The organism is Capnocytophaga sp. oral taxon 335 str. F0486, assembly GCF_000277665.1.
GTDB lineage: Bacteria > Bacteroidota > Bacteroidia > Flavobacteriales > Flavobacteriaceae > Capnocytophaga > Capnocytophaga ochracea.
The window spans coordinates 288,357-346,027 of the sequence record NZ_AKFR01000031.1 but is presented as its reverse complement, the minus strand read 5'-3'; the positions used below and the strand labels follow the sequence as shown (position 1 = coordinate 346,027).

At 39.2% G+C, this 57,671-nt stretch carries 54 protein-coding genes (2 of these 54 cut by a window edge); 21 read left to right on the top strand and 33 right to left on the bottom strand.

Annotated elements, in window-relative coordinates:
- The 10 genes from nqrE to HMPREF1320_RS07625 all read right to left on the bottom strand — a co-directional run.
- A protein-coding gene (gene nqrE, locus HMPREF1320_RS07670; RefSeq protein WP_009417923.1) for an NADH:ubiquinone reductase (Na(+)-transporting) subunit E crosses the window boundary here: on the bottom strand, positions 1 to 610 show its 5' portion. It extends 134 nt beyond the left edge of the window; only the first 610 of its 744 coding nucleotides appear in the window; its start codon is at positions 608 to 610; the stop codon falls past the left edge of the window.
- Positions 611 to 630: 20 nt separating this feature from the next.
- Complete coding sequence (locus tag HMPREF1320_RS07665; protein ID WP_009410220.1) at positions 631 to 1,278, bottom strand: NADH:ubiquinone reductase (Na(+)-transporting) subunit D; 648 nt, start codon at positions 1,276 to 1,278, stop codon at positions 631 to 633.
- Between the two features lie 6 nt (positions 1,279 to 1,284).
- Positions 1,285 to 2,022: a Na(+)-translocating NADH-quinone reductase subunit C gene (locus HMPREF1320_RS07660; protein ID WP_009410219.1), complete on the bottom strand. Its 738-nt coding sequence runs from the start codon at positions 2,020 to 2,022 to the stop codon at positions 1,285 to 1,287.
- 3 nt (positions 2,023 to 2,025) lie between these two features.
- Positions 2,026 to 3,255 (bottom strand): NADH:ubiquinone reductase (Na(+)-transporting) subunit B, encoded by a 1,230-nt coding sequence (locus HMPREF1320_RS07655; protein ID WP_034554362.1) that lies wholly within the window; start codon positions 3,253 to 3,255, stop codon positions 2,026 to 2,028.
- Positions 3,252 to 3,776 (bottom strand): ClbS/DfsB family four-helix bundle protein, encoded by a 525-nt coding sequence (locus HMPREF1320_RS07650; RefSeq protein ID WP_009418003.1) that lies wholly within the window; start codon positions 3,774 to 3,776, stop codon positions 3,252 to 3,254. The genes HMPREF1320_RS07655 and HMPREF1320_RS07650 overlap by 4 nt, the downstream gene beginning before the upstream one ends.
- Before the next feature lie 5 nt (positions 3,777 to 3,781).
- Positions 3,782 to 4,657 (bottom strand): hypothetical protein, encoded by an 876-nt coding sequence (locus HMPREF1320_RS07645; protein WP_009417944.1) that lies wholly within the window; start codon positions 4,655 to 4,657, stop codon positions 3,782 to 3,784.
- Between the two features lie 40 nt (positions 4,658 to 4,697).
- The gene (locus tag HMPREF1320_RS07640) at positions 4,698 to 6,053 is read right to left on the bottom strand and encodes a Na(+)-translocating NADH-quinone reductase subunit A (RefSeq protein ID WP_034554360.1); all 1,356 of its coding nucleotides are present in this window, start codon (positions 6,051 to 6,053) and stop codon (positions 4,698 to 4,700) included.
- A 375-nt stretch (positions 6,054 to 6,428) separates the two neighbouring features.
- Entirely contained in the window at positions 6,429 to 7,100 is a 672-nt protein-coding gene (gene folE, locus HMPREF1320_RS07635; protein WP_009417986.1) for a GTP cyclohydrolase I FolE, read from the bottom strand.
- A 37-nt stretch (positions 7,101 to 7,137) separates the two neighbouring features.
- Positions 7,138 to 9,591 carry an endopeptidase La gene (gene lon, locus HMPREF1320_RS07630; RefSeq protein WP_009418017.1) on the bottom strand — a complete coding sequence of 818 codons (2,454 nt, stop codon included), beginning with the start codon at positions 9,589 to 9,591 and terminating at the stop codon, positions 7,138 to 7,140.
- Positions 9,592 to 10,140: 549 nt separating this feature from the next.
- Positions 10,141 to 11,403 carry an acetyl-CoA hydrolase/transferase family protein gene (locus tag HMPREF1320_RS07625; RefSeq protein ID WP_009417911.1) on the bottom strand — a complete coding sequence of 421 codons (1,263 nt, stop codon included), beginning with the start codon at positions 11,401 to 11,403 and terminating at the stop codon, positions 10,141 to 10,143.
- Positions 11,404 to 11,517: 114 nt separating this feature from the next.
- Here HMPREF1320_RS07625 and HMPREF1320_RS07620 point away from each other — a divergent pair, with 114 nt between their 5' ends.
- Complete coding sequence (locus HMPREF1320_RS07620) at positions 11,518 to 11,928, top strand: BrxA/BrxB family bacilliredoxin (protein WP_009418093.1); 411 nt, start codon at positions 11,518 to 11,520, stop codon at positions 11,926 to 11,928.
- Positions 11,929 to 11,987: 59 nt separating this feature from the next.
- On the opposite strand, the gene HMPREF1320_RS07615 is transcribed toward HMPREF1320_RS07620, so the two are convergent.
- The 4 genes from HMPREF1320_RS07615 to pdhA form a co-directional block, all read right to left on the bottom strand.
- Positions 11,988 to 13,139, bottom strand: coding sequence for a serine hydrolase domain-containing protein (locus HMPREF1320_RS07615; RefSeq protein ID WP_009410209.1), 1,152 nt, complete (start codon positions 13,137 to 13,139; stop codon positions 11,988 to 11,990).
- A 16-nt stretch (positions 13,140 to 13,155) separates the two neighbouring features.
- On the bottom strand, positions 13,156 to 14,031 hold the full coding sequence (sucD, locus tag HMPREF1320_RS07610; protein ID WP_002672787.1) for a succinate--CoA ligase subunit alpha: 876 nt from the start codon (positions 14,029 to 14,031) through the stop codon (positions 13,156 to 13,158).
- A 214-nt stretch (positions 14,032 to 14,245) separates the two neighbouring features.
- Complete coding sequence (locus HMPREF1320_RS07605; protein WP_009417908.1) at positions 14,246 to 15,862, bottom strand: pyruvate dehydrogenase complex dihydrolipoamide acetyltransferase; 1,617 nt, start codon at positions 15,860 to 15,862, stop codon at positions 14,246 to 14,248.
- 35 nt (positions 15,863 to 15,897) lie between these two features.
- Positions 15,898 to 16,896 (bottom strand): pyruvate dehydrogenase (acetyl-transferring) E1 component subunit alpha, encoded by a 999-nt coding sequence (gene pdhA, locus HMPREF1320_RS07600; protein ID WP_002672792.1) that lies wholly within the window; start codon positions 16,894 to 16,896, stop codon positions 15,898 to 15,900.
- Between the two features lie 445 nt (positions 16,897 to 17,341).
- On the opposite strand from pdhA, the gene HMPREF1320_RS07595 reads away from it, so the two are divergent.
- A complete protein-coding gene (locus HMPREF1320_RS07595; RefSeq protein WP_009418044.1) occupies positions 17,342 to 19,681 on the top strand; it encodes a beta-N-acetylhexosaminidase in 2,340 nt (779 codons plus the stop codon).
- A gap of 57 nt (positions 19,682 to 19,738) precedes the next feature.
- Here HMPREF1320_RS07595 and HMPREF1320_RS07590 read toward each other — a convergent pair whose 3' ends face one another.
- Genes HMPREF1320_RS07590 through HMPREF1320_RS07565 form a run of 6 tightly spaced genes read right to left on the bottom strand, consistent with a single transcriptional unit; the run spans position 19,739 to position 26,191 of the window.
- Complete coding sequence (locus HMPREF1320_RS07590) at positions 19,739 to 20,683, bottom strand: GSCFA domain-containing protein (RefSeq protein WP_009417969.1); 945 nt, start codon at positions 20,681 to 20,683, stop codon at positions 19,739 to 19,741.
- Positions 20,684 to 20,696: 13 nt separating this feature from the next.
- Positions 20,697 to 21,221 carry a methylated-DNA--[protein]-cysteine S-methyltransferase gene (locus HMPREF1320_RS07585; RefSeq protein ID WP_002672798.1) on the bottom strand — a complete coding sequence of 175 codons (525 nt, stop codon included), beginning with the start codon at positions 21,219 to 21,221 and terminating at the stop codon, positions 20,697 to 20,699.
- Positions 21,178 to 23,973 (bottom strand): AsmA family protein, encoded by a 2,796-nt coding sequence (locus HMPREF1320_RS07580; RefSeq protein ID WP_009418095.1) that lies wholly within the window; start codon positions 23,971 to 23,973, stop codon positions 21,178 to 21,180. Before HMPREF1320_RS07580 ends, HMPREF1320_RS07585 begins: the two co-directional genes overlap by 44 nt.
- 24 nt (positions 23,974 to 23,997) lie before the next feature.
- Positions 23,998 to 24,417: a type II 3-dehydroquinate dehydratase gene (gene aroQ / locus HMPREF1320_RS07575; RefSeq protein ID WP_002672802.1), complete on the bottom strand. Its 420-nt coding sequence runs from the start codon at positions 24,415 to 24,417 to the stop codon at positions 23,998 to 24,000.
- A 7-nt stretch (positions 24,418 to 24,424) separates the two neighbouring features.
- Positions 24,425 to 25,144: a head GIN domain-containing protein gene (locus HMPREF1320_RS07570; RefSeq protein WP_009418150.1), complete on the bottom strand. Its 720-nt coding sequence runs from the start codon at positions 25,142 to 25,144 to the stop codon at positions 24,425 to 24,427.
- 9 nt (positions 25,145 to 25,153) lie between these two features.
- Positions 25,154 to 26,191, bottom strand: coding sequence for a glycosyltransferase family 9 protein (locus HMPREF1320_RS07565; protein WP_009417977.1), 1,038 nt, complete (start codon positions 26,189 to 26,191; stop codon positions 25,154 to 25,156).
- A gap of 310 nt (positions 26,192 to 26,501) precedes the next feature.
- Here HMPREF1320_RS07565 and HMPREF1320_RS07560 point away from each other — a divergent pair, with 310 nt between their 5' ends.
- A complete protein-coding gene (locus HMPREF1320_RS07560) occupies positions 26,502 to 27,761 on the top strand; it encodes a M64 family metallopeptidase (RefSeq protein WP_009418010.1) in 1,260 nt (419 codons plus the stop codon).
- Positions 27,762 to 28,029: 268 nt separating this feature from the next.
- Here HMPREF1320_RS07560 and HMPREF1320_RS07555 read toward each other — a convergent pair whose 3' ends face one another.
- Both HMPREF1320_RS07555 and HMPREF1320_RS07550 read right to left on the bottom strand, forming a co-directional pair.
- Positions 28,030 to 30,450: a glycosyl hydrolase family 95 catalytic domain-containing protein gene (locus HMPREF1320_RS07555; protein WP_410470256.1), complete on the bottom strand. Its 2,421-nt coding sequence runs from the start codon at positions 30,448 to 30,450 to the stop codon at positions 28,030 to 28,032.
- A 130-nt stretch (positions 30,451 to 30,580) separates the two neighbouring features.
- The gene (locus tag HMPREF1320_RS07550; RefSeq protein WP_002672807.1) at positions 30,581 to 31,546 is read right to left on the bottom strand and encodes a hypothetical protein; all 966 of its coding nucleotides are present in this window, start codon (positions 31,544 to 31,546) and stop codon (positions 30,581 to 30,583) included.
- A 127-nt stretch (positions 31,547 to 31,673) separates the two neighbouring features.
- On the opposite strand from HMPREF1320_RS07550, the gene HMPREF1320_RS07545 reads away from it, so the two are divergent.
- The 5 genes from HMPREF1320_RS07545 (at position 31,674) to HMPREF1320_RS07525 (ending at position 35,108) form a co-directional block, all read left to right on the top strand.
- The gene (locus HMPREF1320_RS07545) at positions 31,674 to 32,018 is read left to right on the top strand and encodes a CidA/LrgA family protein (protein WP_009410752.1); all 345 of its coding nucleotides are present in this window, start codon (positions 31,674 to 31,676) and stop codon (positions 32,016 to 32,018) included.
- Positions 32,018 to 32,710, top strand: a complete 693-nt coding sequence (locus HMPREF1320_RS07540) for an LrgB family protein (RefSeq protein ID WP_002672811.1) — start codon at positions 32,018 to 32,020, stop codon at positions 32,708 to 32,710. The genes HMPREF1320_RS07545 and HMPREF1320_RS07540 overlap by 1 nt, the downstream gene beginning before the upstream one ends.
- Before the next feature lie 156 nt (positions 32,711 to 32,866).
- Positions 32,867 to 33,214, top strand: a complete 348-nt coding sequence (gene rplS / locus HMPREF1320_RS07535; RefSeq protein ID WP_002672812.1) for a 50S ribosomal protein L19 — start codon at positions 32,867 to 32,869, stop codon at positions 33,212 to 33,214.
- 99 nt (positions 33,215 to 33,313) lie between these two features.
- The gene (locus HMPREF1320_RS07530; RefSeq protein ID WP_009417983.1) at positions 33,314 to 34,642 is read left to right on the top strand and encodes an exonuclease domain-containing protein; all 1,329 of its coding nucleotides are present in this window, start codon (positions 33,314 to 33,316) and stop codon (positions 34,640 to 34,642) included.
- Positions 34,635 to 35,108, top strand: a complete 474-nt coding sequence (locus tag HMPREF1320_RS07525) for a hypothetical protein (RefSeq protein ID WP_009417987.1) — start codon at positions 34,635 to 34,637, stop codon at positions 35,106 to 35,108. The genes HMPREF1320_RS07530 and HMPREF1320_RS07525 overlap by 8 nt, the downstream gene beginning before the upstream one ends.
- Here HMPREF1320_RS07525 and hemW read toward each other — a convergent pair.
- The 4 genes from hemW to pepE all read right to left on the bottom strand — a co-directional run bounded on the left by hemW (position 35,082) and on the right by pepE (position 38,200).
- Positions 35,082 to 36,233 carry a radical SAM family heme chaperone HemW gene (hemW, locus tag HMPREF1320_RS07520; protein WP_083835378.1) on the bottom strand — a complete coding sequence of 384 codons (1,152 nt, stop codon included), beginning with the start codon at positions 36,231 to 36,233 and terminating at the stop codon, positions 35,082 to 35,084. The genes HMPREF1320_RS07525 and hemW overlap by 27 nt on opposite strands.
- Before the next feature lie 13 nt (positions 36,234 to 36,246).
- A complete protein-coding gene (gene ruvC / locus HMPREF1320_RS07515) occupies positions 36,247 to 36,792 on the bottom strand; it encodes a crossover junction endodeoxyribonuclease RuvC (protein WP_009418043.1) in 546 nt (181 codons plus the stop codon).
- Positions 36,793 to 36,805: 13 nt separating this feature from the next.
- On the bottom strand, positions 36,806 to 37,339 hold the full coding sequence (locus tag HMPREF1320_RS07510; RefSeq protein ID WP_002672833.1) for a hypothetical protein: 534 nt from the start codon (positions 37,337 to 37,339) through the stop codon (positions 36,806 to 36,808).
- A gap of 168 nt (positions 37,340 to 37,507) precedes the next feature.
- Complete coding sequence (gene pepE / locus HMPREF1320_RS07505) at positions 37,508 to 38,200, bottom strand: dipeptidase PepE (RefSeq protein ID WP_009410746.1); 693 nt, start codon at positions 38,198 to 38,200, stop codon at positions 37,508 to 37,510.
- A gap of 761 nt (positions 38,201 to 38,961) precedes the next feature.
- On the opposite strand from pepE, the gene HMPREF1320_RS07500 reads away from it, so the two are divergent.
- Genes HMPREF1320_RS07500 through HMPREF1320_RS07480 form a run of 5 tightly spaced genes read left to right on the top strand, consistent with a single transcriptional unit; the run spans position 38,962 to position 43,349 of the window.
- Positions 38,962 to 39,861, top strand: coding sequence for a hypothetical protein (locus HMPREF1320_RS07500; protein WP_034554353.1), 900 nt, complete (start codon positions 38,962 to 38,964; stop codon positions 39,859 to 39,861).
- 11 nt (positions 39,862 to 39,872) lie between these two features.
- A complete protein-coding gene (locus tag HMPREF1320_RS07495; protein WP_009418063.1) occupies positions 39,873 to 40,163 on the top strand; it encodes a DUF493 family protein in 291 nt (96 codons plus the stop codon).
- Complete coding sequence (locus HMPREF1320_RS07490; RefSeq protein WP_002672843.1) at positions 40,160 to 40,822, top strand: DUF4290 domain-containing protein; 663 nt, start codon at positions 40,160 to 40,162, stop codon at positions 40,820 to 40,822. Before HMPREF1320_RS07495 ends, HMPREF1320_RS07490 begins: the two co-directional genes overlap by 4 nt.
- Complete coding sequence (gene murA, locus HMPREF1320_RS07485; RefSeq protein ID WP_009418046.1) at positions 40,809 to 42,119, top strand: UDP-N-acetylglucosamine 1-carboxyvinyltransferase; 1,311 nt, start codon at positions 40,809 to 40,811, stop codon at positions 42,117 to 42,119. The genes HMPREF1320_RS07490 and murA overlap by 14 nt, the downstream gene beginning before the upstream one ends.
- 60 nt (positions 42,120 to 42,179) lie before the next feature.
- On the top strand, positions 42,180 to 43,349 hold the full coding sequence (locus HMPREF1320_RS07480) for a MalY/PatB family protein (RefSeq protein WP_009417994.1): 1,170 nt from the start codon (positions 42,180 to 42,182) through the stop codon (positions 43,347 to 43,349).
- Between the two features lie 83 nt (positions 43,350 to 43,432).
- Here HMPREF1320_RS07480 and mraY read toward each other — a convergent pair whose 3' ends face one another.
- From mraY to HMPREF1320_RS07450, 6 genes are all read right to left on the bottom strand, one after another.
- Complete coding sequence (gene mraY / locus HMPREF1320_RS07475) at positions 43,433 to 44,668, bottom strand: phospho-N-acetylmuramoyl-pentapeptide-transferase (RefSeq protein WP_009417957.1); 1,236 nt, start codon at positions 44,666 to 44,668, stop codon at positions 43,433 to 43,435.
- A gap of 33 nt (positions 44,669 to 44,701) precedes the next feature.
- Positions 44,702 to 45,400 (bottom strand): hypothetical protein, encoded by a 699-nt coding sequence (locus tag HMPREF1320_RS07470; protein ID WP_009418091.1) that lies wholly within the window; start codon positions 45,398 to 45,400, stop codon positions 44,702 to 44,704.
- A gap of 290 nt (positions 45,401 to 45,690) precedes the next feature.
- Positions 45,691 to 46,605 carry a tRNA (adenosine(37)-N6)-dimethylallyltransferase MiaA gene (miaA, locus tag HMPREF1320_RS07465; RefSeq protein WP_034554351.1) on the bottom strand — a complete coding sequence of 305 codons (915 nt, stop codon included), beginning with the start codon at positions 46,603 to 46,605 and terminating at the stop codon, positions 45,691 to 45,693.
- Complete coding sequence (locus HMPREF1320_RS07460) at positions 46,595 to 47,494, bottom strand: ion transporter (RefSeq protein ID WP_009417985.1); 900 nt, start codon at positions 47,492 to 47,494, stop codon at positions 46,595 to 46,597. The genes miaA and HMPREF1320_RS07460 overlap by 11 nt, the downstream gene beginning before the upstream one ends.
- A gap of 3 nt (positions 47,495 to 47,497) precedes the next feature.
- Complete coding sequence (locus HMPREF1320_RS07455; RefSeq protein ID WP_009417951.1) at positions 47,498 to 48,244, bottom strand: alpha/beta hydrolase; 747 nt, start codon at positions 48,242 to 48,244, stop codon at positions 47,498 to 47,500.
- A complete protein-coding gene (locus HMPREF1320_RS07450) occupies positions 48,234 to 49,490 on the bottom strand; it encodes a dihydroorotase (RefSeq protein ID WP_009418114.1) in 1,257 nt (418 codons plus the stop codon). Before HMPREF1320_RS07450 ends, HMPREF1320_RS07455 begins: the two co-directional genes overlap by 11 nt.
- 342 nt (positions 49,491 to 49,832) lie before the next feature.
- On the opposite strand from HMPREF1320_RS07450, the gene HMPREF1320_RS07445 reads away from it, so the two are divergent.
- The 8 genes from HMPREF1320_RS07445 (at position 49,833) to hemE (ending at position 57,053) form a co-directional block, all read left to right on the top strand.
- Positions 49,833 to 50,345, top strand: coding sequence for an NUDIX hydrolase (locus HMPREF1320_RS07445; protein WP_009410731.1), 513 nt, complete (start codon positions 49,833 to 49,835; stop codon positions 50,343 to 50,345).
- A 131-nt stretch (positions 50,346 to 50,476) separates the two neighbouring features.
- Positions 50,477 to 51,961: a cellulose synthase family protein gene (locus HMPREF1320_RS07440; RefSeq protein ID WP_009410730.1), complete on the top strand. Its 1,485-nt coding sequence runs from the start codon at positions 50,477 to 50,479 to the stop codon at positions 51,959 to 51,961.
- Between the two features lie 97 nt (positions 51,962 to 52,058).
- Positions 52,059 to 52,415, top strand: coding sequence for an MmcQ/YjbR family DNA-binding protein (locus HMPREF1320_RS07435; RefSeq protein ID WP_009418035.1), 357 nt, complete (start codon positions 52,059 to 52,061; stop codon positions 52,413 to 52,415).
- 1 nt (position 52,416) lies between these two features.
- Positions 52,417 to 52,836, top strand: coding sequence for a VOC family protein (locus tag HMPREF1320_RS07430; protein ID WP_002672858.1), 420 nt, complete (start codon positions 52,417 to 52,419; stop codon positions 52,834 to 52,836).
- Positions 52,837 to 52,839: 3 nt separating this feature from the next.
- Positions 52,840 to 53,781, top strand: coding sequence for an NAD(P)H-dependent flavin oxidoreductase (locus tag HMPREF1320_RS07425; protein ID WP_009417935.1), 942 nt, complete (start codon positions 52,840 to 52,842; stop codon positions 53,779 to 53,781).
- Positions 53,782 to 53,860: 79 nt separating this feature from the next.
- Positions 53,861 to 54,952 (top strand): redox-regulated ATPase YchF, encoded by a 1,092-nt coding sequence (gene ychF, locus HMPREF1320_RS07420; protein WP_009418103.1) that lies wholly within the window; start codon positions 53,861 to 53,863, stop codon positions 54,950 to 54,952.
- A 251-nt stretch (positions 54,953 to 55,203) separates the two neighbouring features.
- On the top strand, positions 55,204 to 55,953 hold the full coding sequence (gene tpiA / locus HMPREF1320_RS07415) for a triose-phosphate isomerase (RefSeq protein ID WP_009417917.1): 750 nt from the start codon (positions 55,204 to 55,206) through the stop codon (positions 55,951 to 55,953).
- Between the two features lie 74 nt (positions 55,954 to 56,027).
- Positions 56,028 to 57,053 carry a uroporphyrinogen decarboxylase gene (gene hemE / locus HMPREF1320_RS07410; protein WP_009417974.1) on the top strand — a complete coding sequence of 342 codons (1,026 nt, stop codon included), beginning with the start codon at positions 56,028 to 56,030 and terminating at the stop codon, positions 57,051 to 57,053.
- Positions 57,054 to 57,057: 4 nt separating this feature from the next.
- Here the strand turns inward: hemE and HMPREF1320_RS07405 are convergent, their stop codons facing one another.
- On the bottom strand, positions 57,058 to 57,671 hold the 3' portion of the coding sequence (locus tag HMPREF1320_RS07405; protein WP_009418012.1) for a threonine aldolase family protein. Its footprint extends 415 nt past the window's final position; 614 of the gene's 1,029 nt are visible here — the last part of the coding sequence; the start codon falls outside the window, past its right edge; the stop codon is at positions 57,058 to 57,060.

The following is a 57,671-nucleotide window of genomic DNA, read 5'->3' as shown; positions in this document are numbered from 1 at the left end:
CACCAAAACTCATAAAGCCGATAGCCATAAGCCCTGTAGTGATAAAGGTGATACCCAAGCCACGCAAAGGTGCAGGTACGTGCGAATAACGTATTTTCTCACGGATAGCTGCCAACGCTAAGATAGCGATAGCCCATCCCAATCCTGAACTGAACCCGTAGGCTACTGAAAGACCAAAAGAGTGAATAGTTTCCTCACGTGATTGCATAAAGAGTGACCCTCCCAAGATAGCACAGTTTACGGCTATCAAAGGCAAGAAAATACCCAACGAGTTATATAACGATGGAGAAAACTTCTCTACAATAATCTCTACCAACTGCACCATCGTAGCTACAGTGGCAATGAATAAGATATAGGTAAGGAAGCTCAAATCATAATTAGCATACTCTGGACCTAACCAAGCTAAAGCACCTTCTTTGAGGATATACTGGTTCAACAAGTAGTTCATAGGTACGGTAAGAGTCTGTACAAAAATAACAGCAACTCCTAAGCCTATGGCAGTAGATACTTTTTTAGATACAGCCAAGTACGAACACATACCTAAGAAGGTAGCGAAAATCATATTCTCTACGAATACCGATTTAAAAATCAGTGTTAAATATTCTAACATTTTCTTTTCTTTTTAAATGATTAATGACTGTCTTCTATCAAGGCTTTATTACGTGAACGTTGTACCCACACTACTATACCGTAAGTTACTAATGCCATAGGCGCTAACAACATAAAACCGTTGTTTTCATAGCCCCAAGCATATACACCTGTTTTCTTAATAGGGTCTCCTAATACTTGGAAACCGAGCAAAGTGCCTGAACCTAATAGTTCACGGAAGAAGGCGACGATAAGCAAAGCGATAGAATAACCACCTGCATTACCAATAGCATCTAAGAACGATTTTCCTGGAGGATTTCCTAAGGCAAACGCCTCAAAGCGTCCCATCAAAATACAGTTAGTGATGATAAGCCCTACATATACCGATAGCTGTTTGCTAAGGTCGTACACATAGGCTTTCAGCACAAAGTCCACCACGATTACCAAAGCAGCTGCTACAATTAGCTGGGCGATGATACGGATTTTAGGTGGTATTACATTTCTAAGTAAAGAAATGGTTACGTTACCCATTACAAGTACAAAGGTAAAGGAAAGACTCATTACAATAGCGGCTCTCAATTGCGCTGTAATCGCTAAAGCTGAACAAATTCCTAATACTTGTACCGTTACGGGGTTGTTATCCCATAAAGGGTCGGTTACTAATTTTGTATCTTTTTTTGATAGTCCCATAGTCTCTTATTTGTTTAAACTTTTAATATAGGATATATAAGGCTCTATGCCATCGCGTATCATTGCTTGCACTCCATTACCAGTAAGGGTAGCTCCTGCAATAGCATCTATTTTTCCATCTTCTTTACGTTTGTTTTCAGGGTCACCATTGCTTTTTGAAATTTGAATGCTTTGGAAATTACCTGCAGCATCCAATAAATGTTCCCCGATAAAGTCGTCCATAAAGAAACGTTCTTTGATATTGGCTCCTAAACCAGCAGTTTCTCCTTTATGGTCAAAGAAAACGCCACGTACGATAAGGTCTTTATCTACGGCTATATATCCCCAAATAGCATCCCACAAACCACGTCCGTTTACGGGAATGATGTAGAGGGTAGTTCCATCTTTTTCACCTACATAAAGAGGCAAACCTTCGCGATGACCGTTAAAGTTGATAAGGTCGTTAGCACCTTCTACTTTTTCAGCGGTTTTCCCTTTGATAAGGTATTGTTCTTTCACATAGTTAGGGAACTCTTTTTCAGCATCAGTTGTAGAAAGAAACTCTACTTTTCCTCCTCCAAGCTCTCCTTGGTTGTGATTTACACCCATAGCGTAGAGAATGTTCTGTTTCTTTTCTAACTTTTTATTGTTACTGATATCGCTGCTCAATGCTGACGAAATACCAGCGAGCAAAGCTCCTACGATTACCACCATTATAATGGCGAAAATCACTGTATACGAATTACTTTCTGTTTTTACTGCCATAATTTATGCGGTTTTAGTAACTGTTTTTAAACGTTTTTTACGACGAGATACATTAGCTTGTACTACGAAGTGGTCGATAGTAGGGGCTAGTACGTTCATTAATAGGATAGCGAGCATTACCCCTTCAGGATAAGCAGGGTTGAAGCAACGGATAGCAATAGCAATGAAACCAGCTAAGAAGCCATAGATATACTTACCAGTATTCGTTTGTGCTGCTGTAACTGGGTCGGTAGCCATAAATACAGCTCCGAAAGCCAAACCTCCAATGAGCAAGTGCTGATAAGCTGGTACGCTCCAAATAGCGTAGAAAGAAGTGCCTACCATACTTGGTGCTAAAGCGTTGAAAATAGCACCCATTACCCAAGCTCCTATAAACATACTAACCATCACACGCCAAGAAGCAATTTTGGTATAGATGAGGAATAAACCTGCTAAGAGGATAATGATAGTAGAAGTTTCACCTACTGAACCTGGGATAAACCCGAAAAGAAGGTCAGAATCGGTGTAGTGAATAGGGTGTCCTTGTGCCAAGTTACCCAAGATGGTTTCGCCTGAAACCGCATCTAAGTTTGCTCCAGCAGCAATTTCTTTAGAACGATCTAATACACCTGTTACCCATACTTTATCCCCTGTCATTGAAGTAGGATAAGCAAAGAATAAGAAGGCGCGAATGGTAAGCGCAGGGTTTAAGATATTCATACCTGTACCCCCGAATACCTCTTTACCGATGATTACTCCAAAGGCTACTGCTACAGCAAGCATCCAAAGTGGAATATCTACTGGAACGATAAGTGGCACCAACATACCGGTTACCAAGTATCCTTCTTCTACTTCGTAACCACGAATGGTAGCAAAGATAAACTCAATGCCCAACCCTACTACGTACGACACTACTACAAGAGGAAATACTTTTATAAAACCAATACTAAAATTTGTCCAATTCCAAAAATCACCACTACAAAAAGCTAAGCCTTCAGCGGGGTGCGTTAAGTGACCGAAAGCCACTTCGTGCTGGTAACCTATATTGAAAATACCGAAAATCAAACAAGGAATCAGTGCCAAAACCACCATATTCATTGTTCGTTTTAGGTCGTCAGCAGCCTTAATGTGGGTACCTCCGTGGGTTACCTCATTAGGCGTATAGAGGAATGTGTGGAGCGCGTTGAAAGTCGTCTCCATCTTCGTTCCTTTATACTTTTCTTTTAATGTATTTAATTTACTTTTTAAACTCATTTTCTTGATGATAAGTAATTATTCTTTTTTATTGATTTACGAATTAGTTTTAAAGCCCAATCGTAATGACTTGATGTTGCCGAAACTAAATAAGAACCTAACGAAGTCGTCTTCGTCCAAGGATATCTTTTCTTTGTAAAAAGTTCCTCATCAGTATGACTTTCTATAATATGAAAAACTTTACTATGTGAATTTTTAAACAGAGAAAACATTTCAGAAAACGGTACATTTTGGCAACTCTTCCATATCTCTTGGTTTAATTTAGGAGTGTCTTTCATAGTGTAACCTTCTTTGGGTATTTTGGGTTTACCTCCTTTCATTCCTTCCTCATACCAAGATAAAAAAAGCAAATGCCAATGATATAAATGCCCAAGTACATCTCGGAGATTTCGATTCATTGTCCCCTTAGGAAATTCCTTTTCTCGTTTGTCTTCGGGAATAGTATCAATCAGAGAAATCAATTCATTGTAATTTCTTTCTGCTGATACTACAAGCCCTAATTTAGATTGCGGACGTGCCATAATGCTTAGATTTTACTTTTCAATAAGTCATAAACAGTTTTATCAATACTGAGATATTTTATAAAATCTTCGGTATCAAACTCTATCTTATCTTTCTTATTCTTTTTTGCCGTAGCGTTAGAAACTGAAAGATAATACTCATTAGCCGAGGCATACAAAGTAAAAACACTATGGTTAGTTCCTTTATCACCTCTTTGAATAACTGCAGAAAGTTGTTCCCAATTGCCTTGCTCAGCTTGTTGTTTAAAGTCGCTTACATTTTCTATATAAGAAAAAGCAGGCAATTCTTCTTCTTTAAACCACTCATCTGCAAGTTCGTTAAAAGGCTCTTTAGCTCTACCTACAGAGGCAACTATTCCCATAATCACAATTACTAAGAATTCAATTACCCAAATAATGGTAAGGAAAACTCCACTCACAGTATTCCCTTTTATAGCCCACGTCCCTTCTTCATTGATAAGTCCTATCAACCCAAAAAGGTCTGATGGATGCCCTAATAAGTACAGCAATTGTTCAATTTGCACATTACTTACGGCTACACCTATTTGCTTATTACCATACACTTCACTCGTATTGATAGCCAAATCAGCCCATACTACCCATTGAAGATAATAAGCGACAAGTGATGCTATGACAGCAAACAAAATAGCTAAGCCATAATTACGTACTTTACCCAATCTAACTACTAAATAACCAACAGTAATGGCTATAGCAAAACCAAAACCAAATGTTACTAAGAAGTTGAGATATATAATTGGGATATACCATATTAAGTACGCATAGATGGTTGCTAATATAGGCAATGCTACTGTACATACTAATATGAAATACACAAATGATATAGGTGAAAACTTCCCTGAAGGTTTGTAATAATTAGACATATTTCAATTATTTAAAACTGTTTACTTACTTTTGTATGAATTAACCTAATTCCGCCATCATTAAATCAAGTCCATCTCTGATAATTTGCTGATGTGGTTGTTTAGATACACATACAAATTCAGTAAGTGCAAAATCTTCTGGTGCTACTTCGTAAGCTCCTAAGTTTTCCAACTCGTCCAAATCCTTATATAAGCAGGCTTTGAGGAGTTGCATCGGATAAATATCCAACGGGAAAACCTCTTCGTACATACCTGTTACCACAAAAGCGCGTTGTTCACCATTGGTATTGGTATTGAGGTCGTACTTTTTCTTAGGGTTCAACCACGAGAAAGTAAGCGAACGTGTAAGCGAAATCTTGTTGGCTACTGGTTTTGCCCAACCGAACAAATCATAGTCATTTCCTTCGGGAATTGCTGTAATTTGGTCATCGTAAAAACCTAAGAAGCCTGTTTCACTCACCTTAGTACCAGTAAGCACATCACCACTGATAATACGAGTAGTAACCACGTCCTTTACTTGGTTACTTACTACCCCACTTATCTGAGCACCAGCAAGGGCTGTAACGTAGTGAGGCTTCTCAATGCGTGAACCTGTAAGAGCTACTGTACGAGTGAGGTTTACTTTACCTGTTAAGAAGAGTTCTCCTATCACCACCAAGTCTTGAGGTGTCACTACCCATACCACTTCACCTTTGTTTATCGGACTGATTTGGGCAATTTGTGTACTGACGTTCCCTGCTGGGTGAGGTCCTGACACATTGTGCACCACTATGCCCTTAAGGTTGCGGAAAGGTGACAACGAGCTGTCTTTGAAAACGGACACGTGTACTTTCCCTGTGGTGAGTTTAGCTAAGGCGGTAAGAGCGGTTTGCAGTGCTTGCTCTTTTCCTTTGAGCACATAGTCGTAATCGGGAGCGAGCGGATTGGTTTTGCAAGCCGACACAAAGATAGCCTTAGGCTTCCCGTCGGGATTGGCAATCACGTCATAAGGGCGTTGTTTGATAAAAGGCCAGCAACCTGCTGAAAGGAGGTGTGCCTTAATATCTTCACCCTGCATCTCTTCTACGTCTTTCTTCCCATAGTCTTTGAAGGTTTGTTCTTGACTGGGCGCAATGTGTATTTCCAACACTTTACGACGCTCACCTCGTACAATCTCCTTAATGGTACCACTTACCGGAGAAGGGAACAAAACACGCTCATCACTCTTTGAAAAGAATAGTGCTTCACCTGCTTTCACTTCATTACCCTCACGCAATAAAAGCTTAGGAATAACACCGTGAAAATCATTGGGTTTAATACCATACAAAGAGGCAAGCGGAAGCTGTTGTGTAGTTTTATCAGCTTCGCCTTCCAAGTGTATGTCTAACCCTTTTCGAATGCGGATGTCGTTTGACATATAAATAATATTAGTTAGTTTTATTAAATTAGGTGCAAATATACAAATTTATTTTTGATTTAAAATAATCTACTCCTTTTTTTTAGCTCAATACATCAAATTTACGTATAATATCTTCCTATTTCACAGCTAAAAAATAGCCTCCTATTTCATCTATAAACTTTTAAAATTCAATATTTAAACTACTATTCTTTACCTTTCCCTCTCCTAAAATCTTTATTCATAAAAAATACCCCTAAAAGTACTAAACTTTTAGGGGTATTTTATTCTTTTAATTAACATCTGCTCAATATAACAAATATTATTTTCTATTGCCTGCCGTGCTACAGCGTTCTGAGGCACAACATCACCTCCTTACATCAAACTTACATTAGTTTAATGGAATCTCGTGTCTAATTTTATATATTCTAAGAACTCCTTTCTTATCTCAGGGTCTTTGAATTTACCACCAAACTCAGCAGTAACCGTACTACTATCAATATCTTCTATACCGCGAGAGTTCACACATAGGTGTTTGGCATCTATAATACAAGCCACATCTTCGGTACCGAGAGCGCGTTGCATCTCTTGTACTATTTGCATCGTAAGGCGTTCCTGCACTTGCGGACGTTTCGCATAATACTCTACAATACGATTCATCTTCGAAAGCCCTAACACTTTACCGTTAGAAATATAGCCTACGTGAGCACGCCCTACAATAGGTAACAAGTGGTGTTCACAAGTGGAATACACTACAATATTCTTCTCTACCAACATCTCACCATAATGGTAAGAGTTCTCGAAAGTAGACATCGAAGGTTTGCGCTCTGGTAATAAGCCTCCAAAAATCTCTTTTACAAACATCTTAGCTACACGCCTGGGAGTGCCTTTCAAACTATCATCGGTTAAATCCATTCCCAAAGTATGCAAAATAGCACGTACGTGAGTTTCTATTTCCGCTATCTTTTCGGTTTCACTCATCTGAAAAGCATCTGCTCTAAGTGGTGTAACTGCCGAAGTTGCTATATGGTTATCTCCTAATATATCTTCTTCTTGATTTTTATTCATTGTTCTTTATCTTATGAAAGTGCAAAAGTACTAATTATTACTCAAAGGTTAAAACTTTTTTGTGTTTTACATCTTGATTGGTAATTGCCAAACGTATCACTTCTTCCATATCCGTTACATAATGAAAAGTAAGTCCTTTAAGGTATTCTTGCTTGATTTCCAAGATATCTTTCTCGTTGTCTTTGCACAAAATATATTCTTTAATACCTGCGCGTTTCCCTGCCAAAATCTTCTCTTTAAGTCCACCTACCGGTAGTACCTTTCCACGCAAAGTAATCTCTCCGGTCATTGCCAAGTGTTTTTTCACTCTCTTTTGAGTAAAGAGCGACATTAGTGAGGTAAGCATCGCAATACCCGCACTCGGACCATCTTTAGGGGTTGCCCCTTCGGGTACGTGTATATGCACATCGTAACTATCAAAGAGTTTCACATTGAGGTTATAGTGTTCAGCATTAGCTTTTAGGTATTCCAAGGCAATAGTAGCCGATTCTTTCATCACCTGACCTAAATTACCCGTGATATTAAGCACCCCCTTACCTTTCGATAAGGCAGATTCTATAAACAGAATATCTCCTCCTACACTCGTCCACGCCAATCCAGTAACTACGCCAGCTACCTCGTTATCTTCGTATTTATCGCGTTCTAAGCGGGCAGGTCCCAATATTTTTTCTATGGTCTCTATGGTAAGTTTAGGGTCATAGGCTTCTTCCATTGCTAAGTTTTTAGCTCCGTAGCGCACTACTTTCGCTATTTCTTTTTCCAAAGCGCGTACCCCCGATTCGCGAGTATAACCTTCCACAATACGTTCTATTTCCTTTTTGCCTAATTGCAAGTCAGTAGTTTTCATACCGTGTTCTTTGAGTTGCTTAGGTAATAAGTGGCGTTTAGCTATCTCGGTCTTTTCCTCTATGGTATAACCTGTTACGTTGATGAGTTCCATACGGTCTAGCAAAGCAGGCTGTATGGTCGAAAGGTCGTTCGCAGTAGCGATGAACATCACCTTAGAAAGGTCGTAACCCATCTCGAGGAAGTTGTCGTAAAACTCTTTATTTTGCTCAGGGTCGAGTACTTCTAGCATAGCCGAAGAAGGATCGCCTTGGTAACTATTGTTTCCTAATTTATCTATCTCATCTAATACAAATACAGGGTTGGAAGTCTTAGCTTTTTTAAGCTGTTGCAAAATACGCCCCGGCATTGCCCCAATATAGGTTTTGCGGTGACCGCGTATCTCAGCCTCATCGTGCAAACCTCCTAACGACATACGCACGTACTCACGGCTCAAAGCTTTGGCAATAGAGCGTCCTAAGGAGGTCTTCCCTACCCCAGGAGGTCCATAGAAGCACAAAATAGGCGACTTCATATCATTGCGCAGTTTGAGTACCGCCAGATACTCTATGATACGGCGTTTCACCTCTTCTAATCTGTAGTGTTCCTTATCGAGGATTTTCTGAGCGCGTTTTAGGTCAAAGTTGTCTTTGGAATACTCATTCCAAGGCAATTCCAATAATACTTCTAAGTAATTACGCTGAATGCCATAATCTGGACTATTAGGATTGGTACGTTGCAATTTGCTCAGTTCCTTTTCAAAGAGCTCTTTTATCTTGTCGTCCCACTTCTTGGTTTTAGCTTTCTTTTTCAGCTCTTCCATCTCTTGCTCGTACGACACGCCTCCTAATTCTTCCTGAATGGTGCGCATCTGCTGGTGCAAGAAGTATTCACGCTGTTGCTGGTCGATATCAATACGCGTTTTCGACTGTACTTCGTTACGCAAGGTAAGACGTTGCAAGTCGATGTTCAAATATTTTAAGATAGCCGTAGCGCGCTCTTTTAGTTCGTCAATTTCCAATACGCCTTGCTTTTCCAAAACAGTAGCATTCATATTGGACGATATAAAGTTAATCAGGAACGATGTGCTCTCTATATTCCTAATAGCAAAAGCCGCTTCCGAAGGGATATTCGGATTTTCTTGTACAATCTTGATAGAGAGGTCTTTCACAGCTTCAATAGTCGCTTCAAACTCCTTATCGTTCGCATCGGGTTTCACATCTGGCATCTCTTTTATCATCGCTTTGATGTACGGCTTTTCTTCTACAATACTCTCTATCTCGAAGCGCTTTTTACCCTGAATGATAATAGTTACATTGCCGTCAGGCATTTTCAAAACTCTGAGAATACGGGCTACCGTACCAAAACGGAAAAGGTCTTTGCCCTCGGGTATTTCGGTCTTCTCGTCTAATTGAGCTACAACACCAATAGTCTTAGTAGTAGCATATGCCTCGTTGATAAGGTGAATAGACGCATCTCTCCCCGCACTGATAGGCACTACTACTCCTGGAAATAGCACAGTGTTTTTCAAGGGAAGAATAGGTAACACGTGTGGTATGCGTTCGCGTTCTATCTCTTCTTCATCTTCCAAAGTAAGAAGCGGAATAAACTCTGTATCTTCGTCTATATGTTCAGCCAAAAGGCTGTCAAAATTTCCTATATTCATATTTAGATCGTTACTATATGCCATTTTGTCAGTAGTCACTTATCTATATAAATATTCTCATTATATCTATACAGTTTAAAATCAATTTCTTATATACTACAAAATGTACATTGCTTCCTATGTATTACAATAGGTGTGCCATAAAAATTACTTTCTTCTTACTTTCTTCTTTACTCCGTCTTTACCACCACACTCCCCCTATTGCCTATGGTCTAAGTCCTAGTGCCTCTTCCTCTTTCTTTCGCCTCGAAACCCCGTTTTTGCCATTTTTAGCCTTGTTGTATTATATTATGAGTCAATTACTTATACACCCTTTCTATACCAATCGTCCAAGATTCGTATAAGCTTCCTATAAGCTCTCTATAAGCTAACCTCACCTCTCTTACAGCCTTTTTTCACCAAAATTCTTCTCAGCTCTCTTCCGTTCTCCTCCGATATCTTCCGTCTCCTCCTAACTACCCCAACACATCGCTTTTTCATCTCAAACTTTGCCAAAGTTAATAGCCCGTGCGGCTCGCACCTCATTTGCTAATTGTGGCTCTCACTATCCTACTTCATCATAAAACTCCTCTCTAAGTTTTCACGATGGTTAGGGTGCGCTATCGCAATCAATGCCTTAGCCCTTTCACATAAATTCTTGCCAAAGAGCTCAGCCACACCATATTCAGTAACGATATACTGCACGTGAGCACGAGTGGTTACCACACCTGCCCCTTGTTTGAGAAAAGGCACAATCTTGCTCTCTCCTTTGTTTGTGGTCGAAGGAAACGCAATAATTGATTTACCTCCTTCACTAAGCATTGCACCTCTTACAAAGTCTATCTGTCCGCCAAATCCTGAATAAATAGCCGTTCCAATAGAATCAGCACACACCTGCCCTGTAAGATCCACCTCTATTGCTGAATTGATAGATATCATTTTCGGGTTCTGACGTATCACCGACACCTCATTAGTGTACGAAGCTTCAGCTATTTCCACTGATGGATTTTTGTCAATAAAATCATACAACTCTTTTGTACCCATCACAAACGAAGCTATAATCTTGCCTTTGTCTATCTTCTTTTCATAACCATTAATCACACCCTTTTTCACCAAATCAAGCACTCCTTCTGTGAGCAGTTCTGTATGAATACCTAAGTTTTTTAGGTGTCCCATCTCTCCCAAAGTAGCATTAGGAATGTTACCAATACCCAATTGCAATGTACTACCGTCCTCAATAAGAGGTACAATATGTCGGGCTATTTGTTTTTCAATAGTATCAGGTTCTGTAAGATGTAATGAGAAGATAGGAGCATCGTGCTCCACTAAGAAGTCTATTTCATCAATATGTAGAAGGGCGTCACCGTAAGTACGAGGCATTTGCTTGTTTACTTTTGCAATCACATATTTTGCATTGCGTATCGCCGATTTACAAGCCTCTACACTCACGCCCATAGAACAAAAACCAAACTTATCAGGAGGCGATACTTGTATAAGCACTACATCTACTTTAACGTGCTTCCTATCAAATAATAAAGGCATATCACTTAAAAAAATAGGGGTATAGGAACCATTCCCATTTTTCATAATGTCTCGCACATTCCTCGACAGAAAAAAAGAATTTACATAAAAGCTATCCTTGTATTTAGGGTCAGCATAAGGAGCGTCTCCCTCAATGTGAATGTGCCCTATACTTACATTGCGTAGTTCTGATGCACGCTCTACAAGAGCATCTACAAGTATTTCAGGTACAGCAGCGCCTCCGTGAATATAAACAAAGTCACCACTCTTTACAACCTTTAAGGCTTCTTGAGCAGTCGTAATTTTTGCCATTTAAAATAATATTAGTTAATGGCTCAAAAGTACTACATTAAATCCAATTGGCAAAATAATTAGTAATATAATTTTTTTTAGTACCTTTGTCCCCAATTTTAAAAACGAAGTATTATGTATCCACCTGAATTGGTAAAACCAATGATAGAAGAACTAACAGCGGTTGGTTTTGAAGAATTAAAAACAGCTGAGGCTGTAAAAGAAGCACTGAAAAGAGCTGGTACTACCCTCGTGGTAGTAAACTCTGTATGCGGTTGTGCTGCCCGTAATGCGCGCCCTGCAGTAATCTACAGTTTGCAAAACGCTAAGAAACCCGACCATCTTACCACTGTTTTTGCTGGGGTCGATAGAGAGGCTACTGAAGAAGCTCGTAACTTTATGCTTCCTTTTCCTCCCTCCTCTCCTAGTATAGCCCTGTTTAAAGATGGTGAATTAGTGCATATGTTGGAACGCCATCACATCGAAGGTAGAATGGCTGAAGCTATCGCTGAAAATCTCCAACAAGCCTATAATGAATTTTGTTAATCAATTTTCATTTCTAAAAAATCCTTTTGTGATACCAAAGATATCACAAAAGGATTTTTTTAATACTGATTAGGAATACGCTCTGCCCCTTCAATAATAAAGTCGGTTAAGCGTTGTAAGTAGATATTAATTTGCGGGTCAGTTACATTAAACAGCAATACAATTACCAGTTGCTCATTTGGGTATACTGATAGCCAACCGTAACCTCCCACTCCCATTCCTGTGTGCCCAAAATAATCACGTCCGTTCCAGTCTCGCTGGTTTTGCCAACATATACCATAACTCACCTCAGTATCATCAAAAGTACATTGCTTTTTTAGCATCTCGTTTTCTATAGGCTGAGAAAGAAAATTATGGCGCTCTATAGCAATTCCCATTTTAGCAATATCGTTAGAAGTAGAAAGAAAGCCTCCTCCTGCCAGCTTAAAGTAGTTATTCACATCAGGAGCTTTGGTGAGTCCTCCTTTTTTAGACCTTGAATAAGGTGTAGCCTCGTCTTTAATTATTTTTCCTCTATCAGGGAAAGTGCGCCACATATTCAAAGGCTTAAACACTTCCTCTTTAGCCACATTCTCAAACTTCTCATTCAAACACTTTTCTATAGCCAATGAAATCAAATTTATACCGTAGCTACTATACAAAAACTTTGTTCCTGGTGCCGACTGTAATATGTCATCTTTAAATAAATTCACTCCCTGTTCAATACTGTAAGCTTTATTTAAAGTATATTCATTAGCCCTATAAGTGCGTATGCCTGCTAAGTGTCCTGCAAGTTGTTTCACGGTAAAATCAAAAGGCTTTTGCGGGTAATCAGGTATATATTCATAAATTGAAGTATTCCAGTCAAACTTCTTTTGCTCTTGCAGTCTAGCCAGTACCATTCCTGTAATAGCTTTCGACATACTCGCTACCCTAAATAGCGTATTCTTAGGGTCAATAGTTGTTTTTTTGGTAATATCAGCATATCCATAACCTCTTTGCCATATTATTTTCCCTTGTTTGGCTACAGTTACAGAGGCTCCTGGTATGATTTGTTCTTGTATTAGGTATTGTAATATTTTCTCAGCTTCAGTACGTGCATCGTCAAACGAGATTACTTCAGAAGGATTTCTTTTAAATACATCTACATCTTGAAGCTTCTTTTGTGCAAATAATGAATTAAAAAATGAAATAATAGTGCTAAACAAAACAATAAGTATTAGTTTTTTCATAAATTATTAACAAATGCTATTTTTTCATTATTTCAGCTACCTTCTCCCCTATTTTAGCAGGCGAATCTACTACGTGAACACCACATTCGCGTAAAATACGTTTTTTAGCTTCAGCAGTATCATCAGCACCTCCTACTATAGCCCCGGCGTGTCCCATTGTTCTTCCTTTAGGAGCTGTTTCACCTGCTATAAAACTAACTACAGGCTTTTTATTACCATTGGCTTTTATCCATCGGGCTGCTTCTGGCTCTAACTGTCCACCTATTTCACCTATCATCACAATACAATGAGTTTCTGGGTCATTCATCAATAATTCTACAGCCTCCTTAGTAGTAGTACCAATAATAGGGTCTCCTCCAATACCAATAGCTGTGGTAATCCCTAATCCTTGTCTTACAATTTGGTCAGCTGCCTCATAAGTAAGTGTCCCTGATTTCGAAACTATCCCCACGTGTCCTTTCTTAAAGATAAAACCTGGCATAATGCCTACTTTTGCTTCTTCAGGAGTAATCACTCCTGGACAGTTAGGACCTACCAAACGGCAATCTCTATTCTTTATGTAGGCTGCTACTTTCACCATATCAGCTACCGGAATCCCTTCTGTAATAGTAATAATTACTTTTATCCCTGCATCAGCAGCTTCCATAATAGCATCAGCTGCAAAAGCGGGTGGTACAAAAATAATAGATACATCAGCTCCTGTTGCCTTCACAGCATCAGCTACCGTGTTAAACACTGGCTTCCCTAAATGTGTTTGCCCTCCTTTATTAGGGGTAATTCCTCCTACCACATTAGTGCCATATGCAATCATTTGTTCAGCGTGAAAAGTACCTTCGCTTCCTGTGAAACCTTGTACTATTACTTTTGAATTCTTATTAACTAATACACTCATTGCAATTATTTTTTTTGTTTTATTGTAGCAAAGATAAATAAAACTTCTATTGTTTCAAAATCTTTCGTAAAGAAATCGATTATTATTTTACCTTCTTCTTTTTATTACATTAATTATCAATCTATTGCATTATTACTTTTTTCATCTATTCCTATAACAAAAAAGGGCTACCCACATAGGCAACCCTTTTGTAATATGCTGTCCTCAACACTCGTTATGCGAGCATTGTTACAGGATTCTCAATATAAGCTTTGAGTGTTTGTAAGAATTGAGCTCCAGTAGCCCCATCGATAGTACGGTGGTCGCAAGCAAGAGTTACTTGCATAGTGTGACCTACTACTATTTGTCCGTTTTTCACTACAGGTTTCTCAACAATAGCTCCTACTGAAAGAATAGCAGAGTTAGGCTGATTGATGATAGAAGTAAATACATCTACCCCAAACATACCCAAGTTAGACACAGTGAAAGTGCTTCCTTCCATTTCGGCAGGAGTAAGTTTCTTGTTGCGTGCCTTACCAGCCAAGTCTTTTACCAAGGCGCCTATTTGAGTAAGCGTTAAAGTATCCGTAAACTTGATAACAGGTACTACCAAGCCATCTTCAATAGCCACAGCCACCCCTACATTCACGTGCTTGTTGTAAAGGGTTGTATCGCCTTTCCAAGAAGTATTTACTTGAGGGTGTTTTTTAAGTGCCATTGCGCAGGCTTTCACTACCATATCGTTGAAAGATATTTTGGTGTCTGGCAAATTGTTGATTTGAGCGCGAGATTCCATCGCGTTATCCATATCAATTTCTATTGCCAAATAGTAGTGAGGTGCAGTGAATTTAGACTCTGCCAAACGTTTCGCAATCGTTTTACGCATTTGTGAGTTTTTCACCTCTTCAGTTACTTCCACTCCCACAGGAATTACAGTTGGGATAGCTGCGCTAGCGGTTGCAGGTGTAGCCGTAGTAGCCGTAGCAACCTTAGCACTTGGTGTAAAGTTTTCTACGTCTTTCTTTACAATACGTCCGTTTTCACCTGTTCCTTTCACCTCAGTAAGGTTAATACCTTTATCTTGTGCTATTTTCTTAGCCAAAGGAGAAGCAAATACGCGGTCGTTTGCATTAGCTACCGAAGTAGTAGCTGATGTGGCTGTTTCAGCCGGTTTGCTTTCAGCCTTAGGAGTTGCAGGAGCCGAAGTTGAAGCTCCACCAGCTTTCACGGCTGCCAAAACTGCGTTCACATCAGTACCCGCAGGGCCTATAATCGCCAATAATGAATCTACTGCTGCACTTTCTCCTTCTTTTAAACCTATATACAATAAAGTACCTGAATAAAATGATTCAAACTCCATTGTAGCCTTATCGGTTTCAATTTCAGCTAAGATATCACCTTCTTTTACAGTATCACCTACCTTTTTGAGCCAAGAAGCCACAGTACCTTCCGTCATTGTATCACTGAGTCGAGGCATTGTTACCACTTCTACTCCTGCTGGTATAGTAGCACCAGCAACAGGAGCCGTAGTTACCTCAGCAACAGGTTTTGCTTCTTCAGCTTTAGGAGCCGATGCTTGAGCTCCTCCAGCTATAAGTGCCGAAATATCTTCACCCTCTTTACCTATGATAGCCAATAAGGTATCTACTTTAGCACTTTCTCCTTCTTTTAAACCTATATACAATAAGGTTCCTGTATGGAATGATTCAAATTCCATCGTAGCTTTATCCGTCTCGATTTCTGCTAAGATATCGCCTTCATTTACTTTATCGCCTACTTTTTTAAGCCACTTTGCTACAACACCCTCTTCCATAGTGTCGCTCAAGCGTGGCATAGTAATAATTTCTGCCATTTATGTTGTTATATTTAATTAGTGTTTCCTTTTTATTATAATCTACTGGGCAAGAAAGGGTAATTTTCTTGGTCGTAAACCACATCATACATAATATGTGTTTCTGGATAAGGTGATTCTTCTGCAAATTTCTCACACTCAGCCACACGTTCTTTCACACGTTCGTCGATAGCTTCTAACTCAGCATCGGTAGCATATTTCTTCTCTTTGATAACCGCAAGTACATTGGTGATTGGGTCTTGTTTTTTGTACTCTTCCACCTCTTCTTTAGTACGGTAGTGTTGCGCATCCGACATTGAGTGTCCACGATAACGATAAGTACGAATGTCAAGCAAAGTTGGTCCTTCTCCACGGCGAGCGCGTTCTACTGCTTCATACACCGCTTCGGCTACTGTTTCAGGGTGCATACCATCTACGGGTTGGCAAGGCATTTGGTAACCCAACCCGAGCTTCCAAATATCCACGTGGTTAGCAGTTCTTTCCACCGATGTACCCATTGCGTAGTGATTGTTTTCTACAATAAAAACCACAGGCAATTTCCACAACATAGCCATATTCATTGTTTCGTGAAAAGCTCCTTGACGCACCGCACCATCACCCATAAAGGTAAGTGTAACCGCCTCTCTATTGAAGTACTTATCGGCAAAAGCCAAACCAGCACCCAATGCAATCTGTCCTCCTACGATACCGTGACCACCATAGAAGTGATGTTCTTTCGAAAAGATGTGCATAGAGCCTCCTAAACCGTGAGAAGTACCTGTACCTTTACCGTACAATTCAGCCATAATACGTTTAGGGTCTACACCCAAACCTATAGGGTGTACGTGGCAACGGTAAGAAGTAATCATTTTGTCTTTGGTAGGGTCAATAGCGTGCAAACAACCTGCAGCTACCGCTTCTTGACCGTTGTATAGGTGCAAGAACCCCCTTACTTTTTGTTGAATATAAACTGCAGCGAGTTTATCTTCAAATTTCCTCCAAAAAAGCATATCCTCGTACCATTTTAGGTACACTTCTTTATCAAATTTTTTCATTGGTTTTTGATGTATATAAAAGTCTATTAGTATTCTTACAATAGTATATTTTCTATTATGTTCCGCTATGAGTCCCTCTTAAATTGACTCTTCCTTCGTCTTTCCTTTATCTGCCCGTGTGGCTCGCACCGTCTTTTGTTCGTCTTTTGTTCGTCTTTTGTTCGTCTTTTGTTCGTCTTTTGTTCGTCTTTTGTTCGTCTTTCCTTTATCTGCTTGTGCGGCTCGCACTATCTGCCCGTGTGGCTCACACCGTCATTAACTTGGTATTATTGGCATTTTTGGCATTATGGTATTAAACTTTTTAGCTTTTACCTCTTAGCTTTCTGAGCAGTTTTAAATCACTTTCTAAAAATATTTGCAAAGGTGCAAAAAAAATATCACCTAACCAAAAAATATTCAAAAAAAATTTTATACCTTTGTCCCATTAATTCAAATTTTAAATGTAATGAAGATAAAATTAACTTCCGCACTTTTGTTATTGATAACGATTATTTCGTGTAAATCAACTACAAACAATCAAGGAGAGAGTACTGCTAATTATGAGGTAATTCCACTACCCGAAATGATTACCACTCCCCAAGCTGATGCCGATAAACCTTTCGTACTTACGGCTGATACCAAAATCACCTATCCAGAAGGTGATGCTTCTTTACAGCAGTACGCTGGATTCTTGCAAGAGTATATCAAAAAACAAGCAGGAATTGAAGTGAATATCGCTCCTAATCAAAACAATGAGACCAACACTATTGCCTTGTTGCAAAATTACCAAAACAACAACAAAGAGGCTTACCAAGTAGTGGTGAATGCAAAGAATATTACTGTAAATGGAGCTTCTAAAGCGGGTACTTTCTATGGAGTACAACTCTTGAGAAAATCCATTCCGGTACAAAAAGTAGGCAAAGTCATCTTCCCTGCCAAAGAAATAACCGATAAACCCTATTTCGCATATCGTGGTGCACATTTAGATAGTGCCCGTCACTTTTTTACTGCCGACTCTGTGCGCATTTATATCGATATGTTAGCACTCCACAATATCAATAAATTCCACTGGCATCTCACCGATGATCAAGGTTGGCGTTTTGAATCTAAAAAATACCCCGAACTTACTGTGGTAGGAAGCACTCGTAGCCAAACTATGGTAAACAAACAGTGGGACACCTTCGATGGTAAACCTCACGGAGGCTTCTATACTCAGCAAGAAATGAAAGACATTGTAAAATATGCCGCCGACCGCAATATTACCGTTATTCCTGAGATAGACCTCCCAGGACATATGGTTGCTGCTTTGGCTACTTATCCACAATTAGGCTGTACAGGAGGCCCTTATAAAGTAAGAGAAACTTGGGGCATAGCCGAAGATGTACTTTGTGCTGGCAACCCCGAAACTTATGATTTCATTAAAAATATATTAGAAGAAGTAACTGAAGTATTCCCTTCAGAATATATCCATATAGGAGGTGACGAATGTCCTAAAGATAGCTGGAAGAAATGCCCTAAATGCCAAGCTAAGATAAAAGAGTTAGGTATTAAAGGTGATGCTAAACACACAGCCGAAGAATACTTACAAAGTCACATAATTACATTCGCCGAAGATGTATTAGCTAAAAAAGGTCGCAAAATCATTGGTTGGGACGAAATCCTTGAAGGAGGTTTAGCTCCTAATGCTACTGTAATGTCTTGGAGAGGCATCGGGGGCGCTATAGAAGCAGCCAAGTCTAACCACGATGCTATTATGACCCCTGTTTCTTATTGCTACTTCGACTATTATCAAACAGATAAAACCGATAAAGAACCTCTTGCTATTGGTGGTTATGTACCGGTAGAACGTGTTTACTCTTTCAATCCTTACCCCGATGCACTTAATAAAGAGCAACAAAAACACATCTTAGGAGTACAAGCCAATGTTTGGACAGAGTATATCAAGACTTTCAAACACGTACAATATATGGTATTGCCTCGTTTTGCAGCCTTAGCCGAAGTACAATGGGAAGACCCTTCAAAACCTAAAGACTACAATCAGTTTTTACAACGCTTAATGCGCTTACTTCCTATCTACCAGTTAGAAGGTTATAACTATGCTAAACACATATTCGACCTTCGTGCCGAAGTAAAACCTGAGGTAGGTGATATACAAGTAACATTCTCTTGTTTACAAGATACACCTATCTATTACACTACCGATGGGAGTGAACCTACTAAAAGTTCTAACGTGTATAAAGAACCTTTAAAACTCACCCAAGATACCCATCTAAAAGCTAAAGTATTCGGTCAAGAAACCGAAAGTAGCTTCGAACAACAGTTCCTTTTCAACAAAGCAACCGTACGCCCTATTGAGTTTCTCAGTAAACCTAGTTACAACTATACTTTTGGGGGCGCTATTACCTTAGTTGATGGTAGAAAAGGGGGTACTAATTCACGCTCTGGAGAATGGTTAGGTTTTAGTGAAGCACCTTGTGAAGTGGTGATTACCCTAAAAGAAAATACTCCTGTAAAAGAAGTGCGCTTCAATGCTCTTATTGAAACAGGTGATTGGATTTACCCTCCTACTAGCTTTGAAGTATCGGGGTCTAAGGACGGTAAAAGTTATGATTTACTCGCTAAAGAAAACTATGCGCTTCCTAAGGAACCTCTCAAAGAAATAAAAACTTACTCTCTTTCTTTCCCTGAAAAAGAAGTAACCTATCTAAAAGTGAAGATAAATGGAGTAAACAAAATTCCTTCTTTCCATCAAGGAGCAGCTGGTAAACCTGGCTTCCTCTTCATCGATGAAATTCAAGTATTGTAATAGGCTTACATAACAATAAACAAAAAGCTATCTAATAGTTCTTATTAGATAGCTTTTTTATATCTCAATATGGGGGTATTTCTTCTCAAAAACCTCTATTTTCTGTCGTAATTGTATTTGAAACTGCTGATAACTCTCTGTTTTAGGGTTAAACGGACGATGTTGCAACCCTTTTTGTATGGCATCTACTTGTTTCATATCTGCCTGAGTAGCCTTATCTATATAGGTTTCTACTAAGCGTTCCCAAATATAGTCTATAGCCATCTCCGATGGGTGTACCATATCATTAGCGTAAAAGCGGTAATCGCGAAGTTCATCTAAAAGCAACTCATAGGCTGGAAAATAAGTGCACACCCCCGATGAAAGTACCGAATAAAGTGCTACCAACAAATGTGCTTTGCTCACTTGGTTTTCTAAAAAACCATCTTTCAAGTGTCGTACAGGCGAAATAGTGAAAACACATTGCAAGTCCTTATTCACCTTCTTCAACAGTGCTATAATATGGGTAAGGCTCTCCCCTATCTCTTCTATTGATAATAGTCGTTTTGAGAAGTGTTGTTGAGGCACTTTATGACAATTTGCCACTATCTTATCAGTACTGTTATAGATGTATACCCAAGCTGTACCAAGAGTAATAAAACAGAAATCGGCTTTTTGTAGTGTGTTATAAAGTGCTGTTTGTTGTATATTGGCAAGATGAACAGCTTCCTCTAAACTCGGTTTACTCATATCCGAATGAAAGTCGAAACTGTGCCAAAGTTCATTGTGCAAAAAGAAATCTTCAGCCTCATAAGGAGTGTGTTCTATTGCTCTGCTAAGCACATTTTCAATAGCTAAGGGGTGAAAGAGTATCCCAAAAGGGTTTACCGTAACAGGAATTTTATAATAACTAAACTTCTGCGCCATATTCACAGCAAAGCAAGAACCTATACTCAGTATCTGCGAGTGATAAGTAATGCTTTTAGTAGCCTCGTGTATAGGTACAATTGTTCTAAATTCCATAACGATAAAATAATTAAACGTTACTCCTTTCTAAATCCAACAGAAATTGCTTCCTCTCAATTCCACTAGCATAGCCTGTAAGTGTCCCGTCTGAACCTATAACACGATGACAAGGAATAACGATTGAAATACGGTTTTTCCCATTGGCATTAGCAACAGCTCTCACGCCTTTGGGATTCCCCACAGCCGTAGCCTGTTCTTTATACGAACGCACTTCCCCATACGGAATAGTTTGTAACACTTTCCATACTTCTTCTTGAAAAGAAGTCCCCACCAAAGCCAGTGGCAAACTAAACTCTTTACGCTCTTTGGCAAAGTACTCTCTCAATTGTTTCTCCAACTCCGATAACAACAAACTATCCTCATCTACTTGTGTTGCCCCGTAATGCTTTACGAGTATTTCTTGGTCTTTAAGCCAGTTTTTACTATCAACAAAGTCAAGCATACAAATTGCCTCATCAGTAGCTATGGCAAGCATCTCACCTATGGGGGTGTTAATTCTCTTTTTGTATAGTTTCACCATTTTGTTCTTCTTCATTGATAGCTTCTGTATTATTAGGGTCGTATTCCGTTTCTTCTAAATCTTTGGACTTTTTGCCTAAACCTATTTTAGGGTTTTCTTGTGTTCCCGTTACTTTTATAGGAATTCCAATAATCCCCAAGGGTGGTAAGCCCAAACGCATCTTAAAGTTCAATCTACCGTCAAAGCTACTCTGCCCTTCTATACGTGGTCTAAACCCTGAAACCTTAAACTTAAACCGCTCTACCGTGATAAGATTATTCTTTATACTACTCTTGATGTCAATAGTGGAAAGATTAGCATCTCTCAGTCCGTCTGTACCTGTTCTATCACTGATAACATTAAAAAGCTTAAACCCTTTTAGTTGAACGTTCTTCACCGATAGCACTCCTCCTCCTTTTATTGAAGGATAAATAGGTGACATCTCATCATCTAGCTTCCCTTCTACGGCGTAATCCAATGAAATAATACCTTTGGCATCTTTTGCCATTGCCACCATTTCTCTGAACATCTTCACTTCTTTGTAGGCTCTTTGCACGTCAAAGTCTTTGGCTTTAATCTTAAAACTAAAATTAGCGCGTTTAGGCGTTTCATCTGCGTATTTAGCATCTATTTGTGTAGAAACTCCTATAATATTAAAACTGACGTTTTGCAGAGCTAAGGTTCCTCTATTAAGCTGAGTATTACCTCTCAAATTGTGAATAGTAAGCCCTTGTAAAGCTACATTTTTAAGATTGGCATTCAAGTTAAAGTTAAAATGTTTAGGTACAATCACCACCCCTTTTTCAGTTGGAGTATCATTGGTAACCGTTGCTTCCTTCGCTTCTTTTGTCTCTTGAGCAGGGGCAGAAGTATACATAAACTCATCTACATCAAGATAGTTAGAGCTTACCGTAAAGTTTCCTTTCAGCACTTGGTTGTTTGATAGGAAGAAGTTAATAGCGTTGCTCATCCGTCCGTTCATCAAAAAGTCCGATTTCCCATAGGTAGCACGGAAGTCAGTAAAGTGCATATTGTCTTGATTGAAGTGAAAGACCCCTTGCTGAATGATAAACGGTTTAGGCAAGTATTCTGTAGTGGTTTTGATATTACGCAGTTCTATCACTCCCTTATTGTGCAAAAGATGATAACGCCCATTAGTGGCATCGCTCTGAGTGCCTTGTAAGGTAAGGTCGGCTTTGGCATAACCTTCTAATTCCAAGCCTTTTTGTGAGAATACTTTATAAATTTTAGCTATGTCTAACTCTCCTTTGGCTTGTATATCATATCGGATATCGTCGAAATTCTCCATCGATAAATTCACCGTAAAAGGCTTTCCTTCAAACAAGAACGTCGCAGGAGACACATTTACTGCCAAAGTTTTCATCGAGCCATCAGTGTTCTCAATATTCCCTTTGAAGTGAATATCAGTAACCGGATTGGGGTAGTAGGGCGTCTTTACATAACCATCGGAAAACTCCAAAAGCCCTTTCGTGATAGGGAACAATCGTTGTTCAGGTGCATAAGTACCCTTACTCTTCACGTTTGCCAAGAGCATTCCTTTCAGTTGGAAGTCCTTCATATCCATCAAGTGCATCACATTCTCCACATTGATGTTTGCTCTCACCTTAGCATCAATTACAGGAGGCTTTATCCCATCAAGACTCACAATGCCCGAGAAGTACTCCTTACCTATATCAAAGTAAACCGAATCGAGCTTTACTGCCACTTTATCTACGTTCAGCGAAGGCAATCTCGTTTCTATGTTCAAGTACACATTCTCAGCCGGAGCTGGTACTCCCTTATAGCCTACATAACCATCTCTTACCTTCATTTTTAGATAAATATCGGGACTCAAATTCTGTGAGGCTATATATTGCCCTTTCATCGAAAAGAACACATCGGTCTTTCCTTTAAGGGTGGCTTTCTTATGCCATTGTGTAAATTGGGGAGGCAAAGCAGTAAAGAAGTCGTCAAGATTGCTATCCTTAGATTCTATTTCCAAGTCAATGTCATATCCATTGCTCAAAAAATCCAACTTCCCTTTAAAATCCACAGGCAATCGGTTTATCTTTAAGTTGTTTTGCTGAAAGATGAAAGCCAATGAATTTGTATTAATCTGGGTAATTAGCTCTGCGTTTACGTGTTTGTTCTTAAAGTAGGTTTCCCCTGCAAAAAGAAAATCCAATGATTGTATTTCTGCTTTGGTACGCAAATCGAAGATAGAAGCCTCTAAGCCTCCTTTTCCTAAGTAATTAAAACCATTGGCTTGAAGGTAAATCTCTGTCGATTTATCATCGTATATCAGTCGGGTATTTCTCAGCTCAATACGTTGTAAATTCACCCGTGTATCATCACTCTCCGAGGTACTTTCTTCTCCCGATGATTTGTAAACGTTGTAATTAGCCTCGCCTTGTTTGTTTACTTTTATATGCACAAAAGCATTTTTAAGGTATATCTCCTCTATGTCTATCTTCTTAGAGAACAACAAATCCTTTACGTCTATCCCCAAAGAAATTTGCTTTACTGCCACAAGCGTATCATTCTCATAGGGTTTAGAGCCCTTCATCAAGAAGTTATCAAGGTTAAGCGTAAGCGATGGGAAATGGGTAAAGAAAGATAACTTAGCTTTAGAAAAGTTGATTTCTCCGTTCAGATTATCATTGGCGAGCTTCTTAACTTTCTCAGTTACGTACTCAGGGTACACCATTGGAAAAATGATAATGAATGCCAATAGCAATGCTATCAGCACACCCAATATCTTTAAGCTTTTGAGGATATACTTCTTCATCAAAACAATAAAAGCCTAATCCGTTTAATCTATAAAACTTTGTAGTGCCAATTCATAGCTCTTCAAGCCAAAACCTCCTATTACACCCTTCACCACCGGCGATAAAAACGACTGATGCCTGAACGTTTCACGCGTAAAAGTATTAGAAATGTGCACTTCTACTACGGGCGTTGTAATGGCTGCCACCGCATCGGCAAGGGCTATGGAAGTATGTGTATAGGCTCCTGCATTCAGTATAATGCCATCATACTCAAAACCTATATGGTGTAACTTGTCTATCAGTGCTCCCTCGTAATTACTCTGGAAATAATACAATTCAATATCTGTATATTTCCTATGCAGTTCTTTCAGGTAATCCTCAAAGGTCTGATTGCCATAAACCGAAGGCTCTCGAATGCCCAACAGGTTCAAGTTCGGTCCATTGATAATGATGATTTTCTTCATATCTATGTTATTCTTCTATTTTAATACGCCCTATCCCTTTCACACTTTTCTTAAATACAGGCGGATTCCCTTTCACAGTAATGCCTCCTGCTCCTGCGATAGAAGCATCTACCTCTTGTGTTACATAAGCCGATATACCTCCTGCTCCCGCTATGCGCAAAGTAGCTTTTTCAGCTTTAAGCTCATCAGCATCTACATCGCCAGCTCCTTTCACGTATATGCTTAGGTTTTTGGTTTCTCCTGCAATGTCTATACCTCCTGCTCCAGCCACTTGTAAATCAAGCGAAGTAGCCGTTACCGACGCTTCAAGGTCTCCACTACCCTCTAATTTTACTAACAAAGAACCCACTTGCAACTTCTTTTCTGTAGATATATCCACAGCTCCTTTCCCTACTACTCTCTTTAAACGTGTGTCGATAGGTACGTACACAGTGATAGAGGTTTTGAGTGAGTATTTCCTATCAATGCTTATATAAAGCACATTGTTGGAGACTTTGGTCTCTAAATACGAAAGTACCTCTTTCTGTCCTTTCACTTTTATTTTGCCTACCTCTCCTTCTGTAAGCACAAGGTTATAAGCTCCCGAAACTTCTATAGCGTCATAATTCGCTACTTTTCTGTCTTCGGTGATAACTTCTTTGCTTTTTTCTGTCTTCTTTTGGCTGTATCCTATGCCTACAACTAATGTTACAAGGATAAATGTAATAAATCTTTTCATATATTTCATCTGTTTTAATTATTTCTCTTCTGTTAAGTCACTTAGTATAGCTTCTGTCTTCGCCATAATCTCTTCAATCGTAATAGTCTCTATGGCTTTCTCATAACCTTTTGGGTATTTCTTCCCATATACCGAAGTAGGAATGAGTGGATACCGCTCTCTATCTGCCAAAAGAGCATTCTCTTTCGGCTGTAAATAAGGATAAAACCCCGCATAAGGGTGCGTCACTCCCCATAAGGTAAGCGTCGGAATTCCATACATCGCCGATAGGTGCGCATTCCCACTGTCCATTGCTATCATTATATCTAAGTGCGAAATGAGCTCCAATTCTTGTTTAAACGAAAGCTTCCCTACCATATTTTCAGCATTAGGTAAGTTTATTTTGCTCACCTGCTCTTCCTCTTCTTTTCCTCCTCCAAAGATGTAAATCTTGCCACTGTCATACCGTTGAGAAAGTGCCGTTATCACCTCGCACATCTTTTCAAATGGATACTGTTTACCTATGTACGACGCAAACGGAGCAACCCCTATACGCACTCCTTCACACAGCAATTTCTGTACCGTTTCACTCGGTTCTTCTGGCGGTAAAATATATGGTTCACTTAGGTCAATCGGGAAACCCAAAGAAGCAAACACATCAGCATACCGCTCATACGAAGGCTTTAAAGGCTCAAAAACTTTACACTTATAGCTGGTAAGTGCTCTCTTTTCTCTACGTCCTTTGTCTATTTGCTTGAAAGGTATTTTGCTACCCTTAAAATAGAATTTCAGTACATTAGTGCGCAACACATTGTGAATGTCTGCCACACCGTCAATTCCCTTTGCTATCAATTCCTTATACAGTTTGTACAGCCCCGATAAACCACTGTGTTTTCCATTAATTTCAGGAGTGAATACCTCCAAGTTAGGAATATGTGAAAACATCGGTGCAAATAACGGTCGCGTGAGGTAAGTGATTTTTACATCGGGATATTGCTCCGAAAAAGCTGTTACAACGGGCACACTGATGGCTACATCTCCCATCGCCGACATTCTAAAAATAGCTAAATGTTCCATTTTGTTTTGGTATTTAAAGTTTTATTAGTACCTTTGGCTTCTCAATAGAAAAGATACCTTTGATAAAGTTGTTTTTGCTAATTCACTTAGTGAAAATAGAATATTATTCTATCTTATCTTCGATTTATAGATAGGTAAGGTTCGAAATTAGTTCATTATACCTTCGTCTATCTTCCAAGATTCGTATAAGGTTTGTATAAGGTACCTATAAGATAGTATATTTTTCTGTATGGTATCCTCCTTCACTCTCGCCTTATAATTGAGATTGAAAATTGTTAATGGATATGCAAATGTAGTAAAAATTTATAATATGAGACACTTATTTTTAGTTTTTTTTATTGTACAGTCCGCTTTCGCTCAAAATAATACCGTTTTCGATTGCTCCAGAAGCCTTAGAATCGACTTTAATCTATTAGCCAATGCCCAGCGTATAGAGGTAATTTTTCAACAGCTCAAAAGTGAACCTCATTGGGGAGGCTCGCACACTCACCTTGTTTTTCCGAACTTAGGAAACCTGCGCCTTCAACTGTTCGACGGCGAAACTCTTGTCTTCTCAAAAGGCTTCAACTCCCTCGCCGATGAGTGGAAGGAAATCGAAGAAGCCAAGACCGAAAAACGACTTTTTTATCACGCTATGCAAATTCCTTTTCCTAAAAAGAAACTGTCTCTGCACATCGATAAACGAAACCGTGAAGGTGTTTTCGAAACGATTGCTTCTCGTGAGATTGACCCTAACGACTATTTTATAAAAGAAGAAAAGACCGTTGCCTTCCCTGTGAAGAAAATACTGTATAATGGTGAGGCTTCCAAAAAAGTAGATATAGCTATCTTAGCAGAAGGATACACCCAAGCCGAAACCGAGAAATTCTATGCCGATGCGCAACGTATGACCGATTATATGTTTACTATTTCCCCCTTCGATAAGCTCAAAAACAATTTCAATGTATATGCCATAGCCGTACCTTCTCAAGAAAGTGGTACCGATATACCCGGAAAGAACATTTTTAAAAACACTGCATTTAACTCTTCCTTCTACACCTTCAATCAAGAACGCTACCTCACCACCAACAGTATTTGTGAAATAGCCGATGCTGCCTCAGTAGTCCCTTACGACCAACTCTATATCTTAGTAAATACTGAAACTTATGGTGGCGGTGGTTTCTACAATCACTTAAATTTAGGCACTGCTGATAACAACCTTTCTGAAAAGGTATACATACACGAGTTCGGACACGGTTTTGTAGGTCTCGCCGATGAATATTACTACGATTGGGATCCCACTTTTCAAGAGATGTACAATACTAAAATTGAACCTTGGGAAGAAAACATTACCTCATTGGTGAATTTTGAGAGCAAATGGAAGGATATGGTAAAAAAGAAGACTCCTATCCCTACTCCTCGCACTCCTAAATATAAAGATGTTGTAGGTGCTTTCGAAGGAGGAGGTTACACCAGTAAAGGCATTTACAGTCCTGCACAAGACTGCCGTATGAAATCTAACGAACCAAAAGGCTTCTGCCCCGTGTGTGAACGTGCTATTCGCAAAATAGTAGACTTTTACACAAAATAAAGAGGAAGCCATAAAACACCCTCTCAACGCTCACCTCGTGATATAGATATACAAATAAAAAATACGCACTAAGAAAATCTTAGTGCGTATTTTTCTTTTATGGGTCGCTACACTTTGCCAAAGTTTTTGCCTGTGTGGCTCGCACCTTTGGCAAAGTTGATTACCTCAATAATCAATTTCTTTTAGTTATATTGTAGGGGCGATTGGCAAATCGCTCTCACAAAACAAAACTTTTTGTACAGGCTTCTTTTCCTTTTATTGAGCTCTTTTAATAAATATTATATGTTTTGTTCTTCTCTGTTCTGAACGTTATCACTTTATCTTTATTACTTCCTTTTACAATCGCCTTTCCTCTACTATAAACATTCTTATTGGCAGGTAATAACACACTGCATTCTCCTCCATTTAGCGAAGTAATTTCAGCTTTCTCCAATTTGAATTGTTGCCATTCAAAGTTTACTTCAAAACCATTGCGAGCTCTCATACCTTTCATAACGCCGTTTTCCCAATCGGGGTGAGAAGGAAGAGCAGGTAAAAAGCGAATAACATTACCCTTCCCGTGACTCTGTAAGAGCATTTCAGCTATGCCCGCTGTACCTCCAAAGTTCCCATCTATTTGAAACGGAGGGTGTGCACAAAACAAATTAGGATAAGTGCCTCCTCCTTGTCCGTCAGTTATATTAGGGTTTACAGGGTGTAATAATTGGCGCAACAAAAGTAATGCGTGATTGCCGTCTTGTAGTCGTGCCCAAAAGTTTATCTTCCACGCACGTGACCACCCCGTACCTGCATCACCGCGTATTTCTAATGTCTTTTTAGCGGCTTTGGCTAAATCTGGTGTATCCCAAGGAGTAATCTCATCATATGGGTATAAGCCGTAAAGATGAGAAACGTGCCTATGTTGTGGTTCAGCATCTTCCCAATCGTCAAGCCATTCGTTAAGGTCTCCTTTTTTACCTATGCGATTAGGAACTGTATTTCTGCTGATACGTTCCCACTCTGTGCGTTTCTTACTGTCTAAACCTAATATCTTAGCAGCATCACTTGTATTAGTAAATAGTTCTCGCACTATTTGCATATCCATAGTAGGAGCCACACAAGTAGTTCCTATTTGTCTTTTACCGTCTTTCAGTTCTGGTAATACATAAGCATTTTCAGGAGAGTTTGAAGGGGCTGTTACCCAATAACCCGTTTTGGGGTCTTTAATAAGCAGACTCTCAAAGAAGGTTGTAGCTTCTTTAAGCACAGGGTAATACTCTCTTAGGAAGTTAATATTTTTAGTGAAGAGATAATGTTGCCAAATATGTTCGCATAACCAAGCGCCTCCCGTAAGAGTAGAACCCCACGTCGCCGATTCACCTGGCGAAGTATAAAACCAAGGATTGCTAATAACGTGAGCTACCCAACCATTAGCATTGTAATAGGCTTTCGCTGTTTTGCTTCCATTGGGTACTAAGTTTTTAGTAAACCTTTGTAAAGGTTCAGTAAGCTGCGACAAATTGGTAGGCTCAGCAAGCCAATAATTCATCTGTATATTGATGTTTAAATGGTAATCGCCATTCCAAGGTGTTTGATACTCTTCAGCCCATAAACCTTGCAAATTAGCAGGCAAAAGCCCTTCACGTGAAGAGGAGATAAGCAAATAGCGTCCAAAGTTATAATACAAAATAGGTAATAAAGCATCTTGCTCACCTTTATAAAAGCGTCCTAATCGCTCAAAAGTAGTAAGACCTTCCGTATTGGCATTCGCTTTTCCATACCAGCGATTACGGTTAAACAATCCCTGAAAAACAATACTACTCTCAGCTTTCGCTTTATCAAAACTCATAGGGGCTTTTTGCAAGTACTCATTAGCTTTTTTAGTTACTGAAATATCCAAAAGCCCTCCCTTGTTAAAGTTATAATTAGTTACAGCACTTATCCTTAAAGTAATTTCTTTTGCCGACTGTATAGCAATAGCTTTATGGGTACTCTCTATCTTTCCATCAGTTTGTACATCAACTACCGATGCAAAGTGCATTCCTTCTTTACCATCGTTGGGTAACGCACCATTAAGAGTGATTTTATTATTCTGATAGGTAATCGTAGCATTCTCTTTGCGGAAGAGTGAAATATCTAAATTAAGCGGTGAGGTAGCTTTTATTTTCACCCATATCACATCGTTTTTAAAATCAGCAAAAGCTGTTTGTTCTATTGAGTTATTATCTCGTTTAAACAAAGTAACAGCTATTGCTTCATCAAGGCGTAATACTCGTTTGTAATCTTGAATCGGTGACGTGGTTTTCCAATCTAAAAGCAGTTCTGCCAATACTTGATAACAACCATAGCTACAGTTAGCACCTTGTCCCAAACAAGAGCCTTTCCCTTTGGCTACAAAATGCTGTTGTAAGAGTGCTTGTGCTTCTAAGTTTTTCCCTTGTAAAAGTAATTTCTGAATTTCTTTAAGATAGTTGTGCGCATTAGGGTCATCAGCTTCTTGTGTCCCTCCTGACCACAACGAGATTTCATTGAGTACAATTCTATCTACATCAGTCTTTCCAAAGAGCATAGCTCCTAAACGTCCATTCCCAATAGGGATACTTTCAGTAAAATGATTTGCTGGTTTATGAAACACTACTGATACATCTTGAGGTTGTGCTTTGAGTAGCGTTCCTAAAAATAATAACATAATTAATAAGTTGGTCCTCATAAGATTGGTATATTTTTTATTAAGATGTCGCAAAAGTACAAAACAAGTAGTGTACTTCCAAATATTATTCAAAAAAAAACAGCTCCATACTATTTATGGAACTGTTTTTATTTTTTATATTAAGAAACTGCTATTTCAATAATAAATTTGCTGAACCTACTTCGTTGAGGCGGTCATCATAAACAGTTACTTTATAAGTGCCTTTATCAAACTCTTTTCCTGTTCTGCTGATAAAGTCACACACATCCACATTCTTATTGTCGTAGATGAAGTGAGTAGCTGTACTATAATTCACTGTGTTTTCTCCTTCTGAGGTAGAGTCGTTAGCTCCTAAGGTAACTCCCGATGGTGAAACTACTTTCACATAGAAGTATCTTGAGCCTGATTTTGCTATTCTGTTAGCTCCTACAGTAAAGCAAACTCTTAATTTCTCAGCTGCACGACCTCTTTCGGTAATTTTGTTCTTAGTGCCTTTTACAGCTTCTATTGTAAGTTTGCTAATTTGAAGTGCAGAACCGGCTTCTACCACTTTTTTCAAGCTATTGGCTTGGCGAGCAAGTGAATCGGCTTTAGCACTTGTGTCGTCTAATTTTACTGACACACTGTCTAAATCCTTTCTGATAGCAGTGTTAGCACGTGCCAATGAGTCGTTCTTTCTGATTAAGAAATCACGCTCTTTGGCAAGAGCAAACGCTTGGTTTTTAAAACGAGCCAATGCCGAAACATTAAGTTTCATATTCTGCAATGAATCGATGTACTTGCCAATCTTGTCACGCGCATCAAGCAAATCCTGATTCACGTTTTTGTTATCGTCCACTACTTTGTCGTAGCTTCCTTTCAAAGCGTTCAAATCTTTAAGCACTTGCTCTTTCTGAGAGTTAAGATCTGCTTCCGTTGCCTCTTTGTTTTTGTTAAGAGAATAGGTATAATAACCTAAGCCTCCTGCTACCAAAGCCAAAATAGCAATTAAAATTTTCGATAAAACACCACCTCTCGGTCTGTCATCATCATTGGGATATGAAGGATAAGATTGCCCTCCATCTGTTCCATTGGACGCTGAGTCCATAAAAATAGGTTTGTCGTAATTATTACTCATAACTTATGATTTTTACTCCGCAAATGTAGGTAAAAAAATATATAACAAGCAAATTTTTATATTTTTTTTAACACTATTAAAAAAAGAAATAGTACTTTTGCAACCGTTTTTTAAGTACAAAATTATTATGTTAATACGTTATTTTGCAATCGTTTTCGGCTGTTTAGGCTTAGGAGAACTCATCGTTGCTCTCACACACATTCCTTTTCCTTCAAGTATCATAGGAATGCTCTTTCTCACCCTATTTTTAGAGCTTGGTTGGGTGAAATTACAGTCTATAAAAGCTCTCTCAGATTTATTAATTTCTAATTTAGGATTGTTTTTCGTACCCCCAAGTATTGGCATTATGGCATACTTTAAACAGATAGGTGAAAACTTTTTAGCTATCTTCCTTTCTATTATCATCAGTACCGTAGTAGTGATTGTTATAACTGGTCACGTATATCAATTCTTCCGTAAAAAATTAAAATAATGAAACCTTTTGTAGAAAACGAAGCCTTCCTTTTGGCTATTACTTTTATCCTCTATTACGGGGTATTACTTTTGCAACGCAAATATAATTCGGTTTTTTTAAATCCAGTATTAATCACTGTTTTAGTGCTTATTTCTTATCTAATAATCTTTGGTATTTCTCCTCAAAAATATGAAGAAGCCGGTAAGTATATCGATTTTTGGCTCAAACCTTCTATTGTAGCCTTAGGGGTACCTCTCTATTTACAGCTCTCTAAGATAAGAAAACAGCTGATACCCTTAGTGCTCTCTCAGTTTGTAGGTAGTTTAGTAGGGGTACTTACAGTTTGTTTGGTAGCCAAATGGTTAGGGCTCGAAGACGATATCGCCATTTCATTAGCCCCTAAATCGGTTACTACTCCTATCGCGTTGGAAGTCTCGCGTATGCTCAATGGTATTGAACCTATTACAGTAATGGCGGTAATGACCACTGGTTTCTTAGGGAATCTTTTTGGTATTACCTTCCTGAATTGGTTCCGCATCAAAAGCCCTATGGCTAAAGGCATTTCATTAGGTACCGCTTCTCACGCTTTGGGTATTATGGCGGCGTTCAACCTAAGTGAAAAATACGCAGTATATGCTAGTTTAGGAATGATTTTTAACGGCATCTTTACCGCTGTATTAGCACCCCCAGTAGTACATTTGCTTTTTTAAGTAACTTATCACATCTCATTAGCACATTACAAAATTTTTCTTTTATAGGTATCTTGCTAATTCAAAAAAAAGTACTACCTTTGCCCCCGATTTGGAGTAACCTCTGGCGAGAGTCGTGAATGTTGCCCAATGATAACATAATTATTTATATTTTTTATGGAACCATTATTAAAGTACGTACAAGACAACTTTATCGAAAAAAAGGACTTCCCCGATTTCTCGGCTGGTGATACTATCACTGTGTATTACGAGATTAAAGAAGGTGATAAAAAACGTACTCAGTTTTTTAAAGGCGTTGTTATTCAACGCAAAGGTCACGGCGTAACCGCTACTTTTACTATTCGTAAAATGTCAGGAACCGTAGGTGTAGAACGTATCTTCCCTATCAATATGCCTGCCCTTCAAAAAATTGAAGTAAACAAAAAAGGTAAAGTAAGACGTGCTCGTATTTACTATTTTAGAGGACTTACTGGTAAAAAAGCCCGTATTAAAGAAGTTCGCTAATCAGTTAAACAAACTTATAAAAGCAAAGAGTAAGACCTTCCTTCCTCTTTGCTTTTTTCTTTTCTAATACCTAATCCATAAAACCTAACACCTAAACATTTGTACGCAATACTCGACATAGAAACCACAGGAGGTAAATACAATGAAGAGGGCATTACCGATATCGCCATCTATCAGTTCAACGGGCACGAAATAACCGACCAGTTCATATCATTGATAAACCCCGAACGCCCCATTCAAGAGTTCGTTACTAAACTTACAGGCATCAACAACAAAATGTTGCGCAATGCTCCTAAATTCTATGAGGTTGCCAAACGCATTGTCGAAATTACCACCGATTGCATTATCGTAGGTCATAATGCCGCCTTCGATTATCGCATCTTGCAAACTGAATTTCGCCGCTTAGGATACGACTTTGTCCGTACAACGCTCTGCACCGTAGAACTCTCCGAGCGACTCATTCCCAATAAAGAATCATATAGTTTAGGTAAGTTAGTGCGCTCCTTAGGTATTCCTGTAAGCGACCGGCATCGTGCTTCAGGTGATGCCTTGGCTACCTTAAAACTCTTTAAATACCTACTCGAAAAGGACACCAAAAAGGATATCATTACTACCTCTATCAAGCAAGATATTCGTTTAGAAATGGCTTCTCGTCATCTGAAAATACTCGACACTCTCCCTGAAACATTAGGGATTTTTTATATGCATAACGAAGAAGGTAAGGTTATTTACATCGGGAAACACAAAAATATCAAACAACAAGTAAATAGGCTCTTCACTTCTCCGTCCAAACGCGATAGATACTTGCAACGTCATACTTATCGAGTTACTTATCAAGAAACAGGCAATGAACTCATCGCTACTTTAAAAAGGTTAGAAGAAATACACCTCAACCTCCCAAAATGTAATAGGCGAAATCCTGAAAAAGAAATAAATATCACTTATACACTCACTTCTCACTTTAATACTAAGGGATATCTTTGTTTTTCAATAGAATTATTATCCACTCAAAACGAAATTATCACTACTTTTGAAACCAAAGAACAAGCCCAGCACTTTTTAAATCAAATCACTGAAGAGTACCATTTAAACGAAGTAGATTTCAATAACGAAACCGTTGAGGAGTATAACACACGCGCCTCTGAGGTGCTCTCAAAATACGGACTTGTGCACCGAAACGTAGCTATTGTAGATAAAGGTAGAGTAATAGGCGAGAAAAGCATTATTTTAGTAGTCGATGGCAATATTCAAGGCTATGCCTTCTTTAATCTGAATTTCCAGCTTACTCAATTAGAGATGTTACAAAACCTCATCACTCCTTTACCCAATTCATTAACAAACCGTCATCTTTTGCACGCTTACTTACGACGAAAACCCAAAGTAAAAGTGCTAAATCTAAGCGAACAAAAACCTTATCATAATGAATAAACGAATTTTTATTACGCTTTTAGGAGCCTTTGCCCTTTTAGCCGGTTGCAACCAAACAGATAGCAATGCAAATGTTACAGCGATGAAAGAATCAGCTGAGAAGATTTCAAAACTCACCGATTCTATCAAGAAACTCGATGAACAACGCATCGAAGCACTTAACTTCAGCCTCGAAACAAACGAATTAGCACAACAGTATTTCGAAGATTTGAAAATTGAAAATCCTTCACAAATTGTTGTCAATGCTTTAATGGAGATGAACGTAAAGGACACTAAAAACCCTTACATCAAATCTGAAAGCAATGGGAAGTTCTTGTTTAATAAAATAAGAATACTTAATGAAAAATGGGTGATTTGTGAATTTACTGATGGTGAATTGTGGGGTGACCTACTTTTGGAATACCATATCGACGGGAATCTAAACCCTACCTTCAAACCACTAAGTGAGATCATCCACCCTAAATAAATCCGAAGCTATACCATCTGAGAGGAATCTGCCTTTGCGCGTTACTTTCAGATGGTTTTCTTCTATAACTAAAAGCTCATCGGCAAGGTACTTCTGTGCTTGTTGTAACAAATATTGGCGGTAACCTTCCCCAAATACTGTTCTCACTTCTTCTAAATCAATCCCTACCATCGTGCGTATACGCGTGATGATGAGTTCGTTATATCGGTTATTAAGGGTAAGTTCTTCTTTTTCCTGTGGCAAAATCCCCTGCTGTATTTGTTGTATATACTTAATGTTATGAGCAATATTCCAACTACGCTCCTTCCCGTTAAAACTGTGGGCTGAAGGACCTATTCCCATATAGGGCTTGCCAAACCAATAAGCCGTGTTATTCCTGCTAAAATACCCTTCTTTGCCAAAGTTTGAAAACTCGTATTGTATAAAACCCTCTGCTTCCAGAGTATCTATCAACATTTGAAAGTGAGTGTAAGCCTGCTCATCGCTTATTGGTGCGATTTTACCCGTAGCAATAAACTTGTGCAAAGCTGTTTTTTCTTCTACCGTAAGCGCATAGGCTGAGATATGCGGAATATCGAAAGACAGTGCCTTATTGATATTCTCCTGCCAGCGTTCCTCACTCATTTGGGGAATGCCGTAAATCAAATCAATCGTGATATTATTAAAATACTGTGGAGCTATCTGTAATAAAGTCTCTACTTGGCTTACCGTATGCACTCTGTTCATCAATCGCAAGTCCTCTTCAAAAAACGACTGCACTCCTAAACTGAGCCTATTGATACCCAAAGAGCGTAATTGTTTCAAAAATTGCTCGGGAGAAGTAGCTCTAAAAAAGTCATCAGGATTAGCTTCTAAGGTAATTTCAGCTGTGGTATTTACCTTGTAATGTGTGAAGATAGTGCGAAAAAGCTGTTGTAATTCCTCATACGAAAGGATACTGGGCGTCCCTCCTCCTAAGTAGATTGTCTGTAACTCACTACCTACGGCTTCCCCTTTGCGCAAAATGAGTTCCTCACAAAGGGCATTTACCATTTCTCCTTTTCTTTTCAGAGTAGTCGAAAAATGGAAATCACAATAATAACAAGCACGCCTACAAAAGGGAATATGAATGTATAAGCTATACAAAATGAAGTATTTTTTAACCTATACGGTCTTGATTTTGTTTTACAAAAGCGTCCCAACCACTATAACTTTGTTGTTTTTGCGACTTGCCACCGTTAAAAAAGTGACAAACAGCCACCGCCAGACCGTCGGTTGCGTCAAAGTGTTTGGGGAGTTCTTTTATATTCAGAAGTTGCTGAAGCATTTTGGCTACTTGTTCCTTGGAGGCACTACCATTACCCGTAATAGCCATTTTCACCTTTTTAGGTTCGTATTCAGTAATAGGAATTTCACGCGATAGCCCCGCTGCCATCGCCACTCCCTGCGCTCTTCCGAGTTTCAACATCGATTGTACATTCTTGCCAAAGAAGGGCGCCTCAATAGCCAATTCATCAGGCTTATAGGTATCTATTAGCTCCAAAGTGCGATTAAAAATCACACTTAGTTTTAAGTAGTGATTGCTGTATTTACTAAGTCGAAGCTCATTCAGCTGTAAGAGCTTCATAGTATCTCTTTCCACCTGAATAAGCCCAAACCCCATAATAGTAGTGCCTGGGTCGATACCTAAAATAATGCGTTCCAAAAGCTACGACCAATTATTTAACGTTAATTTCAATAGGCAAATTAAATTGCGTACTCACGTTCAGTCCGTTCTTGGTAGCTGGTACGATAGCATCTTGCTCTGAGAGCGCCGATAAATTAGCGCGTAATGAGTCTTCAAAGGTTTCACTATCAGTACTTAGTAATTCTTTTGTCTTATCATTGGCTTCTATATCTATAAGCACTATTTTACCTGTATTATCCACCTTTATATTCAGTAATACACGGTCAGTAACAGGCTCTGTTACTTCATAAGGGGCTTTTTTCAAACGCTCTTGAAAAAGGGTTGTAAAAGTCCTCTCAAAACATTCTTTCTGTCCTATCTTCGTCGTTGCTGTATCACATACCCCTCTAAAAATAGGATAAGAGTCTACGTCTTCCTTCACTATTTCCGAGAATTTTATTTCAGCTATCGAGTCCAACTTATGTTGCAATTTTGCTTCTTTCTGCTCAGGAGTGAGTTGGTTACCATTGTCGTTACACGCTACAAGTGCCAATGATAAGGCTAAAAAACAAAAGTAAAATTTCATAATTAAATGTCTAATAAGTGTTTTTACGGCTCAAAAGTATTACAAAAAATTGATTTACAAAAATAAATAACACTTTTTCTTCGTAAAAATATTCCCTTCTAATCTTCTTTTTCGTCAAACCTATTATATAACAATCTGATTATAAGTGTAGTACATTCCTTCCTTTGCCTACAACAAAATTTCCGTACTTTCGTAAGGTTCTTGCCCTTTTAGGAAGATTCTAGCCGTCAAATCGCCTTTAAGGCTAACCTTCTCATCTTCCACACGTAGCCAACTACCTTCGCGCAAACCTATCACAGGAGTATCGTTAAAAACGTGGAATTCCTTAATTCGCGTTTCGCGAGTTTCTCCCTTGTGTTTACTTTGGGGGTCTGGGTCAAGGTAATGAGGGTTGATATTAAAAGGCACAAGCCCTAAGGTTTTAAACGAAGGCGGGTAAACAATAGGCATATCATTAGTAGTCTGCATTGTCTGTCCAGCGATATTACTCCCTGCGCTTGTTCCCATATAAAGCGTCCCATTTTCTACTGCTTCACGCAATACGTCCATCACTTCCAATCCGTACAACTGATTCACCAGCACGAAGGTATTACCTCCGCCTGTAAAAATCGCTTTTGCCTGCCTAATAGCCTTTTTAGGGTCAGCGAATGTGTGTAAGCCCACTATCCTCTTCCCTACCCTATTGAAAAACTGTTGCGCAATCTGAGTATATTCATCGTGCGTAATACCACTGGGGCGTGCATAAGGCACAAACAATATTTCGTCAATTCCTGTAAAGAAATCAATCAATTCATCTTGTAAATAAGAAAGATAAGTACCCCCATATACAGTAGAAGTACTCGCTAATAATATTCTTTTCATCACTGTTTTATTTAGTTATAACACGCAAAGATAATAAAAAATCAAATAGCTTGTATCCCTTCCTCTTTTATTTTACCTCCACTTTACCTTTACTTTTCCTTCGCCACATTCTCCCTCTCTGAGGTAGACAGCAATAGCTGGGTATGTGCACCGCGAGAGCAGAGTATGTAAGAAGGGGGAGTTTTCCTCCGCTTTTCCGTCACCACACTCCCCCTTTGAAGGTAGCCAGCGACAGCTGGGTATGTGTAAAGGGGGATGTTATCTCCTAGTGCCTATGGCCTAAGGCCTAGTGCCTCTTCTCTTTTCTTTCGCCTCGAAACCCCGTTTTTAACATTTTTAGCCTTATTGTATTACACTATTAATCAATTATTTATATACCCTTTCTATACCAATCGTCCAAGATTCGTATAAGCTTCCTATAAGCTCTCTATAAGCTAACCCCACCTTCCTCTCAGCCTTTTTTCATCAAAAGCCCTCATAGTCTCCTTCTGAAAAATTTCGTTTCCTTCCGAAAACCCTAACCAGCCCGATTTGTCCGACAAGTCAGACCTGTCAAAAAAACATTCTTATCACTACCTATTTCCTCATTTCCTCATTTCCTCATTTTCTAATTTCCTCATTCTCTCATTCTCTCATTTCCTCATTTCCCTCTGGCAAAGCTAATTATCGGTATTTCTACTATTATTAGTATTATCGGCATTAAATAATTGTTAATTAAAATTTATTTCGTATATTTGCACCAAGTTTTTAATTTCAAAAAAATGAAAAGAATAATTCTTTCCCTATTAGTTACTGCTTGCTTGACTGCGTGTAGTAAAAACGATAATGATGCTCCTGACGACAAGAAGCCTCCTGTTACTTTAGACCCCAAACCCGCTCCTGAACCCACTGTGGGGGTATATCCTCGCATTGAAACTACTACCTATCATTTAAGACAAATGAAATTGGTTGCTGAGTCTACTATTGTCAATGGTAAGGTTACCAAATCTGTTCAGAAAGTAACTGATTTAAAAAATGGAAATGTTACCACTTACATCATTGATTACAAGTATGATGCTAATGGTTACCCCACCGAAATTACCACCTCACGTAAGGGGCGCACTGTACTTGATGAGAAAGAAACTTACCGCTTTGAAAATAAAAGATTGGTAGAAAAGATTAAAATTGTAGAGGGGGGCGTTAGAACGAATACTCATAACTATTCTTACGACCTTGAAGGTAAGCTCACAAAGTATATTTACTCTTCGCTACAATACACAGATTCTAAACCAAGTGTTATTGAAACAAACTACACTTATAGCGGCACTACTGTTTCAGTTGCTATTGTAGGTAGTCATACTGAAACGCTTACTTTCGACAGCCGTTGGAATAAGCTAAAAAGTGAACAAAAGTTCACTCGAACTGCCGATATTTGGGAGTATCAATACAATGATAAACCTAATCAAGCTTATGGTCATTTAGGCGACTTGCTCTACCCCGAAGAGTTTATTTCTAAAAATTGTCTTACCTTAATGAGACACATTTCAAAAGAAGAAGGCAAAGCGGATTCTATTAGCGAATATCGCAGGGAATACCAATACAATGCACAGGGTAATATAAGAGAAATTAAAAAATACGACTCCAACGGTAAGTTAGAAGAAACCACAGAATACGAATATTAGTAATCAACTCAATGAAAACAGAACAAGAATTAGCCGAATTTTACGAGCGCTTAAAGAATGAACTCATCGAGACTTCGCTCTTCCCTACTCGTTATCTCTATAAATTTGTAATACCTACTGATGAAGCCAAACTCAATCAGCTCAAAGAGGTATTTAAAAATACCGATGCCGAAATCACCACACGCCCATCATCTAACGATAAGTACACAGGTGTTTCGGTAAGCCTTATGGTGAAAACCCCCGATGAGGTAATTGCCTATTACAAAGAAGCTGGTAAAGTAAAAGGAATATTATCATTATGACGACCTTAGAATATAACACCGAACGCCCTCACTTAATCATCCCCGAATACGGGCGACACATTCAAAAAATGATAGAAAAAGCGGTACTCCTTAAAGACCGCGATACACGTAATAAAACGGCTCGAAGTATCGTCGCCGTAATGGGAAACTTATTTCCTCACTTGCGCGACGTCCCTGATTTTCAACATAAACTTTGGGACCAGCTCTTTATAATGTCCGATTTTCAGTTAGACGTCGATTCTCCTTATGAAAAACCCACGCCTTCCACACTTCATAAACACCCCGAAAGACTTAGATACCCTCAAGCACATCCCCGCTACCGCTTCTACGGCAACGTAATTATTCGTATGATAAACACTTGCGTAAATTGGGAAAAAGGCGACCTACGTGAAGCTTTAGAGTATTCTATCGCTAACCATATGAAGAAATGCTTCCTCACTTGGAATAAAGAAAGCGTAGACGATAGTGTAGTTTTTGAACATCTATACGAACTGAGTAACGGGCAAATTGATTTGAGAAAGGCTAACGAAGACCTTACTAATAGTCGTGACCTTATCCGCACGAAGCAAAATCTAACTAAACGCACTCCTCAACCGCAACCTCAGCAAGCTAAAAGAATATTCTCAACCAATAAAAAAAATAACAATGGGCGTTTTTAAAATAGAAGGTGGACATACCCTCAAAGGAAGTATCACACCACAAGGAGCTAAAAACGAAGCACTACAAGTGCTTTGTGCAGTTTTACTCACCGACCAAAAAGTTACCATTCACAACATTCCCGATATTCAAGATGTGAATAAACTGATTTCTTTGCTCGAGAATTTAGGCGTCAAAATCCAAAAGCTCGGGAAAGGTACTTATAGCTTTCAAGCCGACGATATCAATATAGACTATTTAAAGTCCGAGGCTTTTCATACCGAAGGGCAAGCCCTGCGAGGTTCTATTATGATAGTAGGCCCTCTGCTCACGCGTTTTGGAGTAGGCTATATTCCTAAACCGGGAGGTGATAAAATAGGTCGCCGTCGCCTCGACACCCACTTCGAAGGGTTCATCAAATTAGGTGCCCACTTCGAATATGATGAGAATAACTTTACTTATAGCGTAGTAGCCAAGAAACTAAAAGGAAGCTATATGCTTTTAGAAGAAGCCTCAGTTACGGGTACTTCCAATATTATTATGGCTGCCGTATTAGCCGAAGGTACTACAACTATTTATAACGCAGCTTGCGAGCCCTATGTACAACAACTCTGCCGTATGCTCAACGCTATGGGAGCCGATATACAAGGTATCGGTTCCAACCTCATTACTATCAACGGGGTAGAACGCTTAGAGGGTTGTACACACACTATCCTCCCCGATATGATTGAAATAGGTAGTTGGATAGGCTTGGCTGCTATGACCCGCAGTGAAATTACCATTAAGAATGTAGGCTGGGAGCATTTGGGTATTATGCCTACTATCTTCCAGAAATTAGGTATTACCTTCGAAAAGAAAAACGACGATATTCATATCCCCGCTCATACTAACGGCTATGAAATCCAAAATTATATAGATGGCTCTATCCTAACAGTAGCTGATGCCCCTTGGCCTGGTTTTACCCCCGACCTACTCAGCATCGTGCTGGTAGTCGCTACCCAAGCACGTGGGGAAGTGCTTATTCACCAAAAGATGTTTGAGAGTAGGCTATTCTTTATCGATAAACTCATAGATATGGGCGCTAAAATTATACTATGCGACCCTCACCGCGCTACCGTTATCGGTAATGATTTCCGTTCTCCTTTGCGCGCAACCCTAATGACCTCGCCTGATATTCGTGCCGGTATAGCCTTGCTTATTGCAGCTCTTTCAGCCAAAGGCACCTCTACCATTTACAATATAGAACAAATAGACCGTGGTTACGAAAACATCGACGGACGACTCAAAGCCCTCGGTGCCCAAATAGTAAGAGTTTCCTAATAGATATCCGATAACACGTAACATATTAATCATTAACCATTAAACATTAATCATTAAAAAGTGAATTATAATTTTGACGAAGTAGTTTGCAGAAAACACACCGATGCTCTCAAGTTAGAGGCATTAGCCCCCCGCTGGGGACGCACCGATTTGCTTCCTATGTGGGTAGCCGATATGGATTTTAAAACACCTCCTTTCATAGTGGAAGTGATGAAAAAACGTATGGAATGTGAAGTGTTTGGCTACACAGCGAAACCCGAAAGTTGGTATGAAGCCATTATCAGTTGGCAAAAGCGTCGTCATAAGTGGACGATTACCAAAGAAATGATTTCATTCGTACCTGGCGTAGTACCAGCTTTGGCAATGGCAGTACAGGCATTTACTCAGCGTGGTGAAAAGGTGATGATTCAGCAACCTGTATATAATCCTTTCGCTCAGGTAATCCGCAATAACCATCGCGAATTAGTAAACTGTCCATTAGAGCTGAAAGATGGGCAATATCATATCAATTTTAAACTCTTTGAAAAAAAGGTAAAAGGCTGTAAACTCTTTCTCTTCTGCCACCCTCATAACCCTGGCGGACGTGTATGGACGCGCGAAGAACTCAAAAAAGTAGCAACTATCTGTGCTCAGAACAACGTAATAATAGTAGCTGACGAAATCCACGCCGACCTTACCTTACTTCCCTACGAGCACATTCCGTTTGTCTCAGTAAGCGAAGAAGCTAAACAGAACTCCGTTGTATTTGCATCTCCCAGCAAGGCTTTTAATATGGCAGGCTTAGCTACCTCTTATGCGGTAATTGCTAATCCTACCCTGCGTCGTCGCTTCGAGAGCTATGTAGAAGGGAACGAATTGGCTGCCGGCAATGTCTTTGCTTTTAATACCGTTGTAGCAGCCTATAACAAAGGCGAAGAATGGTTACAACAAATGCTCACCTACGTTCAAGGTAATATTGATGAAGTGGTAAGTTATATCAAGGAAAACATACCTCAACTAAAAGTCATCATACCTCAAGCCTCTTATTTAGTGTTTATTGATTTCAGTGCGTTACAGCTCAACCAAAAAGATATAGTCGCTCTATGTACCAATAGGGCGCACTTAGCCTTAAATGACGGTAGTATTTATGGTGAAGAAGGCAATGGCTATATGCGCATCAATTTAGCTTGTCCGCGTAGTGTGGTAAGGCAAGCCTTAGCTCAACTCAAAGACGCAATAACATCAATATAAAAGTCAAGCGCCTAAATAATCAGATTATTTAGGCGCTTTTCACATTTCTATTCTCCAATATATCCAAGCTTTTAATTGAGCTCTTATCTCAATTTCAGCGTTACAATGCTAATCACCGCTAAGAAAATCCCTACAATAAGAAAGCGCATCACTATTTTACTCTCGTGATACCCCTTCTTTTGGTAATGGTGGTGTAAAGGCGACATCAAGAAGATACGTCTACCTTCACCATACTTTTTCTTCGTATATTTAAAGTAAACCACTTGCAATATCACCGATAAGTTTTCAATGAGGAAGATACCACAGAGCACAGGCAACAAAAGTTCTTTGCGCACTGCTATGGCTATCACAGCTATAATCCCGCCTATGGTCAAACTTCCTGTATCGCCCATAAACACTTGGGCAGGATAGGTATTATACCACAAAAAGCCCACCAAAGCTCCTGCAAAAGCGGCTATGAATACCGTCATCTCCCCTACTCTTGGGATATACATAATGTTTAAGTATTCGGAGAAGATAATGTTACCCGAAATCCACGCAAATAACCCTAATGTCAGGACTATAATAGCCGAGCTTCCCGCTGCCAATCCGTCTATACCATCAGTAAGGTTCGCTCCGTTAGAAACCGCTGTAACAATAAGAATCACAATAGGAATAAATACCAGCCACACATAATGATGATAATTATCTCCTGCCCACGCAATGAGGTCAGCATAGTCAAACTCGTTATTCTTCACAAACGGAATAGTAGTTTTCGTCGATTTCACTTCTGGAACAAAATTCTCTGTGGCTGTTTCTGCTACTACTTCAGTACGTGTTCGCCCAATACCTGTTTTCTCACTCTTAATAGTTACATTATCATTGAAATAGAGCGTCGCCCCTACGATAATTCCTAAGCCTATTTGCCCTAATATTTTGAAACGTCCTTTCAGTCCGTCTTTATTCTTGCGGAAAGTCTTGATATAATCGTCGACAAAGCCAATAGCTCCCATCCACACAGTAGTGATGAGTAGCAATAGGGTATATACGTTATCTAACTTAGCCAACAGCAGTACAGGTATAAGCGTGGCAAGAATAATGATAATCCCCCCCATAGTAGGAGTGCCTGCTTTCTCATTCTGCCCCGTAAGCCCTAAGTCTCGCACCGTCTCGCCTATCTGTTTGCGTTGTAGGAAGCGAATAATACGCTTCCCATAGATGGTAGAAATAAGCAAGGAAAGCATTAAAGCCAAGCCTGCGCGAAACGATAAGTATTTATAAAGCCCCGACCCTGGAAAGTCGTAATATTTTTCAAGGTTTTCTAATAAATAATATAACATTTTAAGTAATAGTTAAGTGGTAAGAGATAAAAACTATTTGATAACGATTACAATCTCTTTATCGCGTCTCTTTTTCTTTTTGCCATCAGTGGCTTTTAAATCAATTTTCACGGTGTGAGCATCTATTTTCTCAATATAAGGGTGTTTACCTTTTATCTTCTTTATTTTGCCCTCGAACACAAGCGTATTATTGATATCAATATTAAACATCTTCTTCATCTGTGCTACGCGCTCTGCTTGCTCTTCATCATCTATATTTTGTTCCAAAGCAGCAATATTGAGGTGCAACTCCTTGCCGTCCCATTTAAAAGCCGAAATACTCAGAGGGTTGTTATTGCGTGTCCCTCTATCAATAGCGGCGGTGATTGAAGCGTATTCTTCAGGTGCAAAATGGTCGAACCTAACCTGAAAACCTACTTCCTTATTGTCTTTAAAAAGTCCTTTAATAGCTGCGCGTTTCAGCAATTCAGCTTTATCAGCAGGAATGCTATCCTTTTCTACTGTTTTTTGAAAGTCGTAAACCGATTGCCATTCTTTCGGAAATTCGGGCATATTCACGTTTTTCAAACTGTTTTCTCCTTGTTTTGCCTTTGCTTGCATAGCAAGCATTTCACTCATATCCACTGCCATATCCGTAGAAATAGTAGCATCTTTATGAAATGTAAAGGTATTCGTTACACTACAAGATTGCAATACCAGTAGCGCAAAAGCTAATAAAATCAGTTTTTTCATTAGTTATCAATTACAAATTTTGGTGCAAAGATAATATTTTTTACAATACTTCTATCATTCCTCAAATCAAACACACCTTTTTTACTTCAAAATATCTTCCTCTATCCTCCTTCTTAGGTTTGTTTTAACTCCTCCTTCCCTTCGTTCATTCTTCGTTCATCGTTCGTCTTTTCTTCGTCTTTTCTTCGTTCATTGTTCGTCTTTTCTCTATCTGCCCGTCGTGCTACGACTGCCTGTGCGGCTCGCACCTACCTGTCGTGCTACGATCTCGCTCTGTCATTAATTTGGTATTATTGGCATTTCTGCATTGTGGTTTTCTGAAGAACTTCCTCCACCGTTGTCCTGTAATCAAACCAATGTATAGAACTATCTTTATGAAACCACGTAAATTGTCGCTTAGCAAATCGACGAGTGTTCTTCTTAATTTCCTCTATCGCAAAGCCAAACGAGGTCTTCCCTTCAAAAAAAGCAAATAACTCCTTGTAGCCTACTGTCTGCAAGGCATTGAGTTCCTTGTGCCGAAACATATCTTGTGCTTCTATAAGCAACCCATCTCCAAGCATTTGCTCTACTCGCTCATCAATGCGATTGTAAAGCACCTCTCGTTCTGCCGTAAGTCCTACTTGTATGCTCTCAAAGTCTCTCACCGTTTCTTTTTTGTTTAAAAAAGACGAATAAGGCTTCCCTGCTACCATACACACTTCTAAGGCGCGTATCATTCGTTGCGGATTATTTGTATCTATTTTCTCGTATTGCACAGGGTCTAAAGTTTTTAGCTTTTGTTGCAAAAAAACAATGCCTTCTGCTTTATACTGCGCATTCAGCTCTTTTCTTATCTGTTCATCGGTTTCAGGAAAATCATCTAACCCACTGAGCACTGCATTAGCATAAAGTCCACTTCCTCCTACCATTACTACCACATCGTGAGTTCTAAAAAGTGTGTTGAGCAAGCTAATAGCATCGCGCTCAAAATCACCTACCGAATAAGGCTCAAAAATAGATTTATGCTGAATGAAATGGTGCTTTGCCTGTGCCAATTCATAGGGCGAAGGAACAGCTGTGCCTATTGAAAGCTCCTTAAAAAACTGACGTGAGTCGCAAGAGATGATTTCAGTACCGAAGTGTTGTGCTAAGGCTATAGCCATTCGCGTTTTTCCAATAGCAGTAGGTCCTACCACACTCAAAAGTATTTTTTTATGCTTCATCGTGATTGCTCTTTTGGAGTATTAACTCACTACCACATTGGCTACAATATTTAGCCCCCTGCAAATGTTTATCAAAAGAACATTGTTTGCAAACTAATTTTCCAGCAACCTCATTCTCTTTGTGTTGCTTTTTGCTCCCCTCAAAAGATTGTTTCTTTTTCATATGGGTATATTCAGCAGTAACAATACCCGTAGGTACCGCAATAACGCCATAACCCAATATCATTACAAACGAAGCTATCAGCTGTCCCAATGTAGTTTGCGGAGCTATATCTCCAAAGCCTACGGTAGTCATTGTTACAATACACCAGTAAACACCGCGTGGGATACTGCTAAACCCGTTCTGGTGTCCTTCCACTACATACATTACTGACCCTAAGAGTATACAAATCACCGATATGAAATAAATGAAGATAAGAATTTTGTCTCGGCTAGTGCGCAAAGCCATTTTCAGCTCCTCCCCTTGCTTCATAAAACTCGCTAAATCCAAGATACGGAAAATACGCAATAAGCGCAGAGCCCTCACTACTGATATTGCCTTTGCACCAGGAGCGAAGAACGATATGTACATCGGCAAAATAGCAATGAGGTCTATAATGCCATACATACTAAAAATATATTTATAAGGCTTTTTATTGGTAATAATGCGCAAGATATATTCAAGTGAGAAGAAAACGGTTATCACCCACTCCATAAACACTAACAAACCGTGCAAATGGTAGTCAACACCCTTTACGGTTTCAAGCATTACCATTATCACACTGATAGTAATGAGCGACAACAGCACAAGGTCAAATAGTTTACCTAAGCGTGTATTCGTCCCATAAATAATAATATAAGCCTTTTGCTTGAATATATTATATTCTGATTTAAGTGTTGCTTTGTCCATAAATCAATATTTACTAAGCCATTCACGGAATGAATAAAAGTTTTGTGGTGATACACCGTGCCCTATCGGAAACTCTTCATAAGTGCATTTAGCCCCTATCGATTTTAAAAACTCAGGAGTTTTCCTGTCCCATTCCACAGGTATTACTTGGTCACTGGTGCCGTGCGATACGTAAAAGTGCGTAGCCGAATGGTTCTCTTTCTTATATCCGTCTTTCAAGATATCCTCATTTAAGTAACCACTCAGTGCTATTACTCTGCGTATTTTCTTAGGATAAGATATCGCAATAGCCATACTTAATATACTCCCCTGACTGAATCCTAAGAGGTTTATGTTTCTCGTATCCAAATCATATACCTTACAAGCCTCATCAATACATTTCATTATTAATTCACGCGATTCAATAGCCTGCTCATTATCGCTCCAATAGGCTTGGTCTTCATCAAAGTTAATCATATACCAGGCATAACCAAATGAGGTTAAATTATAAGGCGCACGCAATGATATAATCGTGTATTCTTTGGGTAATTCATCGGCAAAGGAGAAAAGGTCTTCCTCATTGCTCCCATAACCGTGCAACATAAATATTACAGGCGAACGTTTAGTCCTTACCTGTGGCTCGCGAATTACGTATTCTAAAGGTAGTTTTTTATGTGTTTCCATTGTTTTTTTCTTTGTTTTAAAGTAACAGTTTGTAAATAATAAAATCAAGCTCCCTATAACAAAGGTAAGACATTTCTTAAACTCCATCGTTCAATATTGCTTGTCTGTGAGCAATAATCCCCAATACTTTTCCTTTCATCGTCGCACCTATAAAAGCACTATTCTTCGAAGCTGATAATATCATCTCTTTTGTAAAAACAGTCTCTCCTTCGGGAGTAAAGATAGTAACATCAGCTTCTGTATTTTCAGCTATGGGTGCAGTAGGTATCCCGAAACGTTTGCGCGCCGAGGTAAGCAGTGTTACCGCTCTTTCAACAGTTGTATACTGACTAAGCACACCCCACACATTCTCCAGCCCAATAGTTCCAAACGAGGCAAGGTCAAACTCTTTAAATTTGAGTTCTATGTCCAACGGATTATGGTCAGAGGTAACAAAGTCTATCGCTCCTCTTTGTAAGGCGTCTCTTAGTCCCTTTACATTTTCAGTATCGCGCAAAGGGGGCAACACTTTGTAATTGGTATCAAACCCTTCTAAAACCTCGTCAGTAAACTGAATATTATGGATAGCTACGCTACAAGTCACGTCCAATCCTTTGTTTTTTGCCTCCTCAATAAGCACTACCGATTTTGCTGTGGATATAGTAGGAATATGTAACTTCCCCCCTGCGTATTCTAATATAGCCAAATCACGCGCTACACACAGTTCTTCAGCCAAAGCAGGAATGCCTTTTAGTCCTAATCGTGTGCTTTCTATGTGCTCATTCACCACACCTTTACCCATAATTTTAGCATCGTTAGGAAAAGAAATAACAATACCACCGAAAGGCTGTGTATATTGCAAGGCTATTTTCAGCAGGTTGCTGTTGTGTATAGGCTTCTTATAATCACCAAAAGCCACAGCCCCTCCATTTTGCATATCGTAAAGCTCGGCAAGAAATTCCCCCTTGCTTTCTACCGTTAGTGCCCCAATAGGGTGAGCGGTAGTAGCAAAATGCTTCGTTTTTTCTTTGATATACATTACAGCTTGCTTGTTGTCGGCTACCGGGTGAGTAAGCGGATTGACGAGCACGTGTGTAAAACCGCTTCTCTGTGCCGTAAGCATTCCATTCTCTAAGGTCTCCCGCTCTTCAAAGCCTGGTTCGCCAAAGCAAACACTGCTATCCGTCCAACCTTGTGATATATAAGTGTTTTCCAGCACCTTATCTACCCCTTCGGCAGCAATATGATTGGATATCTGCTTAATAACCCCATCTGAAATTAAAATATCTTTTACAGCACCGTGATAGGCACTCTCTTCATCAATAATCTTTGCCGACTTGAGTAATATATCCATAGAATTACGCTTTTAATTTCTCTGCAAAGGTACAACTAAAAAAACAATTAAAAACTATTTTTACAAATTATTTTTTTCAGATAACAAAATTTAGTACATTTGTCGCCTAATAAAAAAAGACAACAAGTACAAAAAGTTATTTTTATAAGTGAAGCCCTATAAGGTGTAGAAAATTTTTCTACAAAACACCTTTTACACAGTGATACCACAGGTATAGCTATCGTCCAAGATTCGTCCAAGATTCGTATAAGGTTTGTCCAAGATAGGTATACAGAATATTTTTCTAACCTTAAAAATCTGTTATCTCAACACTCACCTAATTAAAAAAAACACCCAAAAACTATGGAAAGCATATTTAAACATTGCCCAAATTGTACTTCTACAAACATCGAATTTCCCAATAACGTGCGCTTTTTGTGTCACGATTGCGGTTTTACCTATTTCCACAATATTGCCGCCGCGGTAGCAGTAGTGTTCAAGCATAAAGATAAAATACTATTTACAGTCCGCAATATGAACCCCGACAAAGGAAAACTCGACCTCCCAGGCGGTTTTATCGACCCCAACGAAACGGCTCAAGAAGCAGCTTGTCGCGAAGTAAAAGAAGAAATGGGACTCATCATCAAACCTGAGCAACTGCGCTTCATCACCACCTACCCCAATAATTATCTGTACAAAAATGTACCCTACCGCACTATGGATATCTTTTTCGAATGCGAACTCAAAGCCGAAGAAGTACATATTGTAGCCCCCGATGAAATAAAAGAGCTCCGGTGGATAGCTCTTAAAGATATTCGAGAAGAAGAAATTGGTTTTATATCAGTGCGTACAGTCATAAAACAACTTCAAAGCTAATTATTGATATACAGTTTATTAGTTTAGAAAAAAGAGAGATTTCTTAAAAAATAATTTCTTTTTTGCTTGGTGTTTTCAAAAAAACACGTACATTTGCAAAATCTAAAAGAAAGAACATAAAACAATAATTTATGGCAACAATTATCAATTACGCGATTATTATTATCTATTGTACAGCATTAGTAGGCATTTTCTTATACAGCCTCTCAATGCTTAGTTTGCTACTGAACTATCTCAAACATCGCAAACAAAACGACGAGGCTCCTAAGTTTAACTTGCTCGACCCTAAGGAGATTCCGTACGTAACCATCCAGCTACCACTTTACAACGAGAAGTATGTAGTACGTCGTTTGCTCGAAAATATCGCAAAATTGGAGTACCCTCGTACCAAACTCGAAATTCAAGTGCTCGATGACTCTACCGACGAATCAGTAGCTGAAACCGCTGAAATCATAAAAGAACTACAAGCTACAGGCTTGGATATTAAGCACATTCGTCGCACCAATCGCGAAGGCTTTAAGGCTGGTGCTCTTAAAGAAGGCTTAGCTATTGCCAAAGGTGATTTTGTTGCCATCTTTGATGCCGACTTTATGCCTCAACCCGATTGGCTCAAACGTACGGTAGTATACTTCAAAGACCCTGAAATAGGCGTAGTACAAACTCGCTGGGGGCACATCAACCGCAATTATTCTATCCTTACTAAAATACAAGCTCTCGCTCTTGATGTCCATTTCACTCTTGAACAAGTAGGGCGTAATTCTAAAGGATATTTTATCAACTTCAACGGTACAGCAGGTATTTGGCGTAAAGCGTGCATTTACGATGCAGGTAACTGGGAAGGCGACACCCTTACCGAAGACCTCGACCTTAGTTATCGCGCTCAATTAAAAAATTGGAAATTCAAATATTTGGAAGATGTAGAAACGCCTGCCGAGCTTCCAGTAGTTATTTCAGCAGCACGCTCTCAACAGTTCCGTTGGAACAAAGGAGGAGCTGAGAACTTCCGTAAAACAGTAAGCCGTGTATTAGCAGCTAAAAACATAGGTTGGAAAACCAAATTTCACGGGGTAATGCACCTCCTCAATAGCTCTATGTTTTTATGGGTATTTGTGGTATCAGTTCTTAGTATCCCTATGTTGTACATCAAAAACCAATACGGACATTTAGCGTGGATATTCCACATTACTAGTTTCTTTATCATTAGTACTGTTATCTTGTTTATTTGCTATTGGTTTACTTATAAGAACCTGCAAGGAAAGACCTTCGACGACTTTTTAAACTACATCAAACTGTTTGTAACGTTCTTCTCAGTAGCCTTAGGTTTCTCTTTCCATAACACTGTTGCAGTACTCGAAGGACACACAGGTAAACGCAGTGAGTTTGTGCGTACCCCTAAATTCAATATCAATGCACTCTCCGATAGCTGGAAGAACAACAAATACATCAATACCAAACTATCGCCTAATATGATAGTAGAATTCTTACTAATGTTGTATTTTCTCTTTGGATTATACAGTGCCGTTCGTCTTAACGACTTTGGTATGTTCCCATTCCACTGTATGCTTACCCTAGGTTTTGGATTTGTATTCTTCAAATCACTTACCTCAAAAGCTTAATTGATTAGTATATTTGTAAATTAGCAAATGAATGTATAAAATAAAGGGTTGTCTTGAATAATAGGCAACCCTTTTATCTTATCTCTTACCTAAAACAATGAACTTAGAAACTTTCAGAGACTTTTGTTTGTCCTTACCACATACTACTGAAGATATGCCTTTCGGCGAGGACATATTGGCTTTTCGCATTTGTGGAAGAATATTTGTGCTTACGAATTTAGAAAGCGTCCCTTTGAGGGTAAGTCTCAAATGCAACCCTGAGCGCGCTTTGGAGCTTCGTGAGCAATATCCTGAAAAGATTGTAGCAGGCTATCACTTAAACAAAAAACTTTGGAATACAGTTTTGGTAGAGAGCCTCCCTCCCACTCTTATTGAAGAAATGGTACAACATTCTTACGAAGAAGTACTCGCCAAAGTATCTAAAAAAGAAAAAGAACTTTTAACAAATCAATAGTATGAGACAAAAATTTACTTTGATTACTTTGGGCGTTCGCGATTTTCAAAAAGCCCTTAGTTTCTACGAAGGCTTAGGTTGGCAAAAATCAGATAAAAGTATGAACGACTATGCTCTTTTTCCTTTGGGAGGCATCGTATTGGGGCTTTACCCCTTAGAAGAACTTTCAGAAGATACTACTTTGCCTTATGAGCCAAGTTCATTTGCAGGAATGACTATCAGCTACAATGCTACCTCGGAAGCGGAAGTAGACGCTGTATTAGCCAAAGTTAAAGAATTAGGAGCAACTATAATAAAACCTGCTCAAAAAGTATTTTGGGGTGGCTATAGCGGTTACTTTAAAGATTTAGACGGTTATGTGTTTGAAGTCGCTTATAATCCTTTTTGGGAGTTCGATGAGAATAACAATCTTAAATTGTAGACAATGAAAACACGTATTACAGAACTTTTTAATATTCAATACCCTATTATTCAAGGAGGAATGATATGGGCAAGTGGTTGGCGATTGGCTTCAGCAGTGAGCAATGCAGGCGGTTTAGGACTATTGGGCGCAGGCTCTATGCACCCCGAAACCCTTGCAGAACACATACGTAAGTGTAAAGCGGCTACAGATAAACCTTTTGGGGTGAATATTCCTATTATGTACCCCGAAATGGACAAAGCTATTGAAGTAATTTTACGCGAAGGGGTAAAGATTGTATTTACTTCGGCAGGAAATCCTGCTACCTATACGTCTTTATTGCAAAAAGAAGGCATAAAAGTAGCTCACGTAGTGAGCAGTAGCAAGTTTGCCCTTAAAGCCCAAGTTGCCGGTGTAGATGCTGTGGTAGCTGAGGGCTTTGAAGCGGGCGGTCACAACGGACGTGAAGAGACTAGCACAATGGTACTCATTCCTGCTGTGCGCAAAGTGTTAGATATTCCACTCATTGCCGCAGGGGGAATTGCTACAGGTAGCGGAATGCTTGCTGCTCTTGCCTTAGGTGCCGAAGGGGTACAGATAGGCAGTAGATTTGTGGCTACTACCGAAGCTTCTGTACACCCTAATTTTAAAGAAAGAGTAGTAGCAGCCCAAGAAGGTGATACAGAACTTACGTTAAAGGAATTAGCCCCTGTACGTTTGCTTAAAAACGGCTTCTATAAGGAGGTAAAAGAGCTCTACAACACTCAGCAAGCTACTGTCGAAAACCTTAAAGCCTTAGTAGGTAATCGCCGTACCAAACAAGGAATGTTTGAAGGAGACGTAGAACAAGGCGAGTTGGAAATAGGGCAAGTAGCGAGTCTCATTACCCAGGTACAAAGCGTAAAAGAGGTTATTGATGAGATGGTGATGGAATACAGGAGAAGTATTAAGAAATTACCTCATTGATAAAATAGTATTATTAGAATATTTGTCATTATTGTTATTTACCGTACTTTTGCACCCTAAAATTATACAATAAATATATATGAAAGCAGGAATTGTAGGACTGCCCAATGTGGGGAAGTCTACTTTATTTAATTGTTTATCAAATGCTAAAGCACAGAGTGCTAACTTCCCTTTTTGTACTATAGAGCCCAACTTGGGTGTTGTAAACGTACCTGACCCCCGTTTAGAGAAACTCGAAAGCCTTGTAAAACCTGAACGTGTAATGCCTGCAACGGTAGAGATTGTAGACATAGCTGGACTGGTGAAAGGCGCCAGTAAAGGCGAAGGTTTGGGTAACCAATTTTTGGGAAATATACGTGAGTGCAATGCGATTATTCACGTATTGCGTTGTTTTGAGAATGACAACATCGTACACGTTGATGGAAGTGTAGACCCTATACGCGATAAAGAAACTATTGATATAGAATTGCAGTTAAAAGACCTTGAAACGGTTGAAAAACGCTTGGAGAAAGTAACGCGTGCAGCGAAAGCAGGCGATAAGAAAGCAGCGAAAGAAATGGACTTGCTCAATCGTGTAAAGGAGGCTTTACTCACGGGTGTTTCGGCTCGTGCCGTGCAAATAAGCGATGAAGAAAAAGAATTGATGGACAGTTTCCAACTGCTCACTACCAAGCCTGTGCTATATGTGTGCAATGTAGATGAAAAATCGGCTAAAAACGGGAACGCTTATGTGGAACAAGTGAAAGATGCCGTAAAAGGTGAAGATGCCGAAGTGATTGTATTGGCAGTAGCCACTGAAGCCGACATCACCGAATTGGAAAGTTACGAAGAACGCCAAATGTTCTTGGAGGATATAGGTTTAGAAGAACCTGGAGCCTCTAAACTCATTCGTGCAGCCTATCACCTACTGAACCTACAAACTTATTTCACCGCAGGGGTAAAAGAAGTGCGTGCGTGGACGATTCATCAAGGAGACACTGCTCCTCAAGCCGCAGGGGTAATCCACACCGATTTTGAGAAAGGATTTATTCGTGCTGAGGTAATCGCTTATAATGATTTTATTACTTATGGCAGTGAGGCTAAAGTAAAAGAAGCTGGTAAAATGCGCGTGGAAGGTAAAGAATATATCGTGAAAGACGGCGATATTATGCACTTCCGTTTTAACGTATAAAAAAGCCGGTAAGCAGATTCCCATCGCTTACCGACAAAAATAATTCTAAATTAAATAATCTTTATGGTTCAAACTTTGTGCTCGAAAAGCAATCGCTTTTAAAAGACGAGGCAAAGATATGGCAATATTCTATTAGAAACAATATAAATTAGCCAATTAGGTAATTCGCTAGTAGTGTTCATCAGTAATTTTGCTAATTGGTAAATTATTTATATCTTTGCCGAGAAGTTAGAAAATAAAAAGTTCATTATATGAGAAAAAAAATTGTAGCAGGGAACTGGAAAATGAACAACGACCTTAACAAGTCGTTAGCACTTATTTCCGACCTATTGAAAAAAGTACCTCAAACAAATGCTGAGGTAATGATTGCCCCTACCTTTGTAAACCTTATTCCAGCTGTAGAAGCAGTAAAAGGTAGCCACATCGAAGTAATTGCGCAAAATATGCACTTTGCTGAAAACGGTGCTTACACGGGAGAGATTTCGGCTGAAATGTTAAGCAGTATTGGGGTAAAAACTACTATTTTAGGACACTCTGAGCGCCGTGCTTACTTTAACGAAACTGATGAGAGTTTAGCTAAAAAAGTGAACACAGCCCTTAAACACAATATGCGTGTAGTGTTCTGTATTGGTGAAGAGTTAGCTGACCGCAAAGCTAATAAGCACTTTGATGTGGTAGGTAGCCAAATCAAAAATGGTTTGTTCCACTTGCCTGCTGAGGCTTGGCAACATATTGTATTGGCTTACGAACCTGTATGGGCTATTGGTACAGGCGAAACCGCTACTCCTGACCAAGCACAAGAAATTCACCACTTTATTCGTAAAACTATTGCTGAGAAATACGGCAAAGGGGTTGCTGATAAAGTATCTATCTTGTATGGAGGTAGTGTAAAACCGGATAATGCAAAAGAAATCTTTGCAAAAGAAGATGTAGATGGCGGACTCATAGGTGGGGCTGCCCTTAAAGCTGATGATTTTGTTACTATTATCAAAAGCATTTAAAAGTTATTATTCCTTTTATAACGACTGTCCAATGAACTTTGTTCTTGGGCAGTCTTCTTTATGTAAATTAAAATATGATACAAAACGACTTATTCTTGAGAGTACTCAGCGGTGAGGTTACTGAACGACCGCCTGTGTGGATGATGCGTCAAGCAGGACGCTATTTGCCCGAATTTAGAGCTTTACGCGATAAATACGACTTCTTTACGCGCTGTCAGACACCGGAGCTGGCTGCGGAAATCACCGTACAACCGGTAGATATAGTAGGGGTAGATGCTGCGATATTGTTTTCGGACATATTGGTAGTGCCTCAGGCTATGAATATAGAAGTAGAAATGAAAAAAGGCGTGGGACCGTGGTTGCCTAAGCCTATCCGTACAGCTAAAGATGTGGAACAAGTAATTGTGCCTAATATCGAAGAGCATTTGGGCTACGTAATGGAGGCAGTAAAGCTCACTAAGCAAATGCTAAACAATCGTGTGCCCTTAATCGGCTTTGCAGGTTCGCCTTGGACGATTTTCTGTTATGCGGTGGAAGGGTCAGGTTCACGTGATTTTTCGACGGCTAAGGAGCTTTGTTTTACGCAGCCTTCGGTAGCACACAGCTTATTGCAAAAGATTACTGACACAACGATTCTTTACCTAAAAGAAAAAGTAAAAGCAGGGGTAGATGCCGTACAGCTTTTTGATAGCTGGGGAGGAGTGTTAGCTCCTGACGACTATCGCACATTCTCGTGGCAATACCTCAACCAAATAGTAGAAGCTCTTGCTCCTTTTACCAAAGTGATTGTCTTCGCGAAAGGCTGTTGGTATGCTTTGCCTGAAATGGCAACTTCTAATGCAGCTGCTTTGGGTGTGGACTGGACGTGTGCCCCTAAAATAGCGCGCGAACTTACAAGAGGTAAAAAAGTATTACAAGGTAACTTCGACCCCTCACGACTCTTAGCACCTCCTGCCGAAATCAAACAGAAGGTGAAAAAGATGATAGATGCTTTTGGAAAAGACCATTATATCGCTAACTTAGGACACGGTATCTTACCTAATGTGCCCGTAGAAAACGCTATTGCTTTTGTAGAGGCAGTAAAATCTTATTGCTTATAAAAATCTATAGTTTTTTAATAACGTTAATAAGAGTATCTACATTTTCTGGTTTAGTAGCCCAAGAAGTGATAAGACGTATGGCAGTATGGGTTTCATCGACTTTCTTCCATATATAAAAATCGAATTGCTTTTGGAGAAGAGCTACTTGCTCATTAGTGAGAATAGGGAACACCTGATTAGTAGGAGTATGCGACAAGAAGTGTACTCCTTTTTCTATAAAAGCGTCTTGAATACGTTTAGCTTGAGCATTTGCGTGAAGAGCTAATTCATTAAATAAATTATTTTGGAAAAGCTCCAAGAACTGTATGCCGAGAAACCTTCCTTTGGCAAGTAAAGCCCCTTTTTGTTTGATATGGTACTCAAAGCCCAATTGAAGTTCAGGATTGTTTAAAACAATTGCTTCTCCCATTATTGCCCCATTTTTAGTAGCTCCTATATAGAAAGCATCGGTATAACGAGCTAAATTTTCCCAAGTAATATCATTGCCAGAAGCATTAAGAGCGTGAGCTAAACGCGCTCCATCGATATAGAGTAAGAGGTTCAGTTCTTGACACAGATGGTACAAATCTTTTAATTCTTGAAGCGTATAGATAGAGCCCAATTCGGTGGCATTGGAAA

Bases quoted from the DNA above. Each gene is read 5' to 3' on its own strand.
- HMPREF1320_RS07570 (WP_009418150.1), bottom strand. From the start codon at position 25,144: ATGAAATATATGAAAAGATTTATTACATTTATCCTTGTAACATTAGTT.
- HMPREF1320_RS07455 (WP_009417951.1), bottom strand. From the start codon at position 48,244: ATGGAGTTTAAGAAATGTCTTACCTTTGTTATAGGGAGCTTGATTTTA.
- aroQ (WP_002672802.1), bottom strand. From the start codon at position 24,417: ATGAAGAAAATCATCATTATCAATGGACCGAACTTGAACCTGTTGGGC.
- HMPREF1320_RS07490 (WP_002672843.1), top strand. From the start codon at position 40,160: ATGACGACCTTAGAATATAACACCGAACGCCCTCACTTAATCATCCCC.
- HMPREF1320_RS07510 (WP_002672833.1), bottom strand. From the start codon at position 37,339: ATGAAATTTTACTTTTGTTTTTTAGCCTTATCATTGGCACTTGTAGCG.
- HMPREF1320_RS07565 (WP_009417977.1), bottom strand. From the start codon at position 26,191: ATGGAACATTTAGCTATTTTTAGAATGTCGGCGATGGGAGATGTAGCC.
- pepE (WP_009410746.1), bottom strand. From the start codon at position 38,200: ATGAAAAGAATATTATTAGCGAGTACTTCTACTGTATATGGGGGTACT.
- mraY (WP_009417957.1), bottom strand. From the start codon at position 44,668: ATGTTATATTATTTATTAGAAAACCTTGAAAAATATTACGACTTTCCA.
- HMPREF1320_RS07625 (WP_009417911.1), bottom strand. From the start codon at position 11,403: ATGGCAAAAATTACGACTGCTCAAGAAGCCTTAAAGGTTGTAAAGAGT.
- HMPREF1320_RS07440 (WP_009410730.1), top strand. From the start codon at position 50,477: ATGGCAACAATTATCAATTACGCGATTATTATTATCTATTGTACAGCA.
- HMPREF1320_RS07495 (WP_009418063.1), top strand. From the start codon at position 39,873: ATGAAAACAGAACAAGAATTAGCCGAATTTTACGAGCGCTTAAAGAAT.
- HMPREF1320_RS07460 (WP_009417985.1), bottom strand. From the start codon at position 47,494: ATGGACAAAGCAACACTTAAATCAGAATATAATATATTCAAGCAAAAG.
- sucD (WP_002672787.1), bottom strand. From the start codon at position 14,031: ATGAGTGTATTAGTTAATAAGAATTCAAAAGTAATAGTACAAGGTTTC.
- HMPREF1320_RS07500 (WP_034554353.1), top strand. From the start codon at position 38,962: ATGAAAAGAATAATTCTTTCCCTATTAGTTACTGCTTGCTTGACTGCG.
- HMPREF1320_RS07595 (WP_009418044.1), top strand. From the start codon at position 17,342: ATGAAGATAAAATTAACTTCCGCACTTTTGTTATTGATAACGATTATT.
- HMPREF1320_RS07645 (WP_009417944.1), bottom strand. From the start codon at position 4,657: ATGTCTAATTATTACAAACCTTCAGGGAAGTTTTCACCTATATCATTT.
- HMPREF1320_RS07620 (WP_009418093.1), top strand. From the start codon at position 11,518: ATGTATCCACCTGAATTGGTAAAACCAATGATAGAAGAACTAACAGCG.
- murA (WP_009418046.1), top strand. From the start codon at position 40,809: ATGGGCGTTTTTAAAATAGAAGGTGGACATACCCTCAAAGGAAGTATC.
- HMPREF1320_RS07545 (WP_009410752.1), top strand. From the start codon at position 31,674: ATGTTAATACGTTATTTTGCAATCGTTTTCGGCTGTTTAGGCTTAGGA.
- tpiA (WP_009417917.1), top strand. From the start codon at position 55,204: ATGAGAAAAAAAATTGTAGCAGGGAACTGGAAAATGAACAACGACCTT.
- HMPREF1320_RS07590 (WP_009417969.1), bottom strand. From the start codon at position 20,683: ATGGAATTTAGAACAATTGTACCTATACACGAGGCTACTAAAAGCATT.
- HMPREF1320_RS07640 (WP_034554360.1), bottom strand. From the start codon at position 6,053: ATGTCAAACGACATCCGCATTCGAAAAGGGTTAGACATACACTTGGAA.
- HMPREF1320_RS07560 (WP_009418010.1), top strand. From the start codon at position 26,502: ATGAGACACTTATTTTTAGTTTTTTTTATTGTACAGTCCGCTTTCGCT.
- HMPREF1320_RS07605 (WP_009417908.1), bottom strand. From the start codon at position 15,862: ATGGCAGAAATTATTACTATGCCACGCTTGAGCGACACTATGGAAGAG.
- lon (WP_009418017.1), bottom strand. From the start codon at position 9,591: ATGAATATAGGAAATTTTGACAGCCTTTTGGCTGAACATATAGACGAA.
- HMPREF1320_RS07555 (WP_410470256.1), bottom strand. From the start codon at position 30,450: ATGAGGACCAACTTATTAATTATGTTATTATTTTTAGGAACGCTACTC.
- HMPREF1320_RS07525 (WP_009417987.1), top strand. From the start codon at position 34,635: ATGAATAAACGAATTTTTATTACGCTTTTAGGAGCCTTTGCCCTTTTA.
- HMPREF1320_RS07450 (WP_009418114.1), bottom strand. From the start codon at position 49,490: ATGGATATATTACTCAAGTCGGCAAAGATTATTGATGAAGAGAGTGCC.
- HMPREF1320_RS07445 (WP_009410731.1), top strand. From the start codon at position 49,833: ATGGAAAGCATATTTAAACATTGCCCAAATTGTACTTCTACAAACATC.
- HMPREF1320_RS07430 (WP_002672858.1), top strand. From the start codon at position 52,417: ATGAGACAAAAATTTACTTTGATTACTTTGGGCGTTCGCGATTTTCAA.
- HMPREF1320_RS07615 (WP_009410209.1), bottom strand. From the start codon at position 13,139: ATGAAAAAACTAATACTTATTGTTTTGTTTAGCACTATTATTTCATTT.
- HMPREF1320_RS07435 (WP_009418035.1), top strand. From the start codon at position 52,059: ATGAACTTAGAAACTTTCAGAGACTTTTGTTTGTCCTTACCACATACT.
- HMPREF1320_RS07660 (WP_009410219.1), bottom strand. From the start codon at position 2,022: ATGGCAGTAAAAACAGAAAGTAATTCGTATACAGTGATTTTCGCCATT.
- HMPREF1320_RS07580 (WP_009418095.1), bottom strand. From the start codon at position 23,973: ATGAAGAAGTATATCCTCAAAAGCTTAAAGATATTGGGTGTGCTGATA.
- HMPREF1320_RS07650 (WP_009418003.1), bottom strand. From the start codon at position 3,776: ATGGCACGTCCGCAATCTAAATTAGGGCTTGTAGTATCAGCAGAAAGA.
- HMPREF1320_RS07585 (WP_002672798.1), bottom strand. From the start codon at position 21,221: ATGAAGAAGAACAAAATGGTGAAACTATACAAAAAGAGAATTAACACC.
- HMPREF1320_RS07540 (WP_002672811.1), top strand. From the start codon at position 32,018: ATGAAACCTTTTGTAGAAAACGAAGCCTTCCTTTTGGCTATTACTTTT.
- HMPREF1320_RS07470 (WP_009418091.1), bottom strand. From the start codon at position 45,400: ATGAAAAAACTGATTTTATTAGCTTTTGCGCTACTGGTATTGCAATCT.
- miaA (WP_034554351.1), bottom strand. From the start codon at position 46,605: ATGAAGCATAAAAAAATACTTTTGAGTGTGGTAGGACCTACTGCTATT.
- rplS (WP_002672812.1), top strand. From the start codon at position 32,867: ATGGAACCATTATTAAAGTACGTACAAGACAACTTTATCGAAAAAAAG.
- pdhA (WP_002672792.1), bottom strand. From the start codon at position 16,896: ATGAAAAAATTTGATAAAGAAGTGTACCTAAAATGGTACGAGGATATG.
- hemE (WP_009417974.1), top strand. From the start codon at position 56,028: ATGATACAAAACGACTTATTCTTGAGAGTACTCAGCGGTGAGGTTACT.
- HMPREF1320_RS07655 (WP_034554362.1), bottom strand. From the start codon at position 3,255: ATGAGTTTAAAAAGTAAATTAAATACATTAAAAGAAAAGTATAAAGGA.
- HMPREF1320_RS07425 (WP_009417935.1), top strand. From the start codon at position 52,840: ATGAAAACACGTATTACAGAACTTTTTAATATTCAATACCCTATTATT.
- folE (WP_009417986.1), bottom strand. From the start codon at position 7,100: ATGAATAAAAATCAAGAAGAAGATATATTAGGAGATAACCATATAGCA.
- HMPREF1320_RS07665 (WP_009410220.1), bottom strand. From the start codon at position 1,278: ATGGGACTATCAAAAAAAGATACAAAATTAGTAACCGACCCTTTATGG.
- ychF (WP_009418103.1), top strand. From the start codon at position 53,861: ATGAAAGCAGGAATTGTAGGACTGCCCAATGTGGGGAAGTCTACTTTA.
- HMPREF1320_RS07550 (WP_002672807.1), bottom strand. From the start codon at position 31,546: ATGAGTAATAATTACGACAAACCTATTTTTATGGACTCAGCGTCCAAT.